Source organism: Gardnerella vaginalis, from assembly GCF_040427915.1.
Taxonomy (GTDB): domain Bacteria; phylum Actinomycetota; class Actinomycetes; order Actinomycetales; family Bifidobacteriaceae; genus Bifidobacterium; species Bifidobacterium vaginale_C.
The window spans coordinates 1,095,757-1,153,427 of the sequence record NZ_JBETXJ010000002.1; the positions used below are offsets into that span (position 1 = coordinate 1,095,757).

The following is a 57,671-nucleotide window of genomic DNA, read 5'->3' on the forward strand; positions in this document are numbered from 1 at the left end:
AAGGATTCTGATTCTTTGCCAGAATACGATTTGCTAGATAAAGTGTTGGAAGCTCATATTGAACTTGCTCACGGTCGCGCAGATTTGCTTGCAGACGGTTTTGATGAGCGCACAGTTGATACAGTTATTAGGCTTGTAGACCGCGCAGAATGGAAGCGTAGGCAGTATCCGTTAGGTCCAAAAGTTAGTGCGATTGCGTTTGGAAGAGATAGGCGAATTCCAGTAACAACCGCGTTTAGAGAGTAGACGAAATCTTGGATACGTCTTGGGAAAAGTCGCAAGCATCCGTTGATTAACTACATATTGCATATACGCTAGTTTGAGTATTCAAACTAGCGTTTTTTACTAAAAATAAGCTAAAAAACAGTAAAATGTGAGGTAACTCACGTTAAAAATGCCAAAAATCGACGTGTACTGTTTGAACGTTGCTCTAACATAGTAGAGAAGGCGACGTGAAGAAGCGTCGTGGATACGAAAGGAGTCAAATATGGCATCAGTGGATGCATCCGTTCTCAGCGAAGAGGATCTTCGTGCAAAAGCGTGGGATGGTTTTACAAGCGGCAATTGGGAAAAAGATATTGACGTTCGTGACTTTATCCTAAAGAATTACACCCCATACGAGGGTGATGAGACGTTCTTGGCAGACGCTACCGAAAAAACGAAGCATATGTGGAAGTACCTCGACGACAACTACTTGGCAGTTGAGCGCGAGCGCCGTGTATACGACGTTGAAACCCATATTCCAGCTGGTATTGATGCAATGCCAGCAGGCTACATTGAAAGCCCAGAAGTAGATAACGTAATCGTTGGTTTGCAAACCGACGAACCTTGCAAGCGCGCTATGATGCCAAATGGTGGTTGGCGAATGGTTGAGCAGGCTATTAAGGAAGCTGGCAAGGAAGTAGATCCAGAAATTAAGAAGATTTTCACCGTTTATCGCAAGACTCATAACGATGGCGTGTTTGGTGTTTACACCAAGAATATTAAGATTGCTCGTCACAACAAGATTTTGACTGGTTTGCCAGATGCTTATGGCCGTGGTCGTATTATCGGTGATTATCGTCGTGTGGCTCTTTACGGCGTAAACATGCTTATTGAGTTCAAGAAGCGCGATAAGGATTCGATTCCATACCGCAACGACTTTACTGAGACCGAGATTGAGCATTGGATTCGCTTCCGCGAAGAGCACGATGAGCAAATCAAGGCTTTGAAGCAGCTTATTAACTTGGGTAACGAGTATGGCTTGGATTTGAGCCGCCCAGCTCAAACCGCTAAGGAAGCTGTTCAGTGGACTTACATGGGCTATCTTGCTTCTGTTAAGAGCCAGGATGGCGCTGCAATGAGCTTCGGCCGTGTTTCCGCATTCTTCGATTGCTACTTTGAGCGTGATTTGAAGGCTGGCTTAATCAACGAAACCGATGCTCAGGAAATCATTGATGCTTTGGTTATGAAGCTTCGTATTGTGCGCTTCTTGCGTACTAAGGATTACGACGCAATCTTCTCTGGAGATCCATACTGGGCAACTTGGTCCGATGCTGGCTTCAGCGATGATGGTCGCACCTTTGTTACTAAGACTTCGTTCCGTTTGCTCAACACTTTGACTCTTGAGCATCTTGGGCCAGGTCCTGAGCCAAACATCACTATTTTCTGGGATCCAAAGCTTCCAGAAGCCTACAAGCGTTTCTGCGCACAAATCTCTATCGACACGTCTGCAATTCAGTACGAGTCCGATAAAGATATTCGTGAGCACTGGGGCGATGACGCTGCTATTGCTTGCTGCGTTTCCCCAATGCGCGTTGGTAAGCAAATGCAGTTCTTCGCTGCTCGCGTTAACTCCGCAAAGGCTTTGCTCTACGCTATCAATGGTGGCCGCGATGAAATGACTGGCATGCAGGTTATTGATAAGGGTGTTATTGACCCAATCAAGCCAGAAGCCGACGGAACTCTTGATTACGAGAAGGTTAAGGCCAACTACGAGAAGGCTTTGGAATGGCTTTCCGAAACCTACATTGAGGCTTTGAACATCATCCACTACATGCATGATAAGTACGCGTACGAGTCCATTGAGATGGCTTTGCACGATAGGGAAGTCTATCGTACACTCGGCTGCGGTATGTCTGGCTTGTCTATTGCTGCAGATTCCTTGGCTGCTTTGAAGTATGCAAAGGTTTACCCAATCTACAACAAGGATGCTAAGACCACTGAAGGTCATGAGTACGAGTACATCGAAGGCGCAGACGACGACTTAATCGTTGGCTACAAGACGGTTGGCGAGTTCCCAATCTACGGTAACGATGATGATCGTGCTGATGACTTGGCAAAGTGGGTTGTAAGCACTGTTATGGGTCAGGTAAAGCGTTTGCCTGTGTACCGTAATGCTGTTCCAACTCAGTCCATCTTGACTATTACTTCTAACGTTGAGTACGGCAAGAACACTGGTTCCTTCCCATCTGGACACAAGAAGGGTACTCCTTACGCACCAGGTGCAAACCCAGAAAATGGTATGGATTCTCACGGTATGCTTCCATCCATGTTCTCCGTTGGCAAGATTGACTATGACGATGCTCTCGATGGTATTTCTTTGACCAACACCATTACTCCAGATGGTTTGGGAAGAGATGAAGACGAGCGTATAACGAATTTGGTTGGTATTTTGGACGCTGGCAACGGTCACGGCTTGTACCACGCAAACATCAACGTTTTGCGCAAGGAACAGCTTGAAGACGCTGTTGAGCACCCAGAAAAGTATCCACACCTTACGGTTCGAGTTTCTGGCTACGCAGTGAACTTCGTAAAGCTCACTAAGGAGCAGCAGCTCGACGTTATTTCTCGTACATTCCACCAGGGTTCGGTTACTGACTGAGTCTGATTGATTTATGAGGTGCCGCCGGGAGTGAGCAGGTTTTGCTCCTGGCGGCTTTTAAAATAAACGTAGTTTTTAAAATCGAATAAATTAAACCAAAGACGGTTATAGGAGGGCATATAGATGGTTGAAAACACAGCATTTCGTACCACGACTCAGCACATGTTAAAGGAGTCAAAAGAGTATGCCCGACAAACTTTAATGGGTGGTCTTTCTGGTTTTGAATCTCCAATTGGATTAGACAGAAAAGACCGCTTAGTTGCTCTTAAAACTGGCGATATTGGGTTCGTACATTCGTGGGATATTAACACTTCTGTTGATGGCCCTGGCACTCGTATGACTGTTTTTATGAGTGGCTGCCCACTTCGCTGCCAATATTGCCAAAATCCTGATACTTGGAAAATGCGCGACGGCAAGCCAGTCTACTTAGATGCAATGATTAAAAAAGTTGACCGTTATCAAAGTCTTTTTAAGGCAACAGGCGGCGGAATCACATTTTCTGGCGGCGAATCCATGATGCAACCAGCTTTTGTATCTAGAGTGTTTCGTGCTGCAAAAGAAATGGGCGTGCATACTTGCTTAGATACTTCGGGCTTTTTGAATCGCAATTATACAGACGAAATGATTGACGATATTGATCTTTGCTTGCTAGACGTTAAATCTGGTATTGAAGAAACGTATAAAAAAGTAACTGGCGGCTTGCTTCAGCCAACTATTGACTTTGGTCAGCGTTTGGCGAAGGCCGGTAAGAAGATTTGGGTGCGTTTTGTGCTAGTTCCAGGTCTTACAGACAGTGAAGAAAACGTTGAAAAAGTTGCTGAGATTTGCGATTCGTTTGGTGATGCTGTTGAGCATATTGACGTGCTTGGCTTCCATCAACTAGGCCGCCCAAAGTGGCATGAGCTTAGGATTCCGTATCCTCTTGAGAATCAAAAAGGGCCTTCTAGGGCGCTTAAAGAGCGAGTTGTAAACCAGTTCAAAGACCACGGTTTTGTAGTGTACTAGACTGCATTTAAATTGCGTCAAAAATGTAACTGTAACTTAGGCAATCTTTGCGTATTGTATTGTTTTTTTTTAGAGATTTTGTATAATTACACAAATACCCCTTTTAGAGAAAGGATACGCAATGAAGCGCAGAATAGGTTGTTGGATTGCATTAGCTTTTACATTAGCGTTAGCTATTTTTGTGCGGTGTAACGATCAGTTTGGTTTTGCTACAGCGCTTACTGTTTTCGTTATTTTGCCAATAATTTTGTTGCCAATAAACATTGTTGCATCGTTTGATGAGAAACTTCTTATTGAAGTGCCAATAATATCTATTGCGATAACTTTTGTTATAGAACTTGTTACTTTTTCAATATCCAAGTTCTCGGATTTAGGTTTACATGCTGGCTACGTTGTTCCAACAGTTTTAGCTTCGGCAGTCGCATTTACTCTTACTAGATTCCTTAAAACTAGGCTTGTTAAGCGCATAAATGACGAAATAGCAAACAATAAAGCAGATTGATTATTTGATTGATTATTTGATTGATTACTTATTTTTGATTAGTCGTAGTTGTGTGCGAAAGTTGAAGCCGTGTTAAAAGATGCATAATCTATAACACGGCTTAAATATTTTTTACGGATATTTTGCAAAGAATTGCAAAGTAAGATGCAAAAAACGTAAGAATTTGGCTAAAGCGTACAATCGGGAGGCGTTCTTGAACGAGGAACCAAAGCTTTTAAAAGAGCCTAGAGAAGGAGTTCCAGAAGTCATTGATACGCTTGAAGCATATAAAGATTATTGTAGCTTGTTGGCAGCAGGCTCTGGTCCTTTAGCTGCAGATGCTGAGCGCGCTTCCGGTTTTAGATATGGTCATGAAGATTGGCTGATTCAGTTTAAACGCAAAGGTGCAGGAATCGGGTTACTGGATCCAATAGAACTTACAAAACTTGGAGCTGATTGGCATGAATTTAACGAGGCAGTAGGGGATGCGCCTTGGATTATTCACGATTCAATGCAAGATTTGCCAGGATTTTTTGATATTGGTTTGCGCCCGCTTGCTTTATTTGATACCGAGATTGCGGCTAAATTACTTGGAAGAAAGCGATTTGGTTTAAGCTCTGTAACTGAATATTATTTGGGATTGACTCTTGCAAAAGAACATTCTGCAGCGGATTGGTCTTACCGCCCACTTCCTAGAGATTGGCGAAATTACGCGGCTTTAGACGTTGAATTGCTAATCGAATTAGAAGAAGTAATGCGTGCGGAACTTAAAAAGCAGGGCAAGCTTTTATGGGCAAATCAAGAGTTTGCACACTTATTAAGTAAAGGCGCACAAAAGAAGGCTCCTCACCCAAATCCTTGGCTTAGAATATCTCATATAAATGTTCTTATGCACGATAAAATCGGCTTAATGATTGCAAAAGAGCTGTGGCAAAAGCGAGATGAGCTTGCTCGTCAATACGATATTGCGCCAACTCTATTGCTTTCGGATGCTGCGATTATTGAAGCAGGCAAGCGAAAACCAAGTAATTCTAGGGAGTTTCGCTCGATTCGCATTCTTAACGAACGCGTTAGGATTCACACGGGCAGCGAACAAGACAAGATGTTTGAACGTTATGCTCCAATTCAGCGCAAAATCAAGCCAAATGTGTGGAAAGTCGTTATAGAAGAAGCGATCAATCGTGCTAAAAGTGGGGAAGTTGCAATTATTGACTATACGCAATCCTCTAATGATGAAGATGACTGTAGTTGTTCAAACGAATCAAGTTTAATTGCAAAAAATGTGCAAGATGCTCAAGAATCACAAGATGTGCAAGAATCGCAAGCGGCTCCGCGTTCTATGAAGTATTGGCGTGAACATCATCCTAAAAGATATGAGCGTTTGCAAAATGTCAAGCAATCTTTAATCAAGATTGCGGAAGATACGCATACGCCTACGGAAATCATTATTAAACCGCAAATTATACGTAATCTTTGCTGGCAAGATGATGTTGAGCATATTAATGTTAAAGAGTTTTTAGATGAACAAGGTGCAAGAATGTGGCAAAGTGATTTAATCGCTGAGTCCGTAACTCGCGCTATTATGTAACGGTTGTGCCATATGGCAGAAGCTAGAAAACGTAATTTCAGGAGCATGAAGCGTGAAAATCAGCGTCAGGAATCTTGAGCCAACTAAGGTTAAGCTCACCATTACCGCAGATCTCGAAGATTTTGAGCCATTTATGGATCAGGCTCGTAAAGAGATCGCAAAGCAAATCAATGTGCCAGGTTTCCGTAAGGGACACGTACCAGGCAAGATTGTAGATCAGCGAGTTGGCTTCGGAGCTGTTGCCGGTGAAGCTGTAAATTCTGCTGTTCCAGAGCTTTATTCTAAGGCTTTGGAAGAAAAGAAGATTCGCCCAATGGATCAGCCAGAATTTGATGTTCAGGAAGTTCCAGAATCCGCTAAAGATGAAGTTAAGCTTAAGTTTGTTGCAACTGTTGAGCGTCGTCCAGAGTTCAAGCTTAACAAGTTCAAGGGTGTGGAAATCGAAGTAGAAAAGCCAGAAGTTACAGACGAAGATGTTAATGCTCGTCTTGAGGCCTTGCGTCAGCGCTTCGGTACTCTTGTTGGTGTTGATCGCCCAGCTAAGAAGGGTGATTTTGCTAACATTGATTTGGAAGCTCGAATTGACGATGAGGTTGCTGATTCTCAGAATGGCGTGAGCTATGAGCTTGGTTCCAATACCATGCTTGATGGTTTGGATGAAGCTTTGGAAGGTCTTTCTGCTGGCGAAGAAACCACTTTTGAAGGTACTCTCGAAGCTGGAAAGAACCAGGGTAAAAAGGCTCAGGTTAAGGTGAAGGTTAACTCTGTTAAGACTCAGGAATTGCCAGAGCTTAATGATGACTTCGCTCAGGAAGCTTCTGAGTTTGATACTTTCGAAGAGCTTAAAGCTGATGTTCGTAAGTCTTGCGAGCAGGCAAATGAGGGTCGTCAGGCTACTATGGCTCGCGATGCCTTTATTGCTAAGCTTCAGGAAGAGGTTGAGATTCCTGTACCAAAGGGTGTTAAAGAAAAGGCTGTTGCTGAACATCTTAAGGGTATGACTCCAGATCCTGAAAAGGCTACTAAAGAGCAGAAGGAAGAAGCTGAGAAGGCTGCAGAAAAGGAGCTTCGTGACCAAATGGTTCTCGACGCTTTGGCAGAAAACCTTGATATTTCTGTATCTCAGGCAGATGTAACTAACTTCTTAGTTTCTGTTGCTCAGCAGTATGGTATGGATCCAAGCCAGTTTATTAACGCTATTGTTCGCAATGGTCAGCTTGGTTCTGCTGTTCAGGAAGTTGCTCGTTCTAAGGGCTTGCTTGCTGGTATGCGTGCTGTGAAGTTCGTTGCTGGTGGAGAGGCTATAGATTTGAGTGCTTTCTTAACTGAAGAAGAAGAGCCAGAAGACGAAAGTGTTAAGGCTGCTTCCGCTGCTGCTGCAGTTGCTGATGAGCTTACATCTGAAAAGTAAGTTAGTATCTTCTATTAGATTTTAATCTAAGACCTAGTGGAGCTTAACTCCGCTGGGTCTTACTTATATTTTAATTAACTATTTAATGGAAAAATTTTAAGAATTGCGAGACGCTATGAATAGTAGTGCTGAAACGAAGCCTGAAGCTCGTTGCAAATTTGGCAGGTTACTTAGTTTTGCAATTCGAGTAGCGCGTTTTGCTGCAGCCTCTATTGTTCTTGGCATTCTTATCGGCTTAGGTGCAACAGTTCTTACGTTTATTCTTTATGCAGTACAATGCCTTGCCTTTGGCTCAATTGAATCTGCTAAAAATACTGTATTTTCATCTCTTCCTTGGTATCGCTACGTGCTATCTTGCACAATTGCTATGACTGTTGCTGCACTAGCTTGGTATTTGTTGAGAAAAAGGGAGAGCCCTCCTAGAATTGTTACCATTCCGCAAGCTGTTAGCGGAAGTAAAATGCCAATTTTTTCTACTATTGCACATGTTTTGCTGCAAATCGGCATTGTTGGTTCTGGAATTTCAATTGGAAGGGAAGTAGCTCCGCGAGAATTAGCTGCAATGATTGCTCAGCGTTACAGCCGTATTTTTCATGTGTCTTCTAAAACTCAGCACATACTCGTTGCGTCTGCTGCAGGTGCTGGTTTGGCTGCAGTGTATCACGCGCCTTTAGCTGGCACTGTGCTTTCTTTAGGTTTGCTTAGTAAAACTCAAGGTTTTGGTTTTTATGCGTGGCTAAATAGAGAAAATGGTTCTGTAATAGTTAATTCACTTAAAAATATTGCGCGCTCGGAGCGATTATATTGTTTGCCTTTTGCTCTTGTTATGAATTATGTTGCTACGTTTGTTGCTGAATTTTTATTGCATCATTCTAGATACTACAATATTTCGCAATTTTCTTGCGTGATTTCTTGGCAAATCTGCGTTTTTGCTGTTGTTGTTGGTGCTGTGTGCGGCTTAGTTGGTTACATTTTTCGATCTGGCATTATTTGGTGTAGAACTCATGCTTTGCGTGGCGTACAAATGCTGTGTTTTATGCCTGTGGCTGGCTTAGTTATTGGTATTGCAGCTTGCTGGTTCCCGCATATTATGGGGAATGGTAGGTCGCTTTCTCAGCTTGCGTTTTCTGTATCTAGCTTTCCGTATCTGGCAGAAAATTCGCGTATTATGATTATTTTGTTGCTTCTTGCAATTATGAAAATGCTTGCGACTTTGCTTGTTTTGCGCTACGGTGCCTCTGGAGGCGTTTTGCAGCCGAGCATTTCGACTGGCGCTTGCTTTGGTGTGATTTTATACGCTATTTTTTCAACGTCTGGTTTTTTGCAAGTTTTTGATATTTCGCAAGTTTCCGCAATTTCTGTATCTATTATTGGCGCTGCTTCTTTACTTGCGTCTTCTAGAAAAGCTCCGATTATGGCGTGGCTTCTAGTTGCTGAATTAGTAAACGCACCGTTTGCGTTAATTTGTCTTATGCTATTGGCGGTGATTGTGTCTAATTGCGTAGCTAATTGTGTTGAGCGCTTTATTTCGCATTTTTGTTTTGCGGTCACGCGCACACGATAGTCTAGATGTATTCAAAATGTTTGTAAGGAGATAAGGTGACTGAGCTGTTTACGGCTTCTCCCGCTATGCAAGAAGGGGAGCCACAAAATCCAACGGATTCGATTTTTAATCAACTTTTAAAGGATCGTATTATTTGGCTTGGTTCTGAAGTCAAGGATGAAAATGCTAATATCATCTGTGCTCAGATGCTTATGCTAGCTGCGCAAGATCCTAAAAAAGATATTTGGCTTTATATTAATTCGCCTGGAGGTTCTATTACCGCTGGAATGGCGATTTATGATACTATGCAGCTTATTGAGCCAGATGTGGCTACTATTGCTGTAGGAATGGCTGCTTCTATGGGTCAGTTCTTACTAAGCTCTGGTACCCCTGGTAAGCGTTTTATTACATCTCATGCACGTGTTCTTATGCACCAGCCTTCTGGTGGCGTTGGCGGTACTGCAACTGATGTGCGTATTAATGCTGAGTTAATTATGGATATGAAGAAGACTCTTTCTGAGCTTACTGCGCAGCAGACTGGTCATACAGTTGAAGAAATTTACCGTGACAATGAGTATGATCATTGGTTTACTGCGCAGCAGGCTTTGGAGTATGGTTTTGTGGATAAGATTGTCACCACTCCAGCTTCTATGCGTGGGGAGGAGTGATTTTATATGGCAAGTGAAGAAGCAAAGTTTGTTGCACGCGCCCAGCGCTTGGGTGGATTTGGTCAGACCAGTGGTGTGTTTACGAATCGTTATGTTTTGCCTCAATTTGGCGAGCAGACTCCTTATGGTATGAAGACTCAAGATCCGTACACTAAGCTTTTTGAAGATCGTATTATTTTCATGGGTGTGCAAGTTGATGACACTTCCGCTGATGACATTATGGCTCAGCTTTTGGTTCTAGAAAGCATGGATCCAAACAGGGATGTAATGATGTACATTAACTCTCCAGGCGGTTCTATGACAGCTATGACGGCAATTTACGACACTATGCAGTATATTAAGCCAGATGTTCAAACGGTGTGCTTAGGGCAAGCTGCTTCGGCTGCTGCGATTTTGCTTGCAGCTGGTGCTGCTGGTAAGCGTATGATTCTGCCAAATGCTCGTGTTCTTATTCATCAGCCTGCTATGGGTCAGGATTTTGGTAAGGCTACTGAGATAGAGCTTCAGGCTAAGGAAATGTTGCGTTTGCGTGAATGGTTGGAATCCACTCTTGCAAAGCATACTGGTCAGGATATTGAGCGTATTCGTAAAGATATTGAAGTGGATACTATTCTTACAGCTCCTCAGGCTAAAGAATACGGTATGGTAGATGAAGTTCTTGAACATAGATCTTAAGAGTTTTTACTTTTTAGATTTTTATGTTTTAGCTGCAACCCCTGGCGACACGCCAGGGGTTGTGTTTTTGTGAATATGGTTGTATATTAGTCAAGTTGCCGAAAACAAGGGAACGATTTCCTAAGGCTTCGGAAACATGCGCCAGTAGCCCAACGGATTAGAGCATCTGACTACGGATCAGAAGGTTGCAGGTTCGAATCCTGTCTGGCGCACAGGTGGCGCGGTGATTTTCACCGCGTTTTTTTTTTATTTAGTTTTCCGCTTATCCCGCTTAACGCATACTAAATCACATTGTGTATAAAAAAACGAGGAACAAATCCAACATTGGGAGCGTTCCTCGTTTGCTTGTAAGTCTTACGCTTATCGTTTAAACCTACTCAGTAACTGCCTTCTTGAGCAAAGAACCAGCGGAGATTCTAACACCGTAAGATGCAGGAATCTTAATGGTTTCGCCAGTGCGTGGGTTGCGGCCAGTGCGCTCAGCGCGCTTTACACGCTCAGCGGAGAACAGACCAGTGAGCTTCAAGCCTTCACCAGACTGTAAAGCCTCAACGAACACATCCTGGAATGCGTTGACAGCGGCCTCGGCCTGTGCCTTGGTAAGGTTGGACTTCTGAGCGATCTTCGAAACGAGATCAGACTTGTTGTATGCCATACAAGCATCCTTTGTGTTAGGGGCCTTCTCTTCCAAAGACCACTTTCACTCATAGATATTAATACATTTTCCCTACAAATGCGCGGTTTTTCGCCGTTTTTCCAAGATTTTTTTACGATTTTTTAGATTTTTTTCTTGATAAAATACTTTAAAATCGTAGAAATGCCTTATATAGGATTATTTATACTATTATCAACTAAATAATCTTCTATTAAGAGAGTTGATTTTCAAGATTTTAAGTAGACCATACTAAGCTGTTTAGCTTTTTAAGCATAAGTTATATGGTCTAAACTAATCCGCGGTTACTAAGACTTTTCATAGCAAAAGCACCTATTGGTATTCTTAGCCAGTAGAACATGAGTCTGTAAAGTAGGGTAGCAGATAATGCGATAGTTGGATGAATTCCAACTGAGGTAAAAGCAAAAGTAAGTGAAGCTTCAACAGCTCCCAATCCACCTGGTGTAGGAACAGCAGAACCAGCGGTATTGGCAACTAGGAACAGTAGCACTGTTTCCCAAGGATTTGCATAGTAGCCGAAAGCAAGAAGAGCTACCCAATATCCTAGTCCTGTTGCAAAAACAAGAATAAGACCGCCTACAGTGCCTTTAATGAGCTGTTTAGGACTACTTATTAGCTCTTTAATCTGTTTACCATAATCTGAAAGAATAGGAAGATATCTTTTACGTATAAATTTTCGAATAGGTGTAATAATCATAAAAGTGCATATGATTAGCGTTACTATTCCTATTACTGTTATGAGCATGTGTGTAGGAATCATTCCAGAAAGCACATTTTTACCAGTAAAAATGCCTACGCAGAACATAACTAAAGCTGTAACAAGTGCTTGTAAAAGCCAAACTGCACTTGTAATGGCTGTGGCTTGAGCAGCCGAATACCCATTCTTTTTTATAATTTGCATGTTCACAAATGCTGGTCCAACGCCAGCTGGCATGGAAACAGCTGTAAATCCAGAAGCAGCTTGTGATGTAAACAGAACGCCAGCAGAAGGGCGTGAATCGTCCATAAAAGATCCAACTGTAATCGCAGAACCTACCCAAGCTAGCAAGCTGAACGCAAAGCATAATAGAACCATTAATGTATCCGCGCGTTTAAGAGCAGATACAATTTCTTGAGGATGCCACTGTGTTGCAATAGCAGCCAGAGCTGCAACAATAAGAATCAGCGTAACGAAGAATCTAATATTAAAACGAGCTAATCGCACCGTATCATAATCTTCGTCATCTGTGTGCTCGCATACCTTTTCACCTAGCTTAGTTTTAAGTTCTTCAAACAATTTCTTATTCCAAGACGTTAATGCTCTAGTTGATGAAGGAATTGCAGCTTTTTGCATAAAAGGCATTATTTGAGCTAGTTTATCTGCGCCCCAAGTATTCATAGCAGCTTCTATAGCGCTACTTGTATCAATGCATGTTGCGATTATTGATAAAAGTTGTACTTTGTCTAAAGCAATATTGGTGTCGTCACTAGCCACATCGCCATTTTGCCATCCTGCAATAACTGGAGTTCCATCTTCTAGTCTTGCAAGTGTTTCTGGGCTTATTCTTCTATGTGTTATTCCTCGATTGTTTGCAATATCGAGGTAGCGCATAAGTCTTTCCGCATCTTTAATTGTAAGTGTGTTTAAATTGCATGGCACAAGTACATTATCGGTGTGGAATACCATTATTGAAGATTTTCCACAATCTGTTACTCCATAAACGTTTGCTGTAGCTAAGTGCAAGCTTCTAAGAACGAGAAGCATTGAAAGATGATGATGTATGGAGTGCCTTGCAGAACGATCTCGTCTAACTGGTATATCTATTAGCTTAATCCATTGCCATAGCTGATTTAGATATCCTGGCAAGTGAACCTGATTATCTAGAACCGAAATTACGTATCTTGTTCCATGAATATCAATCGCATCGTATAGCCTTGAATTTTCAATAAGATCGTCATCAAGGCTAGATTTCAGAACACCATTATGGTCTGTAGTTAGTGTACGTCTGTTTAATTGAACAAGATGAGTAATTCCAATATTTTCTAATGCGTCAACTATATCTTTTCCCCAAGCACCTTTGCTGCGAGTGCCTTTAATAAATCTGATTATTGTACCTATGGCGCGACCAATACACCAAGATGTTAAAACTCCTGTTAGTGAATGCCACGATGTGACTATTAGTATAGGTGAAGCAATTATTAATGCTTTCCAAGATATTCTTACGACTTTACTATCTCGTCTAGGTCCACTAACGGTTAAAAAAGCAACTATTACAGCGTATATGTCTGGCAATAATTCAGTACCGTGACTGCTGGAAATTGAGTTAAATGATGTAAATAGTGGAGCATTATTTAAAGCAGTGAGAAGATAAGAAATATACCATACTAGCGGATATGTTAATAGCAAGGTTAGTGTAGATATCGTTGTGTCAATCCAACGCCTTGCATTGATCATAGAAATTACTACGCTAGCTACGATGGCGATTGTAATTGCTTGCTGGAAAAGAGAAGATGGTAATCCAGTTACAATCCACACAATAATTTTTCCAGCGTTTTTTGCATCGTGTTCTACGCCTGCGGTTGTGCCAGAAAAACACATTGTAAACAGTACAACCGCAGTCCCTAATGCAAGAGATATAATCGCGTAAATCAAGTCAGCCCAATTACGAACTAATTTAGGCCTCGTGTCATTAATAACCAAATTTTCTTCTACTTGCGATTGCATAATCACACCGTTTATTTATTAAATAAAATTTATCGAATAAAATCAACTAGCCTAGATGCAATACCAGTATAAGATTCTGGTGTAAGAGCTTTTAACCTATTTGCTGTTTCTGTATCAAAGTTTCTAGAAGATATAAACTTCTCAACATCTTGCCTAGAAATACTATGTCCGCGCATTAATTCTTTAACTTGCTCATATGGGCGTTCCATTCCTTCTACGCCAGCAATTTCTTGAGCTCTCATAGCAGTTTGGATTGGTTCTCCAAGAACTTCCCAGTTGCTGTTAAGCTCTTCACTCATCATTTGCGTGTTTGGATGAATCGACTTTAAGCCTCCAAGAAGATTGTTTAAAGCAAGAAGAGCGTAGCCAAATGCGGATCCAACGTTTCGTTGAGTAGTTGAATCCGTTAAGTCTCGCTGCCAACGGCTTTCGGTAAGAGTTGCGCAAAGAGTGTCGAAAAGTGCGCAAGAAATCTCAAGATTTGCTTCCGCGTTTTCAAATCGAATAGGATTCACTTTATGAGGCATTGTGGAAGATCCAGTAGCGCCTTTAACAGGAACTTGCACAAAAACGCCGCGAGAAATGTACATCCACACGTCTACAGCAAGATTGTGAAGAATATGGTTAATATGACTTACTGTGCTGTAAAGCTCTGCTTGCCAATCGTGACTTTCGATTTGCGTTGTAAGAGGATTGAAGCAAAGACCCATTCTATTTTCTACGAATTCTTTAGAAACGCTAAGCCAATCGACATTAGGGAAAGCTGCAAGGTGAGCGCCAAAAGTTCCAGTAGCACCGTTTATTTTTCCAAGATATTCTTGGCAGCTAAGGTGTTTTAGCTGTCGATTTAGCCTGTAAACAAACACGGCAAGCTCTTTACCTAAAGTTGTAGGAGTGGCAGGCTGACCGTGAGTGAGCGATAGCATTGGCATATCTCTATACTCTTGTGCTTTTTGAGTTAAGTAATCAACAATAGCTTTCAAATTTGGCGTGTATACGTTTTCAACCGCATTTTTTACACACCTAGCTATAGAAAGATTGTTTATATCTTCACTCGTGCATGCAAAATGAACTAATGTTTTAAGATTGCTAAGCTGGGTTTTATGCCCTAATACTTGCTCTGCTTTGTCTAACTCGTCGTCAATGTAGTATTCAACAGCTTTAACGTCGTGATGTGTTATAGCTTCGTGAGCTGCATGGCGTTTTATTCCTTCTGCTCCAAAATTTTCTGGAATTGCACGCAAATAATCGCATTCTTCATCTGTTAAAGGATTTACGCCGTCTACAATGGTTTTGAATCCATTTCCCTTGTATCCGTTTGCTAAAAGTATCATCCATTCAACCTCTACGCGCATGCGCTCGCGGTTTAAGGCTGGTTCGCTTAGAAATTCTACAAGATCAACAGTTTGATTGTGGTATCTTCCGTCTAGCGGAGTCAAAGCAATAGCAGGGCAAATATCAGTAAGCTTCATACTTTAAAGGTTACAGCATGGCATGAAACTACTAGGTGTTTTGGGTGGTTATTAGTTACTGGCTCATAGTTAATTGCTCATAATTCCTTGCCATAGTGTTGTTTCTTCTAATTCGTCACCTAGTGTTTTTCTAAAATGCTCTTCTTGCATTCGTATTTCTTTAGATCCAAGTTGATGAGCGTCTTCATAAGCTGCTTTATGATAATTCAAATCATGCGTGAGTGTTCCTTCTTCTGGTACATTTTTTACTAATATTCCATCTTTTTCAAAAAGTTTTTCATTTTTATAACTTTTAGTTCTGTATTGTTTATTGTTTTTCTTATTATTTTCTTTATTTTTGTTTTGTGATTTTATTCTATTTGCAACAAGTGAATTGTATATTGCATTATGAGCTGTTTCAGGGGCTATTGTGGCATTGTGGGCAATAGCGCTTTTCTTTGCAGTTCCATGTATTGTAACCCAATTATTTCTATTTGGATTAGATGCGCCATCTAATGTAGGAACTAGTTCGTCTTCCATTTCTATGCTTGTGACCCAAGTTTTATTTGGTATTGGATGGTTTGCTATTGGAGATCCAGCAGTTACGACGTGTTTTATGTTGTATTGTTTTGAGTAATCGCTAGCTATGCTTGCAGCTACAATTCCTCCTTGTGAATGTCCAATAAGAATAACTGAGTCTTTTGCTTTAATTCCGCTTTTCCTCATGGCTTCTATAACCATTCTTGTGCTGTCTGCATTTTGTCTTACGTTTTTAGAACTACTCATAACTTCTGCGTTTTGTGGCCATCCAAAAGGAGATTTTGGTTTGCCATCTGTTCCAGGTATTGTAACAAGCCAAGATATGCTACCGTCTTTTTTCTTAAAGCGTTGTATTGCTATTGTTGCTGCATCTGCGTTTATTTTAGGCGGTTTTACGCCAAGGTTTCCATTTGAAAGATCTGTTAGATTTCCAAGAGCTTGGCTAATATTACTTCCTCTGTAATGCAATATTTTTGAATATTCTCTGTGAGGTAATCTAATTTTTGTTACTTTAAGATTATTCCCTTGTTTTGCATCGTTGATTTTTGCGCTAAACAAGCTTAATGCACTTGCAAGCTTAGAAACTGGATTGTTTGAATGCTTATTTGAATTTCTTTCTTGAATACTAGAAATAAAATGCACAGGAATTCCCGTTACAGGGTTTATTAGAATATGTTTAGAAAATCCTCTAATAAAGCCTTGTTGAATTGATGCAGTTTCATGACTCCATTTAGAAAAGTTTTTCATACCGCTTTTTTGAGTCATATCTAAAAGTATGCTAAATCCTACGCTTGCAAAGAATGGTATTGCTGTAACAGGAAAGATACTTGTACCAATCGATACAAGATTATCTAAGTTTTCTCTATTTTTGTATTCTGCGTTAGCATATAGATTATTGGCTCTGATTATTAGAGAAGATAATTCATCAAGTTTATTCGATAACGATTCACATTGGCTTGATTTTATTCTGCATTCTGTAGGATCCAATATCGGTTGTAAAGAATCGTCATTAAAATATCCGTTAAAATTTTTGTTATTTTCAGAGAAAACAGACGATTTTTGGCTTTCAATCTGCATCGCAGCTTGCATCCAGCTTGTGCTTAACGAGTGGAAATCGTTGGATAGTTCTTGTAATCTTGCGGATTTTGTTTTGTATTCGCTAGCATCAGCTACGCTAATGGTTTTTCCACCTGTTATTGTTGATTTAACTCTCCAAGGCATTAAAATCACCTCCATAAGTTGATTTTTGAGTTAATAGAGCTAATTTCGCATGCTTTTTTGGCAACATTAAGCATTTCTTCATTGAACGCGTTTGCGGCTTTTCCATGCCAATCTTTAAGAGTATTTGAATGTGCTTCGCCAAGCACGCTGTTAGAGCATTGTTCTGTTCTTGCTATCAGCCAGTAGTAATTATTAAATGTATGCATACAAAGTATTACACACAATGTTTTTTAAATAGTCACGAAAAATCTTTTAATGTGGTTAAAGGTTCCAAAATGTTGAAATATAAGGGTTTATTCTATTAGATATTTTTTTATTACCTTTACCACGGCTTGTTACTTGAATCTTCTTGTTTAGAAGACTTTGTTTTTCCAGACTTATTATTTGAATCATTATTGCTGTAATCTTTTTCGGATTGGTTTATTTGATTCTGGTCTTGATCCTTTTGATTGTTTTGTTTTAATAAGTCTTCGACCTTCTTTTTTTGAGAATCGCTTAAACTAGAATTCCCAGATTTGTCTCGCAAATTATTTTTTTGGTTTCGGTCATTATAGTTAGATTGTGTATTAGAATCAGTATTCTTTTTATCTTCATCAATTTGTTTTTGTAAGAATCTAGTAAGTCTTTTAGATATTAGTGCGTTGTGCTCAATACTATTTTTTATATGAGGTAAAAGAATAGTGTATGGCGATTTTGCTTCGTTAAATTGATCATCAACTTGTTTTTGAGATACGAGCAATATTTCTCTATCTGCATCAACTTTTTTTGACGCTTTTATGTTATTTATTAGTGATTTTGTTGCAGAATTATACGTTGATTCTGCTTTAAGATTAGTAATAGACAAATAAGCTGATATAACGCATAAGGCTATAACAATAGAAGATAAAGTAACAAGAGAAAATCTTAGGAGCGACTTAGGTGTGATTCTGCTAATCATATAAGCTTCCTTGATTTTGTAATCCAGCATGATAATTCCCAAAGAATCAATATGCTTGCAAGAATAGCAAAAGGCCAAACGATTGGCTCAGGTCTAAGTCTCGGCTTAACAGTATTGTTCTGTCTCCATTGTTTAGAAAGAATATTTTTTGCTTCTAATCCAATAGAGTGATTTTTGCTAGAGTCAACATATTTTCCACTAATCTCATCAGCTATATTTTTAAGATTCTGCGGATCCATCTTAGATATTCCAGGTTTTCCTGTAGATGGGTCAATAATCCATTTACCAGATTGTTTTGTAGAAGAATCTGTAGAATTTATATCATCTAAATCATTTAACTTAGTGGTGGTATTTGGGATTTTCCCGCCATTTTTAGAACCTACGCCAATAACATAAGCATGATTCATGTATCCGCGTAGAGATGAGAATGTTCTACGCTTTCTAGAAGTTGTTTCTTCTCCATCGCTTATTAAATATAAAACTGTAACGTCTTGCGGATGAGCATCATGAATTGCCTTAGCTTCAAGAAGGGTCTTATCTAGTGGAGCATCCAAACTAGTTCCGTTTGAAACTCCAACAGGTTCAGTGTTGATAGTATCAACCCAATTTTCAATTGCATTAGAATCTGGCGTAAGTGGAACATCAACACTAGAAGACGCTCCAAATCTAATAGCAGTAAAACTTGCGTTTATGTAATTATTTGTAATTTGTTTTATTATTTGTTTTGCAGAATTAAACCTAGTGGTTGTGTTGTTGTTTAAATCCTTAGAATCATTAACATTCATAGAGCCGGTAACATCTAAAACAAATATAACATTTGTAGCATTAAGAGAGCGTTGCAATGTGCTTTTCATAACACAAGGGCATAATGCGCAAATAGCTAGAAGAACGCATATTAACACTCTTCGAACCCTCATATAAATTGTTTCGTCCGAACTAAAGTTTTTGCGATTAATTGGGAAAACTTCATATAACGCCAAAATGCCAAGAATCGCAATAGCAACTAGCGAAATCCAACTAAAAGATATTTTCATCGTTTTATCCTTCTCGCTGAAATAAGCCAGAGAGTTACAAAAATAACCGCAAATATTGTTGCAATACTAGGATCGTCGCTTAAAGCTGACTGTGTAGAGTCCTTTTGCATAATTGTGTGCTGCTGTTCAATTTTACGTACCAAAGCTAAAACAGAATCAGAATTATGCTGAGTTAAGAAAATGCCACCATTTTTTTCAATAAGTTCACGCATCTGATTAGTAGTGTTCTCATTTTCGCTTTGAGTAGATCCAGAATACAATCCATCGACTTGAATATTAGCTCGCTTTGTTAAATCTAAAGCTTGCTTAAGAGAGTAAACTGGTTTTCCAGAAACAACATTATCTGTAGCTAAAACAATAGATGCACTACGATTAAGACGATTATGAGGTTTTTGGGAGTTGCTAGAAGAACCATATACAACTCCAGGAATCATTGCAGCGCAACTAACAAGACCATCGCCAATTAAGGATGTTGCTTCTTTTCGATTTTGCGTGCCATCAAGCCAAGTGGAAATCTGCTGATATTGGCGCTGTTGCATATTGTCGATTTTGTCTTGTGTTTGAACTCCATCCAACAACTTAGAAGCGTACTGCAACTGTTTTTTAACAAGTGAATAATCATCTGTAAGAGGAAAAACAGTTCTAGAAGTTGAATTAAAAATACTCAAACCAATGCGCTCGCCTTGAAAATGCTCAACAAATTTCAAATAAGCGTTAATAACTTCCAGATCATACGGCAGAGTAGATCCAGAAACGTCTAAACATAGAACAATATCTCTAGAGCTTGATTGTTCGTTCGCATTTAAAACTCTTGAAGGTCTAGAGCTGAGAATTGTAGTGCATATAAGAGCTAGGACAAGCATTATAAAAGAGAATTTGCGAAGAATATTCCATAGTCTCCATTTTCTAGCACATAAACTTCCTTGCAAATCCTCGTCTAAAGTAAATGTTCTCAAAAAGCTTGATTCTAAAATGTTTTGTGAATTATACGAATGATTCTTTAAGCTGTGTCGTTTAACCTCACTAATCACTAATACAGTTATAAGAATTATTACGCTTGCTAAAACACCAAAAAATAGGACTACTGGCCATTTAAGTCGCATAGAGAAAATAGATGAAACTAGTGTTGAACAGTTATATATTTGGTAGTTACATAATGTTGAGAATGATAATGTGGAGAATGTCATCTTTTATTCTCCTTTGTTTTCCAACTTTCTAGCAGAATAAGAACCCATCTTGCACCTTGATCCACATCTGTATTTTTAGCTTGATTATTATATGTGCTATCTGCAAATTCAGGAGGATATAATGCTGCGATTGTTTGTCTTAAAAGATCTGCTCCATGAGTGTTTTTCCAAGATTTTCTAAGTGAACTAATTTCTCCAAGTGTATGCGATTTAATGTTTTCGCCACTCATTATGGAAACATATTGTCTAGCTATTTGCGCTAATTTTGCAAAAGCCTGATCTTTCTCAATTTTATTTTCATGATATTGACTTACCACTAAATCAATCTTTTTACGCCATTCTTGCTTATTGGCATTCATTGTATGGGCAGCATTTTTAACTTTTTGCTTAGAATCCACTTTAGTGTTTATTTTATAGATTGCAACATATAGAACTACGAAAGCAGCGCATGCGATTATTAGACTTAAGCCAATAAATGTAAATAGCATTGAATCATCGTTTAGAATTTTATTAACATCAAGAATACTCATCGACTTACCCCACTAGCTCAAGCGTAAATCTTTATTGCTTTTAGCGCCAGAAAACATACTCTGTAATGTAGCTTTCGATATAAATTTCGTCGAAGAATGGAATATTTGTTCACTAGAAGAACCGCGTATAAGCGACGACCCTGTATTATTTAGAATTTCGTGCAATGCGTTATTGACAAAAGCTCTATGTGTATTAACTTCTTTAGCGCAAGAATCATCTTTTAAGAATGCTGGGATCTCTCGCATTGTTGTACCGTCAATTATTGGCGTGAGTTTATATGAATTAAATGGATTAATTGGACATATTGTTACCACTATCAGTGAGTGGAGTCTTGAAATTTTTTGCAAATCATCAAAATGTTTTGACGAAATTGCATATTCATCCGTAATAATTACTATTAATCCGCGTGATTGATTAATTGAATTAGCAAAATTTATGATCGTATTTGTATCTCTAAGTTTTTTACGTGTTTTATATATATTTTTATCCAGATTACGTTCAAAATCAGGAAGATTCCTAGATGAAGGAATCTTTATAATATCGTTACCGTCAAATAAAACGCAGTTTAATGAATCATTACGTTTTAGACTTAAAGACGCAAAGAAACACGCTGAATTAGAAGCAGCCTCGTACAAATACTCGTTAAGTCCATTATAAGAACATGAAGCATTCATGTTCGCGCTAGAATCTACAAGAATCCAAGTCTTAGAAGAACAGTTTCTTTCTCTAGAAGAAACCATTGGTTCACCAAGTCTAGCGCTAGCTTTCCAGTTCATCATTCTAGCTTCATCACCAGGCTGCCATGAGTGAATGTCAACTAAATCACCATTTCCAAAATTATGATTGGACGGATGCTCTCCTTCAAAAATGCCCAACGATTTTTTGGCTACAGGTAAATTCAGACGATTATCTAATTCTTCAATCTTTCGCCTAATCTTTTTAGCAGAATTTGAAACTAATAAGCTTCTTTTAGTATCTTGTAGCACAAAATCAGATTTTGTAAAAGACTTGAATATTCTTGTAAAAAACGTATTTACAAAGATCATGGTGCAGGAACCGTTTTCACTATTGCGTCAATAATCTGATCACTTGTAATAGAATCAGCTAAAGCTTCAAAAGTAAGAAGAATCCTGTGTCTAAGAACATCATGAGCAAACTTTTTAACGTCTTCCGGTATTACGTAATCTCTTCCAGAAAGCAAAGCTTGAGCTTGACCAATGCGGATCAAAGCAATAGAAGCTCTAGGGCTTGCGCCCATTCTAACTAGAGAAGAAATAGTTTTAAGAGGGTGACTACCTTCTCCTCTAGAAGTTGCAACAATATCTACTGCATACTTCATAACTGCTTCCGAAACATGTACTCTGCGAGTTGCCGATCTTAAGAAAGTGACATCCTGAAGGCTAATCTTTTGATTATTTAAAGATTCTGGATTGAAAACGTCACTACCTCTATTGGTTAAAAGCTTCAGCATACTAACTTCTTCGTTGAAGGAAGGATACGACATAATTGCTTTAATCATAAAGCGATCCATTTGTGCTTCTGGAAGATTAAAAGTTCCTTCTTCTTCAATAGGGTTTTGTGTAGCGATAACCATAAAAGGCTGAGGAAGATTAATGCGTTCTCCACCAATAGTTGTGGCGCCTTCTGCCATTGCTTCAAGCATAGCGGATTGTGTTTTTGCGTTAGAACGATTAATTTCATCTAGAAGAATTACGTTAGCGTGAATAGGTCCAATTTGTGTTGTGAATCTTTGAGAAGCGAAGTCAAAAACTTGTGTTCCAACCAAATCTGCTGGCATTAAATCAGGAGTGCATTGCACTCTTTTGAAACTTCCAGACATTGCTGTAGCAAGAGTCTGAGCCGCTGTGGTTTTAGCCAATCCAGGAACGGACTCAATAAGAATATGTCCTCCAGCAGCAAGAGTTAAAATAAGTGATTCTCTGAGAGAATCCTGTCCAACAAGTGTTTGTGCAAACCTAGAACGAAGAATATCAGCGATCTGTTGAGCTCGTTTAATATCTTCATTAGAAACACCAGCAGATACTGGTTGATTTATAGAGTCAACAATTTGATTAGCTATTGTATTGCTGACCATTGTATTGTTAGGTGTAACTGCACGTGGTTGTGGAGGAAGATTAAATACGCCAGTATTAGCGTTATCGTTTTGTTTGCTTGGTTGTGGAGGGAATAATGCCATGCGTTTCATTCTAACTGATGTTTACTACTTTAGATGATTTTACTACTTTAAATAATCTTTACTATTCGCTAGGGAGAGTCCAATCTATTGGTGTTGATCCTAACGATATTAAAGCCTGGTTTGCTCTTGAAAATGGACGAGAACCAAAGAATCCTCTAGAGGCAGAAAGAGGACTTGGGTGAGGGGATTGAATAATGATTGCGTTTGTAAGAAGAGGAGCAAGACTTTGAGCATTTCTTCCCCACAAAATTGCAACCAGAGGAATATGCTTGCCGTTATTATCTACACGGTTATTCAATGCGGTAATAGCTGCATCGGTAATTTCTTCCCAGCCCTTTCCCTGATGACTATTAGGTCTACCTACTTCAACGCTAAGGCACCTGTTTAGTAGCATAACGCCTTTTTGAGTCCACGGTGTTAAGTCACCATTCTTTGGCATTGGTACATTTAAATCACTAACTAATTCTTTATAAATATTAATAAGACTTTTAGGTAATGGTTTAACGTTTGGAGCAACGCAGAAACTAAGTCCTACAGGATGACCTGGAGTAGGATATGGGTCTTGACCAACAATAAGAACCTTTATTTCTTTAAAAGGTATTGTAAAAGCTCTGAGAATATTGTGACTTTCTGGCAGGAATCGCCTCCCGTTAGATAGTTCATCTCTTAAAAAGTCTCCCATTTTGTGAACTTGTGGTTCTACTGGTTCAAGAGCGTCTGCCCAATCTGGGTCTATTAAATCGTGTAAAGACTTTCGCTGTTTAATCTCCATGGTTAATAACTTTAAAACATAAATGACAAATATGTGCAGCAAATAATAATAATTTTTTATATTTCCATTTATCTTATGTTTTGTGCGAGGCATTCGCTAGTATGTATTCCATACTGTTTTAATGATTTTTTGGAAGGGATACAATTATGGCGAACAATAGCCAGAACGTGTCATTCACGACTGATGATTTCGATAATCCACCAGAAGGTCCTGTTGGAGTACATCGTGGAAATCGCGCGTGGTATGCTGTATTGTTCCCATATGTTGTTGTGCTAGTTGTCGCTGTTGTGTTGGGTCTTCTGGCATGGGCGGTTATGTCTGGAGAAATCAACAATATTCGTATGCCTTGGAGTGCAAATAATTCAGCAATTTCCAAGTCTTCTAATGGCAATAAAAATGGCAAAATTGATGAGAGCAAGAGTAAATCTGACAAAGCTGATGGCGATGATTCAGACGAGGATAAGGATCCAGAAGAAACAGATAAGTCAGATAAAAAGCAAGATAAAGAAGATAAGAATTCTTCTAAAGACTCTAATGCTAACAATGACTCTTCGACAGCAGATATTAACAAGGCAGTTCAAGTAAAAGTTGTTAATGCAACTAAAATTCAGGGTCATGCAGCTCAAGAAGCTGAAAAGCTTAAGCAAGCTGGTTATGCAAATGTAGAAGCTGCAAATCCTAAAGGTAATGTTCCTTCGGATTCTGTTGTTTGGTACAAGGGAGATGAAAATCGTGCTGCTGCACAAGATGTTGCTAAAACTTTGGGTATTAGCAATGTTGAGGCAACTAGTGAAATAACTACCACAATAGTTGTTGTTTTGTGCAAGTAAATTACGATTTACTCATTTTGCAATAAATTTCAATAATAAATAATTTCTTAAATAGTCGAGTAGAAAGTTATCTAGAGTGGCTTTTTGCTTGGCTATTTTTGATTTTGCTTATAGATTTTTTCTATATATTTTTGAATATAGTTGGCACTCGGGCACTTAGAGTGCTAATCTTCATTTAGCACTCTAATGTTGCAGGTTTAATCAACAGCTGACGGTTGGTTAGATTTCGACGGTTTGAGTGAGTGTTCCATAGTTAAGTTATGTGGAGGAATAATGGCAAAGATTATTGCCTATGAAGAAGATGCCCGTCAGGGTATGCTTGCTGGTCTTGATAAGCTTGCAAATACAGTAAAGGTGACTCTTGGTCCAAAGGGTCGTAACGTTGTTCTTGATAAGTCTTACGGTGCACCAACTATCACAAATGATGGCGTTTCTATCGCTAAGGAAATCGATCTTGAAGATCCATACGAGCGTATTGGCGCCGAACTCGTTAAGGAAGTCGCAAAGAAGACTGATGACGTTGCAGGTGACGGTACTACAACTGCTACTGTTTTGGCACAGTCTTTGGTGCATGAAGGTTTGAAGAATGTTGTTGCAGGAAGCAACCCAATCGCTCTTCGCCGCGGCATCGAAAAGGCTGCTGAAGCAATCGTCAAGGAATTGCTTGCTTCTGCAAAGGATGTTGAGACCAAGGAACAGATTGCTGCTACTGCTACGATTTCTGCAGCTGATCCTGAAGTTGGCGAAAAGATTGCTGAAGCTTTGGATAAGGTCGGCCAGGATGGTGTTGTTACTGTTGAAGATAACAACAAGTTTGGTCTTGACTTGGACTTCACTGAAGGTATGCGCTTTGATAAGGGCTATATTTCCCCTTACTTCGTCACTAACGCAGAAGATCAGACTGCTGTTCTTGAAGACCCATACATTTTGCTCACTTCTGGCAAGGTTTCAAGCCAGCAAGATATCGTACACATCGCTGAACTCGTTATGAAGTCCGGCAAGCCATTGCTTATTATTGCTGAAGATGTTGATGGCGAAGCATTGCCAACACTTGTTTTGAACAAGATTCGTGGCACTTTCAATACTGTTGCTGTTAAGGCTCCAGGATTCGGCGATCGTCGTAAGGCTATGCTCCAGGATATGGCTATTTTGACCGGCGCACAGGTTGTTTCTGACGACCTCGGCTTGAAGCTTGATTCAATCGACGCTTCTGTTTTCGGCCATGCAGCTAAGGTGATTGTTTCTAAGGATGAAACAACTATCGTTTCCGGTGCTGGCTCTAAGGAAGATGTTGATGCTCGCGTTGCTCAGATTCGCGCTGAAATTGAGAACACTGATTCTGATTACGATCGCGAAAAGTTGCAAGAGCGTCTTGCTAAGCTCGCTGGCGGTGTTGCTGTTATTAAGGTTGGCGCTGCTACTGAAGTTGAAGCTAAGGAACGTAAGCATCGCATTGAAGATGCAGTTCGTAATGCTAAGGCTGCTATCGAGGAAGGTTTGCTTCCAGGCGGTGGCGTAGCTTTGGTTCAGGCTGCTGCAAAGATTGAAAAGACTCCTGAGATTACAGAGCTCAAGGGTGAGGAAGCTACAGGCGCTGCAATCGTGTTCCGCGCTGTAGAAGCTCCAATCAAGCAGATTGCTCAGAACTCTGGCGTTTCTGGAGATGTTGTACTTAACAAGGTACGCGAGCTTCCGGAAGGCGAAGGATTCAATGCTGCAACCAATACTTATGAAGATTTGTTGGCTGCAGGCGTGACGGATCCAGTAAAGGTAACTCGTTCTGCTCTACAGAATGCTGCTTCTATCGCTGGCTTGTTCTTAACTACAGAAGCTGTGGTTGCTAATAAGCCTGAGAAGCCAGCTGCTGCTCCTGCAGGCGGCGCAGAGATGGGCTACTAAATAAAAGTTAGACGTATTGCTTAGCTTTTAGCTAGTTGTTATATGTGAGCGGTGAGTTGTTTTAAAATACAAGTCATCGCTCACGTTTTTTATTTATTCTTCTGTTTAATTATTTTGTTTATCCCATTGCAAACAGAGATGTAGCTTGCGCTTCTGTATCCATGTAAATGTTAGAAGCATTTTGCATAGCGAGTTGAATGGATTGCAATGATTGTTCCATTTGTTGGTGTGCTGCACGCCATTGACCAGCTGTTGATGCAAATTGTGTAGCTGCAGGACCAGTCCATACGCTTTGCAATTGCTGAAGATTTGCGTACATTCCATTTGTGGCGTCTCGAATCGCATTAATCGAAGATGCAACTGCTGCAGCAGATTGCTGAATTTGTTCTGAATCAACTCTAAATTGTGTCATTTTTTCTCCTCATTTAGTGTGGTTAATAATTTTCTTATAGTTATTCATTTAGTTTTTGCCGTGCAAACTTATCTTTTGTATAAATTAATTTGTATAAATCAAATTTATAAATTTTTAATTTTTGTTTTGCATAAATCGCTTTATTTTGCGCTTGTTTCTTGTAATCTAAAAACACGGTATTATGAATATATGCCGTCTAGAAAGTTTGTAAAAGATTTTTTTATCAATGTGGTTAAAGGCTTATCTGCTTTTGTAATTATTGTGTTTTTTAGCGAAAGTGTTTTGTTTCCAACAACAGCTTTTGCTAATGATGGATTATCAAAAGCTGATTCTCAGAATAAAAGCACTAAAAATTTGGGTATTGTTGCAACGGATTCTATTACGGATACAGAAAATCTTCTTGGAGATTCTGTTACAAAAGTTTCAGATATGATTTCGACAACCAAAAAACAAACAGGCGTATCGGTTAAATTACTTTATTTATCCAATTTTACTGGAAATAAAAATCCGTCAAAATGGGCTAGTGATTTACTTACAAGCACTAATCCAGATCGTAATACTGTTCTTCTTGCTGTTGCTACTCATGATGGAAAGCTTGTAGTGGCAGTTTCATCTAATTCTGATGAATGGCTTAAAAGAAAAACAACCGTGGATTTGCTTTCTGATGCGGCGTATCGTCCTCTTATTAGTTCTCAAGGTGCTGATTGGTCTCAATCTGCAATCATGCTCATGAAGCAGATTGTTCGGTCTAAGAAAACTTCTGTAACTTCCAGAACAAGTGTAGTTTCAACGATTGTTATGGTTGTTATTGTTGTTGCTTTGTTTGTTCTTGTGGCACTTATTCTGTGGAGAAGAAACTATATTCTAAAACAAGTATCACTAGGGTTGAGAAGAGCTAAAAGACGCCATGCAGCGCGTAAATAAATCGATTTTTTTCAGGAAACACTCAGGAAACATTCAGTTTTATAAGTGATGCTAATCAGTATGGGTAAGAATGTAGAAGCATCTATTGTTGTGGTCGATGACGAACCTTCAATTCGTGAGCTTTTGGTAGCATCGCTACACTTTGCAGGATTTGATGTAGAAACAGCAGCTTCTGGTTCAGAAGCTATTGATGTTATTGAGCGTGTAAATCCAGATCTTATTGTTATGGACGTTATGCTCCCAGATATAGACGGATTTACGGTTACAAGGCGAATTCGACAGAATGGTGTTGCTGTTCCTGTGTTGTTCCTTACTGCTAGAGACGACACTCAGGATAAGATTATGGGTCTTACTGTTGGTGGCGACGATTATGTTACAAAGCCTTTTAGTCTAGAAGAAGTGGTTGCGAGAATTCGTGCAATATTGCGTAGAACTCAAGATCCAGATGAAGATACGCCTGTTGTGCGCGTTGCTGATTTGGAAATTAATGAGGATTCGCATGATGTCTCCAGATCTGGTGTTCCAATTGAATTAAGTCCTACGGAGTATAAGTTACTTCATTATTTGATGGACAATGAAGGAAGAGTATTGTCTAAGAGTCAGATTCTCAATCATGTTTGGCAATATGATTGGGGTGGAGACGCAGCAATTGTAGAATCCTATATTTCTTATCTTCGTAAAAAGATTGATGGTATTGAAATTAAAAATGAGGATGGAAGCTTAAAGAAGGTTGTTCCTCTTATTGAAACGAAGCGTGGTATTGGCTATATGATTCGCGTTCCGAAAGCAGGTCAAGCCTGATTATGCGTGAGAGCAAATCTGTGGATGGTTCGCTTTACAATAATGGTTCCAAAACATCTGGTTCTGATAACAGCGGATTAAATCAGTCCGAAGTTAGTGCTGATCGAAATGTTAAAGCCGAATTAGTGACTTATTCTGGTGATAATCCTAAAAAAACCAAGAATAAATCTAAGTCCAAATGGTTGCGGAGGCATATTGATGCTATACCGTTGAGTACTCGTTTGGTGGCGTGTACGTTAGTTGTTCTTACAATTGCTGCATTTTGTATTTCTCTTTCTATTAGGCAATTAGTTGGCAGTTATCTGTTGGATAAAACCGATGCTCAGCTTACAGATCAGGCTCAGCTTATTTACGACAATATAGATTTGCTTCGTAGTAAGGATTCTGGAGAACAAGCTGCAGGTCCTAATGATTATTTCTTGCAGATTAGAGACACTAATAACAATATTATTACTACACCTTTGATTCCAAAACTTAAAGGTGATGTTGTTTCTATGCCGACTCTTCCAGAAGATGGCGAAATTAATAATGTTGTTGTAAGACGTAGGCCTTTTACTGCTCCAGCGCGAGTACATGGAGATGTAAAAAGCATTGATGAAACAACTGCAAAAGCTGCGGAATCTCCTTGGCGAGTTCTTGTTCTTACATGGGGTCAGCGAAGCGGATATAATTCCGAAATGCATGTTAGAGGGTATGTTTATATAGCTCTTTCTTTAAGTGACCAATTAGATACTGTTAATACGCTTACACGCTATTGTGTGATGGTTAGTATAACAGTTATTCTTCTTGGTGCTGTTTTAGCTGCTCTTATTATTCAATCTACTCTTGTTCCACTAAAGAGAATCGAAAAAACTGCGTCGAAGATTGCTTCTGGAGATTTAAGTAGGCGAGTGCCTTCCGCCCCAGAAAATACGGAGGTTGGATCTTTAGCTGCTTCGTTAAACTCTATGCTTTCTAAGATTGAACAAGGATTTAACGACCAGGAAGCAATGACTGAGAAAATGAAACAATTTGTTTCTGATGCAAGTCATGAACTCCGTACTCCATTAGCTGCTATTCATGGATACGCTGAATTGTATTACATGTGGAGGGGTGTGCCTGGTCAGCAAGAAAAAGCTGATGATTCTATTGCTCATATTAAGGCTTCTAGTGAAAGAATGACGGAACTTGTGGAAGATTTGCTTTCACTGGCGCGATTTGACGAGGGTAGAGGAATAAATGTTTCTCAGACAGTTAAAGTAACTCCTATTCTTTCTGATGCGGCAAATGATTTGAGAGCGTTAGATCCAGTTCGAGTTATTCAGCAAGGCACTTTGCATTTAGCTGATGACTGGAAGTTGATGAATTGCTCTAAGCCAACAAATTGCAGTCTTGATAGAAAGTTTATTTTTACTCCAGGTGAGTTACCTAAAGTCACTTTAAAGGGTGACGGAGCTAGATTGCGACAAGTTCTTACAAATATTGTTGGAAACATTCATCGCTATACTCCGAGCGATTCTCCAGTGGAGATAGGTATGGGTGTTCTCAAGGCTTCTATTACTCCTGAGGCTCTTCAAAAAATGGGATCTGTATCTCGTTCATTGAAAGAGTTTTTGGAGGCTGCGGAAGTGAGCCAATCTACTGGAACAGGCAGCTCATTTGTGGTTATTCGCGTGGTAGATCATGGACCTGGCGTACCTGAAGAATCTTTATCTCACATATTTGAGCGATTCTATATTGCAGATCCATCTCGCGCTAGAGAAAAGGGTGGTACTGGCTTAGGTATGTCTATTGCTCAGTCTGTTGTTAAAGCTCATCGTGGTTTTATATGCGCTACTACGTCTTGTGCATCTAGGACCAGCAGCGATCAGCTTATTGATGATACAATGGCAGGGAGCGAATCATCTGAATCTAAGCCTCATGGTTTAACTCTTACGGTTGTGTTGCCGAATGTGATATTTGACGATGAGAATAATAAGAAGGTTAAGAATACAGATACTTCTAGCATGGTTACCGATAATAATATTGTAAAAACCGATAATAGTTTAAATTATTAATTATTTTATTTATAATTTTGCTTGTTTTGACATGTTTTTTCGGATAATTTATTGCTTGTGGTTTTTGTTTTAGATTGTTCTGGATTCATGCGCTACAATTGATAAAGCATGAGTCGAGTGAAGATTATGTGGATTATAGTAGAATATGATGATTCGCATAGAATTTAATGAATTCGAGTGAGGTGTGTTATGCCCAACGGGCGTGTTCGTTGGTACGATTCTAAAAAGGGATATGGCTTTATCTGCGATGAGGATGGCAAAGATGTATTCTTGCCATCTTCGGCGCTGCCAGAATCAGTGAAAGAGCTGCGTAAAGGTACGCGTGTTGAATTCTCTGTTGTTGAAGGTCGTAAAGGGCCACAGGCAATGGGTCTCACTGTTGTGGCATCTGCGCCTTCGCTAGTAAAAGCCACAAGACCAAAAGCTGAAGATATGGCTGCAATAGTAGAAGACCTTATTAAACTTTTGGATTCTGCAGGCAATGGTTTACGACGTCGTCATTATCCGTCTACTGCGGAGAGTAAGAAACTTGCTCATTTGTTGCGTGCTGTAGCAGACAATTTTGACGTGCAGGATTGATATTTAACAGGATTTTTTATGGCAGATGAAGTAATTAATCCTCAGGAGCTTGCATATAGTATTGCTGTGGAAACTTCAGAGCGTGAAAACGCTGTTGGAGATTTCGTAAGTGCTACAGATCTTGGTAGTGATGTTACCGATTTTAGATTTGTTTGCAATATGCCTGGGTATGAAGGTTGGCAGTGGTCAGTAACGCTGTATCACGATGCTGATGTTGATCGTTGGACAGTTAATGAGTCAACTCTTGCCCCAACTGAGGATTCTTTACTACCTCCACCTTGGATTCCTTGGAAAGATAGACTTAAGCCAACGGATCTTTCGGTTATGGACTCTATTGGTACAGCCGAAGATGATGAAAGGCTTGAATCTGGAGTCAATCCAGAAGATTTAGATTATAAAAAATCTAAAGCAGATGTTTCTGAAGATTCTGTAGAAACTGAATGTTCTGAATCGGATAAGTCGCCAGCAACCGAACAGGATGGCGAAACAGAGCAAAATAATGAATCTAAAGAAGATAATGAGTCTAAAGAATCTCAAGAAGATTTTGAAGAAGCAGTTGAGACTTTTAGATTAACTCGTAAGAGGGTTATGACTGCTGAGGCAATAGCTCAAACAGCGAAGCGATGGTATTCGGGACAACATGGTCCTAAATCGCTTTCTACTAAAATTGCGGATGGTAAAGCGTGTTCATCCTGCGGATTTATGATTCCGTTAGCTGGCAGCTTAGGAAACATGTTTGGAGTTTGCGCAAATATGTGGAGCCCAGACGATGGGAGAGTGGTGGCATTAGATCACGGGTGTGGAGAGCATTCCGAAATAGAGCCACCAGAGCCATCACAACTTTGGATTCAATCGGCTCCAGCTTATGACGATTATCATATTGAGATAGCTCCTCAAGCTCCTAGAGACGAGAGAGCAGATGTAGAGCTTATCGAAGAAGCGATTGAAGATAGTAAGGAAAATCGTAAAAGACATCGCAGGTTGATAATTGAAGACGAGTCTGACGAGTTCAGTGAAAATAGTGAAAATAGCGAAAATAGCGATTCTGCAGAAATTGATTCAATTGATAGAAGTAATAATAAAGATAATAAAGCTAATGAAGATATTGAATCAGAAGATTTTGCAGATAGCACTGATAATTCTGATGATGTTGATAAGAGTGATGTTTCGGATGATGCAGATAGCGCAGATTATGCAGAATCTGGCGATGACTCGGATTCTGTAGATGACTCGGATTCTGCAGACAATTCTGAAGATTTAAATAAGTCGTCATTAACCAATGAGTAACACTAAATGAGTAACACTAAAAATAGTGTTAGAGTCATGGCAACTCGTTACCATAGAACGAAGGATAAGAACGGAAGGCAATTATGTTTGAACGGTTCACTGACCGCGCTCGGCGTGTGATTGTGCTAGCTCAGGAAGAAGCGCGCTCTCTTCAGCATAACTATATTGGTACCGAGCATATTCTCTTAGGTCTTATTAGAGAAGGCGAAGGAATAGCAGCAAAAGCTTTAAACGCCAAAGGCGTAGAATTAGACAATACTCGTAAACAAATAAAAGAAATGATTGGCACTGGTACTGTCTCGCCTAGTGGACACATACCTTTTACTCCGCATGCTAAACAAGTGCTTGAGCTTAGTTTGCGTGAAGCATTGCAATTGGGGCACAGCTATATTGGTACCGAGCATATTCTTTTAGGCCTTATTAGAGAAGGCGAAGGTGTTGGAACGCAGGTGCTTATTAAGATGGAGGTCGATTTAGGAGATCTTCGTAGCACCGCAATGGATTTGATTCGCGGAAATTCTGGAATACCAGAAGACGGCCAGAAAGGTGATTTGGCTAATGCGGGAGGAGTGCAGGATAAGAGGAATCAGTCTGGTTCTGCACTGCTAGATCAGTTCGGAAGGAATCTTACTACAGAAGCTGAGCAAGGGAAGCTTGATCCTGTTATTGGTCGTTCAAAAGAGATTGAGCGCGTTATGGTTGTGCTTTCTCGCAGAACTAAGAATAATCCTGTTCTTATAGGTGAACCTGGTGTTGGTAAAACAGCTGTTGTGGAAGGTCTTGCGCAGAAGATTGTTGCTGGAGATGTTCCAGAAACGTTAAAGGGCAAGCAGGTTTATTCTCTTGACTTGGGTTCTATGGTTGCTGGATCTCGTTATCGTGGCGATTTTGAAGAGCGCTTAAAGAAGGTGCTTAAAGAAATTAAGACTCGTGGAGATATAGTTCTATTTATTGATGAGATTCATACTATTGTTGGTGCTGGTTCTGCAGATGGTGCTTTGGGTGCTTCTGACATGCTTAAACCTATGCTTGCGCGTGGTGAGCTACAGACGATTGGTGCTACAACTACCGATGAGTATAGAAAGTATATTGAAAAGGATGCGGCTTTGGAACGAAGATTCCAGCCTATTCAAGTTCAAGAGCCTTCTATTGCAGAGACAATTGAGATTCTAAAAGGTTTGCGTGCACGCTACGAGAATCATCATCACGTAACCATTACGGATGCTGCTTTGCAGTCTGCAGCCGAAATGTCCGCTCGCTATATTCAAGATAGGAATTTGCCAGATAAGGCGATTGATCTTATTGATGAAGCTGGAGCTCGCCTACGTATTAAGCGATTGACAGAGCCACCAGAGCTTAAGGAACTTGATTCTAAGATTTCTAAACTTTCAGAAAAGAAAGATGAAGCTATTAAGAATCAGGACTTTGAGAAGGCTGCCGACTTGCGAGATGAGCAGGAAAAGCTTGAGGAAGAACGCAAGAATAAAGAGCAGGCTTGGCGTGAGGGCGAATCTAATGTGAATATGGTTGTAGACGAGGATGTTATTGCATCTGTTGTTTCTAATACAACTGGTATTCCTGTTGTTAAGCTAACTCAAGCGGAATCCAAAAAGTTGCTCGGTATGGAAGCGGAGCTTCATAAGCGTATTATTGGTCAAGATGAGGCTGTTTCTGCGCTTTCTCGTTCTATTCGTCGTGCGCGAGTAGGACTGAAAGATCCAAAGCGTCCTTCTGGATCGTTTATTTTCGCTGGTCCTACGGGAGTTGGTAAGACAGAGCTTGCTAAAACCTTGGCTCAATTCCTGTTCGACGATGATGATGCTTTGATTCGTGTTGATATGTCGGAGTTTGCGGAAAAGTATGCAGCTTCTCGTCTTTTCGGCGCTCCTCCAGGATATGTTGGCTACGAGGAGGGTGGCGAGCTTACGGAGAAGGTTCGTAGAAAGCCATTCTCGGTGGTGCTTTTTGACGAAATTGAAAAGGCTCATCCAGATATTTTCAACACTTTGTTGCAAGTGTTAGACGACGGTCATTTAACAGATGGCCAAGGAAGAAAAGTTGATTTTAAGAACACGATTATTATCTTGACTACAAATCTTGGTACTCGTGATATTGCTAAGTCAGCGAATACTGGTTTTAGTCTTGGCAATAATGCGGATGCATCTTACCAGAGGATGAAGGATCAGGTTAATTCGGAATTGAAGCGTCAGTTCCGTCCAGAGTTCCTAAACCGTTTGGATGATACGATTGTGTTCCGTCAGCTTACTGAGCCAGAGGTTCGTCAGATTGTTGATTTGGACGTTAAGCGTTTGAATGACCGTCTGTTTGAACGCCATATGACTTTGGAGCTTACAGATGCAGCTAAGAATCTTCTTGCGCAAAAGGGCTTTGACCCTCTTCTTGGAGCAAGACCGTTGCGCAGAGTTATTCAGCGTGATATTGAGGATGCTATAAGTGAGAAGATTTTGCTTGGCGACTTAACAGATGGCGAGCGCGTTGAAGTTGATGCGGAAGGCGAAGGTTTGCTGGGGGAGTTTATTTTCCGCGGCATAAAGTTTGATGTTGAGTCTTGATGTTGAGTTCTAAATAACGAAAATATTCTAAATAACGAAAATCCCGGTGTGTAAATCTCATCGGGATTTTTGGGTTTTTGTGGGTTTTATAAATAACTATTGTTCCGATAAATAAAATATGTTATTCCGATACTGTTTATATTATTCAGATAAATGAATTTTTTCTTTTTATGCGGTGTCTTTTTTGCTTTTAGGGGGTGTTCTTAGGTTTAAAACATGAGGAACATCCTACACTTTTTTAACAAAAGAAGATGTGACTTCTAAAATTTAAAAGTCACCTCCTTTACTTTTACATGCTATTTTTCTTCTTTTGGCGGCGTGTATGGTTTACCTTCTTTGTTGTAAGTGAGATTAAATACCATATCAGATAACCACTTCTTGAATGAAGGGTTATCTTGGAATTGTTTGAATAATTCCATGTTATCGGACATGATGGCAAAAATTACTTGTTGTAAAGCTCGTTCGCTTTCTAACCGTGCACTTTGCTCATCAGAATTACGCATAGCATTTTGATATTTTTTGTCCCTTGAAACCATTGCCGGAATTTCCAGAATTTGTCTTTTAATGTTATCAGAATCTTTCCAATCGATATTTCCGAAAATATCATTGAAATTAGAAAGGATGTTAGACAGCAAATCCATCTCAGGATTTAATATATGTGGCGTACTTTCTGATGGAACGGGAGCCACTTCTGTATCTACATCTTCTAATTTTATGGATAGACTATCTCTTGCTTCATTTCGATAGCTTTCCAAGTCAATTGAGTCAAGAATTCCCTGGGATAAGTCTTCTTCTCTTGGAGACGGAAGCTTTGGAATAAGAAGATTTAGGAATATCGATAGCTTTTCCCACCCAGCATTACCATATGGCAGAATCGTACCTAAGAATCCGTAGGTTCTAACAAAGGTTTTAGCAGCACTTTTGAAGGTAATCTGATCATCGGTATCCAGTTGTTTGTATAGAGTTGTACATGCGTCTAAATAAGGGTCAATTTGGTCACGTTCTGCACCACTCAAATAGTTATTAACAAGCAGTTCTACATCATTTTTAGTATAAACCTGATAATTTTCCATTTCTGTTACCAGGTCATACAGCTTATTGGGGTCGGTTTCACCAGAGAGAATTGTTGTCTTATAGTATGTTGAAAACGCTTTGGCAATATCTTCAGGTTTATTTGCAAAATCAAGCACAAAAGTATCATGTTTTTGTGGGTGAGAACGATTCAATCTTGATAGTGTTTGTACAGCTTTAATGTCATACAAAAGCTTATCGACATACATTGTATGCAATAGTGGCTCGTCAAAGCCTGTCTGGAACATATCAGCCACAATAAGCAGACGATACGGGTCTTTCTCAAATTCTTTCGGAATTTTAGCATCTGAAAAACCGTTTAAACTTGCTGAAGTTAAAGGTGGTTCTTGACCGTTATACGCATGTTCACCGGAAAAAGCGATAATAGCTTTATATGGACTATGGCGATCAGCTAAGCATTTATTAATCGCAAAGTAGTATTCAATACAGCGTGGGATACTTTCTGTTACAACCATTGCGCGTGCTTGACCACCAATTTTTCCTTTTGCTATAACCTGTTCGTGGAAATGATCTACCATCATGGCAGCTTTTTTAGCTATGGTAAAGCTATTGCCTTCAACAAAGCTACGTAGTTTTTTCTGTGCACGCTTTTTATCAAACATCGGGTCGTTTTTCACGGTTTTTATAAGCTTATAATAGCTGTCAATAGCCGTGTAGTTTTTCAAAACGTCTAAAATAAAGCCTTCTTGAATAGCTTGCTTCATCGTGTAGATATGGAAAGGCCTATGTTTTATTTCTCCGTCTTCCTCGTATAAAACGCCAAAAGTCTCCAAGGTCTTATTCTTTGGTGTAGCTGTAAAAGCAAAATAGCTGGCATTGCAGAGTAGCTTTCTGCCTTCCATCATGACGTTAATTTTGTCTTCATTGTCACTTACGTCATCTGAAGTGCGGCCTGATAAAGCCAAGTTCATCTGAGCGGCGTTTCTGCCGCTTTGACCTGAGTGGGCTTCATCGATAATAATGGCGAAATGGTTGTTTTTATGCTCTGGGCCAATTTCTGAAACTATATAGGGGAACTTTTCAACGGTAGTAATGATAATGCGCTTACCATCGGTAATTGCTTTTCTTAACTCGTCTGAGTGATCTGCCCATACGACTGTATTGTTTACCTGCATAAACTGTTTGATCGTATCACGAATTTGTTTATCTAGAATTTTTCGATCGGTTACAACGATCACTGAGTCAAGAATCGGGTGCCCGTCCCGTTCAAGTTCTATGAGCTGATGAGCGAGCCATGCAATGGAGTTTGATTTACCACTGCCGGCACTATGTTGAATAAGATATCTCTTTCCAACACCATGTGCTTTGACATCAGCTAAAAGTTTAGTGACAACATCTAGCTGATGGTAGCGTGGAAAGATTTGTTTTTCTGTCTTCTTCTTAGTCTCTGGGTCAATATCGATAACAACTTGAGCATAGTTTTCTATGATGAGAGCTAACTTTTCCTTTGTTAAGATATCTTTCCAAAGGTAATCTGTCATAATGCCATTCGGGTTCGGAGGATTTCCAGCACCATCGTTGTAACCTTTATTGAACGGTAAGAACCAACTATCTTTACCTGCTAATTTTGTGCAGAACTTAATTTGTGCATCATCAACAGCAAAATGAACCATACAACGCTTAAAGGAGAATAGAAGCTCTCGTGGATCTCGATCCATCTTGTATTGTTCTACAGCATCATCTGTATTTTGTTTGGTGAGCTGGTTTTTTAATTCAAAGGTGATTACAGGAAGTCCATTAATGAACACGCAAAGGTCAAGTGCTAGTTTGGTTGCATCGGAAGAATAGCGAAGTTGCCTTGTTATGCTAAAAATATTTTGCTCAAAATGTTCTTGTGCTTTTATATTATTTTCACTCGGTGTGAGATAAAACAGAATAATGTCTGCAGGATAAACTTTGATTCCATTACGTAAAACATCGATAATACCGCGTTTAGCGAGCTCTGATTGTAGGCGGTTCAGGAACGAACGTCTTTTTTGTTCAGATTGTCCTATGCCTAACAAATCAAATTGTTCAGGCTGCGTTGTTTTAAGAAAGCGGAAAAGTCGCGTTTCATCAATGGCGTATTCCTTGTTGTAATCGGCGTTAGATCCTTCTTCATAACCATTATGTTCAACAAGCCAATTGACAATGAGTGTTTCTAGGCCGTTTTCTTTTGTGTTGGTAAAAGTTATCATTGTTCTTCCTCCGATTTTTTCTTTGCTGTTTTCTCAAGGCTTTTTATTGTGTCAAGGTAAGATTTTTCAACGGGAGAAAGATTATTGACAATAAAACGCTGATATTCTTTATCGGCTTTTTCCATTGCCTGCTTATGGCTGACTTTGCCTGCGCCATTTAAAAGCTTTTCTCCGGTCGCAGCAAGAATATGATCTAAGTGCTCTACATAATCACTCATATGCATAGGATTGTGACGCATGGCTTGCACTTCAGCAAAATCGAAATATCCTGAAACAATACTATTCAATATCTTCAGCTCATCTTCTGATAAATAATTTTTAGCAATATGCGTGTCTTTTGATGTTGGAAAATCGCCGGAAAATGTAGTAAGGCCCATAAAAGGTTTATTCGCATCTGCTCGTTCATAAATCACTTCAGCTGCGGTGTGTCCATGAGCAGCATAGTGAAGCTTATTTTGCACCATCTTGAAGAATGCAAGGGATTCTCTGCTTTTTGGGTTATAGTCCACGCTTGTTGCATATAAATCCAGCACTTGACGATACATGACTTTTTCTGAAGAACGAATATCACGAATACGATCTAAGAGTTCATGCCAATAATTGCCACCTCCGAGCTGTTTTAAGCGTTCGTCGTCCATGGTAAAACCCTTGATCATGTACTCTTTCAAACGTTCAGTTGCCCAACGACGAAAATTCGTCGCGATTTTGGATTTAATGCGGTAACCAAGGGAGATAATCATGTCGAGATTATAGTGTGGAATATCTCGTGTAACCTGCCTTGTACCCTCTGTTCGAACCTGTCGGAAATTCCGACAGGTTGAAACTTCATCAAGTTCATCTTCTTCATAGATGTGTTTAATATGTTCAGTTATGTTTGTACGAGATGATTGAAATAGCTCAGCCATTTGTTGTTGCGTCAGCCAAACTGTTTCATCCACGAAACGCACGTCAATTTTTGTTTCACCATCATCGCTTTGATAAATAACAAGATTGCCTTGATTGTCGGCACTTAATATTTTTTTGTCTTCAGGCATAATTACACCTCCTCTGGTATTTCATCTTCTCTCTGTAATGTGTCGTTATCATCTGATTTATAGAGAGTTTCCTCAACTTGTTCATAGTCTGGTATATCAACGTCTCGCACATCTATCTTACCGGTAACCACGTCGGCAATAAGGCTTGATTTGAGGTCGTGCAGGTTGGTGATTTGTGCCTGCTTTGCAGCTATTAAGCGGTCAATCTCCGCACAACGTGCGTCGAGAAAACGAGCTATTTGCTCTTGCTCGTCGCGTGGTGGGACGGGAAGCTTTACACTTTGAAAAACATTAGCTTTGATTGTTTTTCTCAGGCCCGTATATAAAGGTTTTAGTAGCTTATTATTGTCTAATGAAAGATAGTAGAAATATACATAAAGTGGGTTTATATTGTTTATCTCCATAATTGTATAGGCACCGGTTATCATTCCGTTATATTCAGATAGTCCGACTGTTCTTGGTGTTTCATCAATATCAAAAAGACAAAAAATCATATCGCCTTTTTTCACGATTTTATACTTATCATATGTTGCTGAAAATTTGCCACCGGCGTTCAAATCACGTCGTATAACTCCGCCCAATGTCAAAGAGAGCAAATCGTATGCATTAGAATTACTGCCAACTACTTCAGAGTGTTCTGTAAATATATTTTTATTACGCCTTAAAGCCCAATGCTGTGGAATTTTTCCTAGCCAGGGAATGCCGCTGTCTTTCATGGGAACGGTTTTGTCAAGGCCGTGCGTAACAGCATCGCTAATGGTTGCTTTTTTCAGTTCCTTCAGTTCCGTTATTTCGTGTTGCTTGATGTTGATGAGCTTATTGATGCTTGATACTTTCCAATCGAGAAAACGCACAATTTGCTCTTGCTCGTCGCGTGGTGGGATAGGTAGCTGCAGATAACGAACATCCTTAAAGCCAATAGATTGCCGAACACCACCACCAAGTCCATAGAATATTTTTAGCGTGTCGTATGTATGTAATAAATAGGCTAAAAAACTGCTGTTAGTTCTTGGTTTTATATTCGTGTAGGCTGAGGTAATGATGCCTTTTTCCATTACAAGTCCCGTTCTAAGGCTTGTATGATCATTTTGTAAATCAGTAAAACGAAGGATAATGTCCCCTCTAGAAATTATCTGATAATTGTCGTAGTTATTAGGCACAAGTCCACTGTTAATGTTCTTCTTCTTAATTATCCGACCGTAACTTAAAGACATAACAGGAAACATTTCATTCTTTGGTTTTTTAACCTTTTTCTCAGCAGTAATTTGAGACAAAAAGCTCCAGTCCCAATGCCTTGGGATTTTTGGCAACCACTGAATACCCGTTGCCTTATATTCCTCATAAGCTTTTCTCATTTCAACCCCTCCATGATGCTATCTACCAAAGTTTTTGTTTCCCTTTCAAGGCAGGTGAGGTTGATTAAAATGTCATCCATGTTCCTAAGCTCAACAGGCTTGTAGAAGAATTTCGTAAAGCTAATTTCATATCCAATCTGGCGTTTGCTGCTGTCTTCATACGCATCGGGAGCATATGGCAATACTTCTTTTTGCACAAAAGCGTCAATACCGCCTTCGTACGTAAAGGGCACAATTTCCGTGTTGCGTAAATCGGGGTCTGCTTCATCTTTGACGGCTTTGGCTGTTTCGTCTCTTTCAGTGATGAGTGGACGGATTTTCTTAAGCTGAGTAGCTTTGAGCTTGGTAGCTTTTGCAAACGCCGTCCAATCATCAAGCGGAGTATCAGCAGGTATATGATCTAATGCGATTCGTACGCTTTGTAAATCCTCATCTTTTTTGAAGGTGTCCGCTGGTATTTCCCGCTTAGGATAGATACGCAAACGTAACGGTCGCTCTACAGTAATTGACCAGTAGCCAAAGTCTTCGTTCTTAAAGATTTTGCTGACTTCGCTTTCTTCCATGTCCATGAAGATACGGACGATTTCTTTGCGGAGTTCAGGTGTAAATTCGCAGTTTTTCTTACCCATATTCTTGCGTAAAGCCGACTTCATAGCAGTGGCATCAATGAGTTGAATTTTACCTTTGCGTCGCTCTTCTTTGCGGTTAGAAAGAATCCAAATATAGGTAGCAATACCCGTGTTATAAAACATATTGTCTGGCACGGCGATGATAGCTTCTACGAGGTCGTTTTCAATAAGATAGCGGCGTGCATTGCTTTCGCCGCTTCCAGCATCACCTGTGAAAATAGAAGAGCCATTGTGAACTTCAGCAATTCTGCTGCCAAGTTCGGTATCGTTTTTCATCTTCGATACATTGTTAAGTAAGAACAAAAGCTGACCGTCGCTCACACGAGGAATCATGTTGAGTTCTTCGCCGCCTTCTAAGTAGGCATTAAAGCGTGTATCAAGAATTTCTTTCTTTCCGCCCATCTTGTCGGCATCTGTTTTCCAGTTTTTGCCATATGGTGGATTGGAAAGCATGAAATCAAATTGTCGTGAAGGGTTGGCATCAAGAGAAAGCGTAGATCCATAGGCAATATGCTCAGCCTGTTCGCCATCACCCTTTAGGAGCAGGTCTGCCTTTGCTATTGCGTAGGTCTCTGGGTTAATTTCTTGTCCAAAAAGATGAATTGATACTTGCTTGCCACGTCTTTGAGCAAGGGTTTCTAGGCGCTCCTGAGCAACAGTGAGCATTCCTCCCGTTCCACACGCTCCATCGTAGCAGGAGTAGGTGGCATCTTTAATTTTGTCTGCAACAGGAATAAAGATTAAGTCGCTCATAAGCTCGACGACATCGCGTGGTGTCCAGTGTTCGCCAGCTTCTTCATTGTTTTCTTCGTTGAAACGGCGCAAAAGTTCTTCAAAGATAGTTCCCATGCCATGATTATCAAGTGCAGGGTGTTTAAGGATTGTTTGTTTTTCGTCTTTGTAAATCGGATTTGGCGAAAGATTAATGTCTGGTGAGACGAATTTTTCAATTACAGCACCAAGGATACCAGCATCAGCCATAGTTTTGATTTGTTCTCTGAATTTAAACTTCGCTAAAATTTCTTGAACGTTTGGTGAAAATCCGTCTAAGTAAGTCTCAAAATCGGTTTGTAATGTTTGCATTTTTCCACGTGAAGTTAAATCGCGTAGGGAAAAAGGTGAGGAATTACAGAAAGCTTGTCTTGCTGTTTTGCAAAGCGCTGGCCACTGGTTGTCAATTCCAACACTATCAAGCTGTTCTTTCAGTTTAAGGACAGCTTCTTTTGTAGGTTCAAGAACTGCATCAAGGCGGCGAATAACCGTCATTGGCAGAATAACATCACGATATTTACCACGAACGTAGACATCTCTTAAGCAGTCATCAGCAATACTCCAAATAAAACTAACAATAGCATTATGTGTTTGATTATCCATTATTTCACCTAATTGTTCTTTACCTGTTTTACTTCGCAAATGTCTTTGATGTCGCATTCCAAGTATTGACAGATGCGTAGTAGTGTCTCTGTATTCACGTTCTCACCTTTGCTAATTCTAGCTATGGAAGCTGATGATATTCCAGCATCTTAAGCATATAAGCAAAACACTATACGAACAGTTAGCAGTGCTAAAGAATGATGTTCTTCTTCACTATTCGGATCTACATACTGTTTTTCTAGTTCGTTGTGTAAGTTAGCTACTAATAATCCTGCTTTTTCAGAAAGCTGTTTTTCAATATAGTTTCGTGAACGATTCTCGCTAAAAATATTACGGAACACTGTTAAATGTTCAGTAAGCTTATCTAAAGTGAATTCTTCAACAGGTGACTTCTGCGCTCTTGGATCTTTCTCAAGATCGTAGAAGCGAAAAGTATTAAAATTGCATGTACAAATAAAAGTAGGCTTTTTACTGAGTGGAAGATTGTCGGAATATCTTACAGCTTGCTCAGCAGGAGTAACTAAAGTGCCTTGTCGTTCTTCTGGCTTATCAAGATCAACATTCTTGCTTTTTTGCTCTACAAGAAAAAGAGAATCAGGGCACAACATGTCAATGTACCCACGGTTAGCAGTACAATACTCAAACTCAGTATTGTTTATTGTATCTGGAATATCCAAAATATTTTGCATAAGATCAAGCCAAAACTTCTGTGTTTCCTGCTTCTCGTCGCCGCGACCTTGCCAGCGCTCAATAAACTCTGCTTCCTTTTTATGCTGATCTGCGATATTCATGAGTTTATTATCCAACTTGCTAGGGATTAACTATTTTTTTTATTATTCAATTTGTACATAAGAACAAGCCAACATTTGCGTATATCAACCCAACATCTGCGTATCAAAACTGTTTCATTACGCAACAATTTTGATACATCTGCGCGCCAATTCTATAAATTAGATTTAGCATACAAAGCATACAAACAAAGTCAAAGTTGTAAATAAAACAATATTTGGTACCATGAGTCATAGGAGTCTTTCTGCGTTGAAAGTCGGCTTCATGCCGTCGGCTGATTTACTCGCCTTATGCGTTTTGCGTGGGCTCCTTTATTTTTTGATTTTCAACCATCAATACTTTATATGCCAGTTTGTGTTTTATGTAATAGTATTTTCAAATTTTTGTGTTTATAACCTTATAACTCAATTTTTGAAATACGTAATATGTAATGATTAGCTAAAGAATAATTTGCATAAATGATTAGAATATAAATTATTATACGAAATACTGCAATTGCAAAAGTAGGGAGAAAGTATATGAGTTACGTTGCGGATAAACCTATTGAAAAAGCCGATGAAGATTTATTGGGAAGATCTGATTTTGCGAAACAATTTGGAAAATCGATTTGTGAATATGATAGCAAAGATGGTCTTGTAATCGGATTGTATGGGAAGTGGGGAAGCGGCAAGACATCTATTATTAACATGGCAATATCCGAGATTCCAGTAGTCGAAGCCCAAAAAATAGAGAAGAAAAAATGGTATTCAAAAGTATACAAAAGAATCAAAAAAATTTTTACTTCACAAAAAACTGAAGAAGATCAAAATCATAATCCAATAATTATTAGATTTTCGCCATGGAATTATTCCGACAAGAACAATTTAATCAGTTTGTTCTTTTATGAATTGAAGAATAAATTAGGTGTAGCTAAAGACGAAGAGAATAAAGAAAAAATCGGAAAGGCTATAAGTCAATATTCCGATATTATTGACGTTTTATCATTTATTCCAGTAGCTGGGCCTGCAATTGCTCCTATATTGAAAACTATTTCCAAATCAAAAGGAGCTAAATTGATGCAAGCTCCTAGTTTGAATGATGCTAAAGAAAAATTATGTGAGGCGCTAGAAGATTTTAACCACAAAATAATTGTTTTTATCGATGATATAGATAGATTGACTACTCCTCAAATTAAAGACATTTTCCAATTGGTTAAGCAAGTAGGCGATTTTCCAAACATAATTTATGTTCTTACAATGGATAGGGAAATTGTTTGCAATGCTTTGTCTGAATATCACAATATTGACGGGGATGAATATTTAAAGAAAATTGTTCAAGTTTCTTTTGAAGTTCCTGAAATTGATAAATCTCTGTTGCCTGAAATACTAAAAGGCAGACTCAGCAAGATTATACACAAAAATGATTGCGAAGAAAAATTTGAAAACAATAATTATTTTGAAACAGTACTTGAAAACTGCGTAAATCCATATATCAAAAATATAAGAGATATTAATAGGTTGCTAAATTCTTTCCAATTCAAATATTCCGCTTTATGGAAAGAAACATCATTTGTTGATTTATTAGCTATTACTGCAATAGAAATTTTCGAGCCGAAGTTATATGAATGGATCTTTAATAACAGGAATTTTATTTGCCGTGGTACGGCTAATGATTCATTGCGTACAAGTACAGATAAATCGGATTATGTTGAACGATGTAATCAAGAATTTGATATTTTGGGATTGAATCGCAAACTATCTTTTAATATTATTTCAACTATATTTCCTGCGTTTGCAGATGATACTAGCAATCATAAATTCATAAATGATGTATTAGAATCAGAACTTATTAGCAAGAAACGTATTGGATCTATAAAATCGCTAGGATTATACTTCAGCCTTAATCTATCTAGCATAAAAATTCCAAGAGAAGTAATTATTAAATGCGCAAACAATTATGACAAATCTACTCTTAGACAAAAAATTAAAAAATTTAATAAAGAGGGTAATATTATTTTCTTTTTAGAAAATATAGAAGCATTACTTCTTGATAATAAAATACCGAATAATAGACTTGCTTTAATTGCATATGTTTTACTAAAACTTCAAAATGAATTTGTAAACCAAAGTGGGTTAGCATATTATTATTCGATAGATATTGTAACTGATACGATAATTTCTATTAAAGATGAGTATGTACGTTATGAAATTATCAATTTCGCCGTTGAGAATATTGATAAAACTAATATCGCAACGAGGTCTATTCTGGTTAATCAAATAGTTCAATATTGTAGAAAATCTAACAATGAAGATAAAAGTAAAAATCTGCAAATTATTACCATCGAGCACTTAAAAAATATTGGAAAAATTTATGTAGAAAAGATTGAATCGATTATAGTATCTGAAGATATTTTAAATTCGACTAACTTTGATAACATGTTGAATCTGTGGAAATATTTTGATAGAGAAAGTGCTATCTTGTATGTTAAAAATCTATTTAATAATGAGACAAATAAGCTTAGATTCTTATGTATAACAACATACAATAAACTAACAGGATGGAAATTTTATTCAGAAAATTGTTTTAACTTAGTTTCTGAAGAAGAATTTTATGATTCTATAATGGATTTTGATAAAAGCAGATTAGACGAATTTACTAAAGAAGAGCAAATAATATTAGCTTCGTTTGTACTGAATTATGAAAATAATAACGGCGATTTTGACCATGCAACTGAGCGAGAAGCATTGCAACTCATAGAAAAGTGGAAATCTGAAAGTAAGAGTAATTAAGAGTGGGTACAGTTCTGTCTGAAGTTCCATTACAGCGTTGTAAGGAATTTCAGACAGAACTAACTATCAACTACCGCACTTTGCGCCAACGCAATCTTCCGTCATTTACTCCTTCTTTACACATCATAAGAGTTCCTCGTATAGTCACTCCTTGTTGTCCAGAAGTAGAGCAGAAGCTTCCTGGATGTACTAGAGGAAGTTGCTGTTGTTGAGGCTGCTGCTGAGGTTGTTGCTGAGGAACGGGAGCTGGTTGTGGGGTAGGTGCTGGCGCCTGCTGCTCAACTGGTGCTTGGGCAGGTTGTTGATTCTCTTGCTGTTCTTCTGCGTTCCCATTTTCAGATTGCGTAGAATTTGAATTGGAACTATCTACAGATGATTTGTTTGTTGAATTCTTTTTTGTGCCTGTTTTGTTAGTGTTAGTTTGATTTTTATTGTCAGAATCCCCATTTGAAGACGACTTTGGTTTATTTTTATTATTGTCTTTGGAATCCTTGGATTTGCTATCTTTGTCTTTTTGGGCAAAAATTGAATCCTTTTCAATTTCGCAAGACAAGTCATTCTTTTTTACGGAGCAGATTTCGTCAGAGTAATGATTTATAGCAAATTCTATTTCTGTTTCATCAAACTTAAGGTCTTCAAGTTTTGACTTTGCGTCTTCTTTAGTTAAGTTATTATAATCTTCTACGAGTAGCCTTAATTTTCTTACTGCCACATTGTTGAAATCGTAAGTGTCGTCTAAATAATTTATAGCAGATTCTGAATCCTTTGCAGAGCATCCGGAAGTTGTCATCTTTTTCTTAATAGCGTTCAAGGACAAAAAGTCATCGGCTACATAGTTTTTTGCTATATTTTTACATTCTGATGCACTTAACTTGGTTTTAGTGTTGTTTGGTTTATTTTGCTGAAGCGAAGAAATGACCCCAACTGCTAAAAAGATTATTAATACAGTTAGGAGTATATGTTTAAGTTTTTTAGATTTTGGATTTTTTGTATTTTTTGCATTATTTGGCTTGTGAGACATGTTGCTCTGGTTCTTATCATATGATGTAGCGCTGTTATTTATAATTTGAGTTTTTTGTACGTCGCTATTTTTGTCAGAAACATCATTGTTATTCATAGAATATCTTTCTCTGCTGTAAATATTTGATATATCTTATTACCGTCTTTATGAGTACTGTTACAGTTTAACTGCATTTTGCTTATTTTGTGAATAGAATTTATGTTAAATATTTTTTTAGTCTTCAGCATCAGAAAAATTTGTAATCTTATGAAGATTAAGCACGTATCAAAACTGTTTCCTTAACGCAACAATTTTGATACACTTGCTATGAGTATATGACACGCCAAGCGACACGCCAAAAGACGCAAAGCTTGCATTTGTAAATATTTCGGGTATAGTAGTTACTCGTGCTTCGGCGCTGGCAGTTGTCAGTGTGAGAGTATTGCGGACATAGCTTAGTTGGTAAAGCGCAACCTTGCCAAGGTTGAGACCGCGGGTTCGAGTCCCGTTGTCCGCTCTAGGTCCGGTGAGTTATTCGACCTTACGGTGGGTTAGCCAAGCGGTTAGGCAGCGGCCTGCAAAGCCGTATAGATGAGTTCGACTCTCGTACCCACCTCGATTAAGCGGGTTAGCTTAATAAACAACCTGGGCGGTTGGCGCAGTGGTAGCGCACTTCCCTGACACGGAAGGGGTCACAAGTTCGAACCTTGTATCGCCCACTCGAAAGGATTGCCTTTCACGCATAATTAAAAAAATTTTGGGTGATTGGCGCAGCGGCTAGCGCACTTCCTTCACACGGAAGGGGTCATAGGTTCGATTCCTATATCACCCACAATATTGTTCAGTTTCGCGGTATGGTATACCGCATTTTTTGTATCTACTGGTATGTCGGATAATCGGGGTACTCGGCAAAAAGTGTGTCTATTAATCAGCGTGTCTTGAGCAAAATCTCGCAGTTACGCTGCTTAGTTACGCTGTTCAGTTACGCTGCTCGGTCACGTTGCTTAGACACGCTGCTCAGTTCTACTATTTAGCTCTACTTATTACTTGATATCCGTGTTTAATTAACACAGATTCGAGTTGAGAAAGATACGCAAGCGCTGCAGGAGAAAGATTCGTGCGCTCATTCTTAATCCACCCAACAAGCATGGTTTCTTCGCAATCAAGCGGAATGGTCACGATTTTCTCGTTATTCAAGTCGCCATTGTCAATTCCAGTGCAAATCGTAAAACCATTAAGACCAATAATAAAGTTCAAAATGGTTGCGCGGTCTGTAACATTAATCTTTTTAGGTGGATGCTGAGGCCATACCGCTTCTTCTGTAAAGAAGAAGCTGCCATCCTCACCCTGCTCATACTGAATGAATGGGTAAGGCCGCAAATCCTCCAAAGTGAGCTTTTTATGGCTCGCAAGTGGATTGTTTCTAGAAATAAACACATGCAAATTAGCGCGGAAAAGAGGATGAAACTCAAGATGCTTTTCTCGAAGCATTTTTCCAATAACATCCTTATTGTAGTCAGAAAGATAAAGCAATCCAAGGTCTGCGCGCATTGAAGTAACTTGATTAATAATGTTTTTTGTACGCGTTTCCCTTAGTGAAAACTCGTACTCGTTAGAATCTATGCTGCGAATCATGTCTACAAAAGCTTCAACAGCAAACATGTAGTGCTGAGTTGCAACGCTGCAAAGCTGTTTTCTAGGCTTAGTGCTGTTGTATCGCTCTTCAAGCAAATCTGCCTGGTCTAAAACTTGTCGTGCGTATGTTAAAAACTCAGCGCCATCAACAGTTAAAGCAATTCCTTGAGAAGATCTAGTAAAAATCTCAATGCCAAGCTCTCGTTCCAATTCTTTCACAGAAGAACTTAACGCTGGCTGCGAAACATAAAGTTCATGCGAAGCTTCATTCATCGATCCGCATTCGACGATTTTCACAATGTACTTTAATTGCAGCAGTGTCATTATTAAGAGCCTTCCGATTTTGGGATTTATACTTGACTATTACAACTATTACAACTATAAACTAACGCCTATAATCTAATATTTGCAGCTTAATTCTATGATCTTGCGACTTTGGCTTAGCATCTATAATCTAACGCCTAGAGATGCTAAATCTTTGCGAGCTTGTTCGGTAGTAGTAAAAACAAACCCATGCATACCAACATTATGCGCGCCATCAATATTTGCTGGCTTATCGTCGAAGAAAACAGTTGTTTGCGGTTTCAATCCAAATCTGCTCATAGCAAGTTCAAAAATCTCTGGTTGTGGCTTATGCAAATGCTCAACGCCAGAAATAATCGTACCTTGTAAAAGAGTAGAAAGCTCTGTGAATTTACGCAATGCAAGAGGGAAAGTTTCTCTAGACCAGTTAGTCAATCCCCAAACTCCGTATCCAGCTTTGCGCAAATCGTGCAATAAATCAACTATTCCAGGCATCATTCGCGTAAGAACTTGGTCATAGTGTGCGCAATACCATTGAAAAGCGTGGCTAAGCTCCTTGCCAAAGCGCCTTTCGTATTCTGGCAAAAGGTCTTTTAGTAGTTCGCCGCCGTCCATGCGGTCTTCAAACTCATAGAATCCAGCCAAATCGTCTTTTCCAAAAGTGCCATTAGGACAAATAGTGTCTACCAAATCTGGGAATTGTTTTTGCAAGCAATTCCTGCAATTCCACTCGAGTAAGACCTTGCAATAATCAAACATTACGTCATGAATTTCAACAGATTCTACATTTTCATTTGTGTTGGTATTTGTGTTGGTGTTTGTGTTTTTCATTTTTTCTTCTTTCACTAATTAAGATTCATTAAGAGACCAATGATATGAGGCAGCGCATCAATAATATCGCTTGCTACAATTGGGTGATCTGAAGTTGAAGCATAATTTGATTCCACTATGTCTTGCGCCAATTGAGTGTAGCTGTTTTCGCTGTTGATTCTAGATGCTAATGATGCTGAAATTCCGTGGATTACAGCTGCGCTCGCTGCAATAAAAGCATAGTTTTCGTTTTCTGCGTAATTCGCGTAGTTTTCTGCACAATTTTCTTCACAGTTTTCTGCACAATTTTCATTATTCTCATTGCTTTCGCGTTGCGCTAACAATGCTCCTAGAATTCCTGCCAGTGCATCTCCTGAACCTGCAGTTGCGAGCCAAGATGGAGCGCATTTTGCAATATAAATGGGAGAGTGTAGTTCTGATGGTGATGCAACTGCTGTTGTTGCGCCTTTAACTAGCACAGTAGCTCCAGTAAGATCAGCTGCTTTTTGAGCGTAGTGTGTTGGATTGCTAGATATTTGTTGCGCGCTTATATCCAAGTCGTATCTAGTAAAAAGTGAGCTTAATTCTCCTGCGTGTGGAGTGAGAACTACTTTTGTACAAACCTGTTTTGGTAGTAAATCTAACGCTCCAGCATCTACGCATATTGGTGGAAGACTATCTTTTCGACTTATTGATTGTTCTTTCGAATTGTTATTTTCTTTCGCATATTGCGCAAGAATACTCGCAATATATTTTCTTTGATTTGCACTAGTTTCAGTATTGCAATGATCCGCATCTGGTATTCCAGATCCAACTGTTATAGCGTCGATTTTTCCGTTCAATTGTTCTGAGGCTACTACTTCTGGAGATGTTTGTAATACTAAGTTTTGTGCGCGAAGAGGGCCGGCATAACGAACCATTCCAATATTTGCGTGTGCCGCAGCACTTGCGCTTAATATTGCAGCTCCAGGATACTCGTTAGAACCTGTGACTAATCCAAGAACCCCACGCGAATACTTATTGTAAAAAGGCTTGGGCTTTTTTAGACATTTGCTTACATCTTTTGCTTCTATGTTTAGAAGTTCACTCATGCTTACGATTGTAGTGAATATCTGGGATTGTTATTTGTGGTTTTGTTATTTGTCACATTGCATTCGCTATATACACCATTTATTTATATAACGCAAGAAAAATCGCAATTATATCAGACAAAAAATTTGCAACACGCCACTTTTGAAAAAATATAATAAATTTTCAAAATTTCATTGACCATCCATCATATTTTTTCTATGCTTTAAACGTTATTGCTAACGATAATCTTTCCTAATTAAAAATTAAAAATAATGGAGAAAGTGAAAACGCTTTTTAAACAGATTACGAGACTTGCAATAATGTGAATTCATAGATTCCGGAAAGGAAAATAGTGAAAACTGCACGAATTTTTGCCACCGCAGCCACCGCCGCTTTGCTAACCGTTGGCTTGTGCGCATGTGGATCAACAGCTAAGACAGCGGATCAAAAGACCAACGGCAATCAAGTAAACGTAGTTGCAACCACCACTCAGATCTGCGATTATGTAACTCAAATCGCATCCACTGCAGATGCAAAATCTGGATTAAGCCTTAATAAAACCGATTCTCAAGGCAAAAAGTCTGTGATTGGCGCGCCTCAAGACAAAGCAAAGTCAACAATCAACCTTACATGCTTACTCGCTCCAAACGCGTCTGCGCACGAGCATGAGATGACTCCAGCGCAATCCAAAGCGCTTTCTAAAGCAGATTTAATGCTTGTTTCTGGAGTCGATCTTGAGCACTTCTTAGATCAGGCTGTGAAAGCTACTGGATTTAAGGGCACAATGGGAGTAACTTCGGGAATTCTTACCGCAGACGAAATCAAGGATTCCAAAGCGGAAGCCGCTAAAGAAAAGAATCTTCCTTACAAGATTGACCGCGGTATTGAAAAGGTTCATGCCGAAAAGTGGCCATTCCCACCAGAAGAAGGCGAGAAGGAGCCAGAATTCCAGTATGATCCACATATTTGGACCAGCACCAAGAACACTATGATTCAAGTCAAGAATATTGGTAACTTCCTTGGCAAAGCTCTTCCAGAAAGCAAATCAATCTTCGACGAGCATGTTGAAAAGTTCGTTAAGTCTCTTACTGATTTGGACTCTTGGGCTACGGAAGCTTTGAACAGTGTGCCGCAGGAACATCGCGTTCTATTTACTTCGCACGACGCATTCGGATACTTCTCTCGCGACTACAATGTTAAGTTTATTGGAGCAGCGCTTTCCGACTTCAACAGTCAGCAAGACGCGACCGCAGACCATATTAAGGAGGCTGCAGAAGCTGTTAAAAAGTCTGGTGCTGTAGCAATCTTCGCCGAAAATTCCAACAATTCCAAGTCTATTAAGGCTGTGGCTGCTGCTGCAGGCGTAAAGGCGATTATTGGCGACGATGCGCTTTATGGTGATTCCCTTGGTCCTGTTGGCTCTGCTGGCGAGACTTATATTGGTTCCATTGTTCACAATGTTCAGACTCTTGTTAAGGCTTGGGATGGCAAAGTTCCAGACCTTCCAGAATCTGTAAAAACTGCTTTGAAAAAGTAGTTAATAGGTAGCTACATAAGTAGCTGAAAATAATAAATCACTACAAAAGTAGTTACAAGAAGGTTAATTTATAGTGAATAAGAGCGTCCTAGCAATGAAAGATTGCGACCTAGCATACGGTTATAAAACTGTTGTGACTGGGCTTAACGGAAGTGTAGAAGCTGGAGAGGCTTTAGCTTTAATAGGACCTAATGGTTCTGGAAAAACAACGTTTTTGCAGGCGATTATTGGTATTGTGCGCGTAAGCCATGGAAGCTTAACAATGCCAAAAACGGTTTCTATAGGCTACGTTCCTCAACAAGTTGATTTGGATTTGACTTTTCCAATCACCGCTCGTCAGGTTGTAGCAATGGGCTTAAGCAGGCAAACTGGATTCCTCGGTTTGCTTAAAAAAAGCCAGAAAAAATCTGTTGAGGACGCTCTTAATCATGTTGGTTTGCTCAATAGAGCAGATGTGCGATTTGGCGATCTTTCTGGAGGTCAGCGCCAGCGAATATTGCTTGCTAGAGCTATTGTTGTGCGTCCTACGCTAATTCTTTTAGACGAGCCTTTTAACGGATTAGACGAGCCGAATCGAAAAGAACTGCTCAATATTATGAAGTCCGCAAAAGAAGATGGGATTTCGTTTGTTGTCTCTACTCACGACTTGGTAATCGCAGACGCTATTTGCGAAAAAGCCTTGCTTTTGGCTGGTCATCAAGTAGCTTTTGGATCACTTAGAAAAGTTATGACTAAAGAAAACATATCTTTGGCTTATGGCGGAAGTATGCCAGCTGCAAGTGCGGGTATTACTTTGAATCAATTAGCAGACAAAGATGCTTCGTTAAATGCTTCGTTAAATGCGTCTTTAGGAGACGAATCCAATGTTAGCTGAATTGGTTGAGTCTTTGCGCAAAATCCTCGAGCCTATACCAGGATTTGATTTTATTGCGTCCGCTCCCTACATTTTCAGACCTTTCTGTCTTCTTATTGTTCTTGCGATTGCCAGCGGAATAGTTGGCGTGTTTGTTAACTTAAGATGTGCCGAGTTTAATGCGGAGGCTTTGGTTCACGGGATTTTCCCTGGAATCGTAGTCGGAGCGTTATATGGAGGAATTGGGCAAATTATTCCAGGAGCTTCGATTTGCGCAATTTTTTTGGTCGCAGCTCTTGTGTGGGCATCTAGGTCTCAAAAAATCAACGAGTCGATAATAGCAACAGTTTTAACAACATTTTTTGCGCTTGGAATCGTAATATCTCTTAAAAAAGGAGATATGTCTGGTCAGCTTGAAGCACTTATGTTTGGACGTTTGCTAGATGTTACAGACGATAGAATGACTCAAGCAATGCTTATTTGTTTATTTGCAATCGCATTGCTTGTTTTAACTTGGAAAAAGCAAATTGTTGTTGCGTTTGACCGCGCTAGTGCTCCTTTAATGGGTGTTAATACTTTATTTGTAGATATTGTTTTAAACGTTGGAATTGCAGCTGTTGTAGTTTCTGCTTCTTCGGCTGTTGGTGTACTTCTTGTTATCGGTTATCTTGTGATTCCTGGAGCTAGCGCAAGATTGGTTGCGCGTACCGTTGGACGCATGGTAGCTGTTGGTATTGCTGTTGGTATTGCTGGCGTTTTATTAGGCATGTACGCTATGAACTTGGAGCTTGATCACCCAGTTTCTCCGCAAGCTGCAGTGGCACTAAGTATTTGCGCAATGTTCGTAGTTGTTTTGATTTTAAGATTCTTATACAGAGTTACATACGCACTAGTGTTTTCTAAAAAGAAAAAGTCTAGCGCAATAGAGGCTGGTGGAAAGTAATAATGGTAAGTATTTGGCAAATTATCGCTCTTCCGATTGTAGAAGCAATCGCTGTTGGAGCATTGTGCGGTTTTGTTGGATCCTTGGCTTTGCTTAATCAGCGTATTTTCTTCACCGAGTCTATAACTCATGCTGCTTTTCCAGGTGCTGTTATTGGAGTTGTAGTCACATCTGTTTATACGATTGACCAAAACGTTTTATCTATTGGTCTTTTTATTGGTGCTGCTTTGGCTTGTATTGTTTTGTCTTTTATGATGCATGTGCTTTCTAAACTAAAGGGCATATCTTCTCAAGCTTCTGCTGGAATAACTCTTACTGTTGGTTTTGCTAGCGGCTACTTTTTAAATAAATGGTTTGCTCCTCTTCCATTGCGCATTGAAGGATTTTTAACAGGGTCATTGCTTAATTGCACTCCTGCAGACGTGATTTTTGCGATTATTGCATTCGCTCTTGCGCTAGGATTGTGGAGTTTTAATAGTGCTAATTTGATTCACTGCTCTTTTGACTCCACTAATTACCGAGCATTAGGAGGCAGAAGCGGATTAATGCAAGGAATTGTTCTTGCGCTAATAATCATTACGGTTTCGGTGATTATTCCAGCTGTTGGAACTGTTGTTTCGGTATCTTTAATCGCAGCTCCTGCAGCAGCACTTAAGAGCAGAATGCGTTCCATTAATAAATTTGTGTTTGCGTGCGTATTGTCTTCTATTTTTATAGCGCTTTTAGGACTTGCCTTAGCAGTGATTTTAAGACTTTCTGCTGGTGGAACTATCGCGATTTGCGCTGGCTGCTTCTTTTTAGTTGTAAAGCTTAGTGAAAGCATCTTTTTGAAAATTCATGAGATTTATTCTGGTTTCTGCAAAAAATCGTGTTTAAAAAGTCGCTCTGTTGTTCTAGAGTAACAGAGAATTGCGCGTGAAAAATGCGTGCGATTGACGTCGTTTTTGCGCGTTTTATTTATGTTTTAATCGCGTAAGTTTATCGACGCCACACAAGTCCAGGTCTGCACATTAGTAACGCAAGACCCCGATAGAAAAGGACAATTATGGCTGAAAATACCATCTCCATCACCGTAAACGAGGAACGCAAGGAGGTGGATGCAAGCTTCACTGGCGTTGAACTTTTCGCGGAAGATAAGAATATTATTGCCGTGCGTTTAAATGGCGAGTTGCGTGATTTGTACACGCCTCTTCATAACGGCGATACCGTGGAATCAGTAGCCCTTGATAGTGAAGATGGCATCGCAATCATGCGTCATTCCGCTACTCACGTGATGGCTCAAGCTGTTCAAGAAATTCGACCAGACGCAAAGTTGGGCGTAGGTCCTGTAATTAAAGACGGCTTCTATTATGATTTCGATGTTGATACTCCATTTACGCCAGACGATTTGAAGCAAATCGAAAAGCATATGCAGCGCATTATTAAAGAGTCTCAAAGCTTCCGTCGTCGCGTTGTAACAGAGGATGAAGCGCGCGCTGAAGAAGCAAATCAACCTTATAAGTTGGAGTTGATTGGGGATAAGGAAGCTGCTCTTGATCCGGCTGCTGCTGGCGAAATCAGCAAGCATGAGCTTAGCATGTACGACAATTTGGATCGCGAAGGCAATAAAGTCTGGAGCGATTTGTGCCGCGGCCCTCATTTGCCAAATACGCGTTATATTAAGGCTTTTAAGCTTGAACGTGTGGCTGCAGCTTACTGGCGTGGTTCGGAGCATAATCCTATGCTTCAGCGCATTTACGGAACTGCATGGCCTAGCAAGGAAGAGCTTAAGGCTTACACAACTCGCATGGAAGAGGCTGCTAAGCGCGATCATCGTAAGCTTGGCCAAGAAATGGATTTGTTCTCATTCCCAGATGAGATTGGTCCAGGCTTGGCAGTGTTCCATCCAAAGGGTGCTGCAATTATTAACGCAATGGAAGATTATTCCCGCGAACAGCATAGAAAGCATCACTACAGCTTCGTACAAACTCCTCACATTACTAAGGGTGGCTTGTATGAGACTTCTGGCCACTTGCAGTGGTACAAGGATGGCATGTATCCTCCAATGAAGCTTGACGAAGAGCGCGACGAAAACGGTAACGTAACTCGCCAAGGTGCTGACTACTACTTGAAGCCAATGAATTGCCCAATGCATAACTTGATCTTCAAGTCTCGCCAGCGTTCTTATCGCGAGCTTCCTTTGCGCTTGTTTGAGTTTGGTACCGTGTATCGCTACGAAAAGTCTGGCGTTGTGCATGGCTTGACTCGTGTTCGTGGATTGACTCAGGATGATTCGCATATTTACTGCACTCGCGAGCAGATGCGCGATGAGTTGAAGAGCTTGCTTAACTTTGTGCTTGGTCTTCTTAAAGATTTCGGTTTGAACGACTTCTACTTGGAGCTTTCCACTAAGGATGAGCACAAGTTCGTTGGTTCTGACGAGATTTGGGAAGAAGCAACAAACACTTTGGCAGAAGTTGCTAAAGATTCTGGTTTGGAACTCGTGGACGATCCAGGTGGAGCTGCATTCTACGGACCTAAGATTTCTGTGCAAGCTCGCGATGCAATCGGCCGCACTTGGCAGGTTTCTACTATTCAGCTCGATTTCAACTTGCCTGAGCGCTTTAAGTTGGAATACATTGCGGCTGACGGTAGCCACCAGCGTCCTGTGATGATTCACCGCGCGCTCTTCGGCTCTATTGAGCGCTTCTTTGCTATTTTGCTTGAGCATTATGCAGGCGCGTTCCCAGCATGGTTGGCTCCAGTCCAGGTGACTGGTGTTCCTGTTGCAGACGAGTTCGCTCCACACTTGCAAAAGATTATTAACGATTTGGAAGAGAATATGGTTCGTTGCGAAATGGACAGCTCTGACGATCGTTTTGGCAAGAAGATTCGTAACGCTTCTAAGTCTAAGGTGCCTTTCACTTTGATTGCTGGCGAAGAGGATGTGAACAACAATGCTGTGAGCTTCCGCTTCCGCGATGGTAGCCAATTGAATGGTGTTCCTGTTGAGCAAGCTAAAGAGTGGATTTTGTCCATTATTAAGCAGCGCGTTCAGGTGAATACTGCAGAAGATTTCGAGCGCTACACTAAGTAGATTACGCGAAACATAAACCCGCACTTCTTAACGTTGTGCGGGTTTGTTTTTATTATATTAATTTTTTGGCCTATAACCCGAATCTTGAAATTCTTCGACTTAATAAAGACGTTGTAAGTGATATATCGGGTTTAAAAAATTTAATAAAAGATACTTACTTCGGTTCAATACAAGGCGCTGCTAGTCGTCGATTGAGAAATCCAACCTTTTTATGTTGGAGATAATGTTAGAAAAATATTTGTTCTAGTTTCTTAACTCTTGTATGCAATGAAACTTTTTCTTCTGTACTCTGAAACTGTTACTTTCTGTGTTATATATCCCAACACTAAACCCAGATGGATGTGCTCACTATGCTGTGCACTGTTTGAATGGGAAAGCTATAGTGAAGTAATACTGTTGTGGT

46 protein-coding genes and 5 tRNA genes (1 of these 51 running past the window's edge) are annotated in these 57,671 nt (G+C 39.6%); 28 read left to right on the plus strand and 23 right to left on the minus strand.

The annotated features are described in order from the left end of the window. From ABVC65_RS04385 to ABVC65_RS04430, 10 genes are all read left to right on the plus strand, one after another. Positions 1–246: the 3' portion of an NAD+ synthase gene (locus ABVC65_RS04385; RefSeq protein ID WP_032812300.1), read on the plus strand. 1,452 nt of this gene lie to the left of the window's left edge; 246 of the gene's 1,698 nt are visible here — the last part of the coding sequence; its start codon lies beyond the left edge, outside the window; its stop codon occupies positions 244–246. A gap of 241 nt (positions 247–487) precedes the next feature. Next, entirely contained in the window at positions 488–2,863 is a 2,376-nt protein-coding gene (gene pflB, locus ABVC65_RS04390; protein ID WP_004121710.1) for a formate C-acetyltransferase, read from the plus strand. A gap of 123 nt (positions 2,864–2,986) precedes the next feature. Beyond that, the gene (gene pflA, locus ABVC65_RS04395) at positions 2,987–3,868 is read left to right on the plus strand and encodes a pyruvate formate-lyase-activating protein (protein WP_004112608.1); all 882 of its coding nucleotides are present in this window, start codon (positions 2,987–2,989) and stop codon (positions 3,866–3,868) included. A gap of 121 nt (positions 3,869–3,989) precedes the next feature. Next, a complete protein-coding gene (locus ABVC65_RS04400; RefSeq protein WP_004121704.1) occupies positions 3,990–4,370 on the plus strand; it encodes a hypothetical protein in 381 nt (126 codons plus the stop codon). 193 nt (positions 4,371–4,563) lie between these two features. Next, positions 4,564–5,937, plus strand: coding sequence for an HRDC domain-containing protein (locus ABVC65_RS04405; RefSeq protein WP_353582681.1), 1,374 nt, complete (start codon positions 4,564–4,566; stop codon positions 5,935–5,937). A gap of 52 nt (positions 5,938–5,989) precedes the next feature. Further along, positions 5,990–7,348, plus strand: coding sequence for a trigger factor (gene tig, locus ABVC65_RS04410; protein WP_004125102.1), 1,359 nt, complete (start codon positions 5,990–5,992; stop codon positions 7,346–7,348). A gap of 115 nt (positions 7,349–7,463) precedes the next feature. Then, entirely contained in the window at positions 7,464–8,912 is a 1,449-nt protein-coding gene (locus ABVC65_RS04415; RefSeq protein WP_353582682.1) for a chloride channel protein, read from the plus strand. 35 nt (positions 8,913–8,947) lie between these two features. After that, complete coding sequence (locus ABVC65_RS04420; protein ID WP_004125107.1) at positions 8,948–9,559, plus strand: ATP-dependent Clp protease proteolytic subunit; 612 nt, start codon at positions 8,948–8,950, stop codon at positions 9,557–9,559. A 6-nt stretch (positions 9,560–9,565) separates the two neighbouring features. After that, entirely contained in the window at positions 9,566–10,234 is a 669-nt protein-coding gene (locus ABVC65_RS04425) for an ATP-dependent Clp protease proteolytic subunit (RefSeq protein ID WP_004121692.1), read from the plus strand. Between the two features lie 138 nt (positions 10,235–10,372). Beyond that, positions 10,373–10,446 (plus strand) — tRNA-Arg (locus ABVC65_RS04430). 161 nt (positions 10,447–10,607) lie between these two features. On the opposite strand, the gene ABVC65_RS04435 is transcribed toward ABVC65_RS04430, so the two are convergent. The 12 genes from ABVC65_RS04435 to ABVC65_RS04490 all read right to left on the minus strand — a co-directional run bounded on the left by ABVC65_RS04435 (position 10,608) and on the right by ABVC65_RS04490 (position 23,481). Beyond that, entirely contained in the window at positions 10,608–10,889 is a 282-nt protein-coding gene (locus tag ABVC65_RS04435; protein WP_004112617.1) for an HU family DNA-binding protein, read from the minus strand. A gap of 286 nt (positions 10,890–11,175) precedes the next feature. After that, positions 11,176–13,611: a lysylphosphatidylglycerol synthase transmembrane domain-containing protein gene (locus ABVC65_RS04440; protein ID WP_016812941.1), complete on the minus strand. Its 2,436-nt coding sequence runs from the start codon at positions 13,609–13,611 to the stop codon at positions 11,176–11,178. Positions 13,612–13,640: 29 nt separating this feature from the next. Next, entirely contained in the window at positions 13,641–15,083 is a 1,443-nt protein-coding gene (purB, locus tag ABVC65_RS04445) for an adenylosuccinate lyase (RefSeq protein WP_004121686.1), read from the minus strand. A 69-nt stretch (positions 15,084–15,152) separates the two neighbouring features. Continuing rightward, positions 15,153–16,823, minus strand: a complete 1,671-nt coding sequence (locus tag ABVC65_RS04450) for an alpha/beta hydrolase (RefSeq protein WP_353582925.1) — start codon at positions 16,821–16,823, stop codon at positions 15,153–15,155. A 5-nt stretch (positions 16,824–16,828) separates the two neighbouring features. Beyond that, positions 16,829–17,029, minus strand: a complete 201-nt coding sequence (locus ABVC65_RS04455; RefSeq protein WP_004112626.1) for a hypothetical protein — start codon at positions 17,027–17,029, stop codon at positions 16,829–16,831. A 116-nt stretch (positions 17,030–17,145) separates the two neighbouring features. Then, positions 17,146–17,760 (minus strand): DUF6466 family protein, encoded by a 615-nt coding sequence (locus tag ABVC65_RS04460; protein WP_004112628.1) that lies wholly within the window; start codon positions 17,758–17,760, stop codon positions 17,146–17,148. Then, a complete protein-coding gene (locus ABVC65_RS04465) occupies positions 17,757–18,794 on the minus strand; it encodes a vWA domain-containing protein (protein WP_353582683.1) in 1,038 nt (345 codons plus the stop codon). The genes ABVC65_RS04460 and ABVC65_RS04465 overlap by 4 nt, the downstream gene beginning before the upstream one ends. After that, a complete protein-coding gene (locus tag ABVC65_RS04470) occupies positions 18,791–19,981 on the minus strand; it encodes a VWA domain-containing protein (RefSeq protein ID WP_353582684.1) in 1,191 nt (396 codons plus the stop codon). The genes ABVC65_RS04465 and ABVC65_RS04470 overlap by 4 nt, the downstream gene beginning before the upstream one ends. Next, on the minus strand, positions 19,978–20,511 hold the full coding sequence (locus ABVC65_RS04475) for a hypothetical protein (RefSeq protein WP_004121667.1): 534 nt from the start codon (positions 20,509–20,511) through the stop codon (positions 19,978–19,980). Before ABVC65_RS04475 ends, ABVC65_RS04470 begins: the two co-directional genes overlap by 4 nt. Positions 20,512–20,523: 12 nt before the next feature. Continuing rightward, positions 20,524–21,558, minus strand: a complete 1,035-nt coding sequence (locus ABVC65_RS04480; protein WP_353582685.1) for a DUF58 domain-containing protein — start codon at positions 21,556–21,558, stop codon at positions 20,524–20,526. After that, entirely contained in the window at positions 21,555–22,709 is a 1,155-nt protein-coding gene (locus ABVC65_RS04485) for an AAA family ATPase (protein WP_032812301.1), read from the minus strand. Before ABVC65_RS04485 ends, ABVC65_RS04480 begins: the two co-directional genes overlap by 4 nt. Before the next feature lie 61 nt (positions 22,710–22,770). Further along, positions 22,771–23,481 carry a uracil-DNA glycosylase gene (locus tag ABVC65_RS04490; protein ID WP_004118032.1) on the minus strand — a complete coding sequence of 237 codons (711 nt, stop codon included), beginning with the start codon at positions 23,479–23,481 and terminating at the stop codon, positions 22,771–22,773. Positions 23,482–23,627: 146 nt separating this feature from the next. On the opposite strand from ABVC65_RS04490, the gene ABVC65_RS04495 reads away from it, so the two are divergent. Further along, positions 23,628–24,311, plus strand: a complete 684-nt coding sequence (locus ABVC65_RS04495) for a LytR C-terminal domain-containing protein (protein ID WP_020761320.1) — start codon at positions 23,628–23,630, stop codon at positions 24,309–24,311. A gap of 273 nt (positions 24,312–24,584) precedes the next feature. Beyond that, positions 24,585–26,210: a chaperonin GroEL gene (groL, locus tag ABVC65_RS04500; protein ID WP_353582686.1), complete on the plus strand. Its 1,626-nt coding sequence runs from the start codon at positions 24,585–24,587 to the stop codon at positions 26,208–26,210. Positions 26,211–26,328: 118 nt separating this feature from the next. On the opposite strand, the gene ABVC65_RS04505 is transcribed toward groL, so the two are convergent. Further along, the gene (locus tag ABVC65_RS04505; RefSeq protein WP_004121657.1) at positions 26,329–26,622 is read right to left on the minus strand and encodes a WXG100 family type VII secretion target; all 294 of its coding nucleotides are present in this window, start codon (positions 26,620–26,622) and stop codon (positions 26,329–26,331) included. A 189-nt stretch (positions 26,623–26,811) separates the two neighbouring features. Between ABVC65_RS04505 and ABVC65_RS04510 the strand changes: the two genes are divergently transcribed. From ABVC65_RS04510 to ABVC65_RS04535, 6 genes are all read left to right on the plus strand, one after another. Then, entirely contained in the window at positions 26,812–27,546 is a 735-nt protein-coding gene (locus ABVC65_RS04510) for a TPM domain-containing protein (protein ID WP_353582687.1), read from the plus strand. 60 nt (positions 27,547–27,606) lie between these two features. Then, positions 27,607–28,347 (plus strand): response regulator transcription factor, encoded by a 741-nt coding sequence (locus ABVC65_RS04515; RefSeq protein ID WP_004115362.1) that lies wholly within the window; start codon positions 27,607–27,609, stop codon positions 28,345–28,347. Positions 28,348–28,349: 2 nt separating this feature from the next. After that, positions 28,350–30,383, plus strand: coding sequence for a sensor histidine kinase (locus ABVC65_RS04520; RefSeq protein ID WP_353582688.1), 2,034 nt, complete (start codon positions 28,350–28,352; stop codon positions 30,381–30,383). Positions 30,384–30,572: 189 nt separating this feature from the next. Then, a complete protein-coding gene (locus ABVC65_RS04525; protein ID WP_004112652.1) occupies positions 30,573–30,962 on the plus strand; it encodes a cold-shock protein in 390 nt (129 codons plus the stop codon). Positions 30,963–30,980: 18 nt separating this feature from the next. Beyond that, entirely contained in the window at positions 30,981–32,249 is a 1,269-nt protein-coding gene (locus tag ABVC65_RS04530; protein WP_353582689.1) for a DUF3027 domain-containing protein, read from the plus strand. A gap of 83 nt (positions 32,250–32,332) precedes the next feature. Continuing rightward, the gene (locus tag ABVC65_RS04535) at positions 32,333–34,822 is read left to right on the plus strand and encodes an ATP-dependent Clp protease ATP-binding subunit (RefSeq protein WP_353582690.1); all 2,490 of its coding nucleotides are present in this window, start codon (positions 32,333–32,335) and stop codon (positions 34,820–34,822) included. Positions 34,823–35,118: 296 nt separating this feature from the next. Here the strand turns inward: ABVC65_RS04535 and ABVC65_RS04540 are convergent, their stop codons facing one another. From ABVC65_RS04540 to ABVC65_RS04565, 6 genes are read right to left on the minus strand one after another with little or no spacing between them, the layout of a single operon-like run. Continuing rightward, positions 35,119–38,091 (minus strand): type I restriction endonuclease subunit R, encoded by a 2,973-nt coding sequence (locus ABVC65_RS04540; RefSeq protein WP_353582691.1) that lies wholly within the window; start codon positions 38,089–38,091, stop codon positions 35,119–35,121. Further along, complete coding sequence (locus ABVC65_RS04545) at positions 38,088–39,125, minus strand: virulence RhuM family protein (protein ID WP_353582692.1); 1,038 nt, start codon at positions 39,123–39,125, stop codon at positions 38,088–38,090. Before ABVC65_RS04545 ends, ABVC65_RS04540 begins: the two co-directional genes overlap by 4 nt. A 2-nt stretch (positions 39,126–39,127) precedes the next feature. Beyond that, a complete protein-coding gene (locus ABVC65_RS04550) occupies positions 39,128–40,480 on the minus strand; it encodes a restriction endonuclease subunit S (protein ID WP_353582693.1) in 1,353 nt (450 codons plus the stop codon). Further along, entirely contained in the window at positions 40,477–42,483 is a 2,007-nt protein-coding gene (locus tag ABVC65_RS04555; protein WP_353582694.1) for a type I restriction-modification system subunit M, read from the minus strand. Before ABVC65_RS04555 ends, ABVC65_RS04550 begins: the two co-directional genes overlap by 4 nt. A gap of 8 nt (positions 42,484–42,491) precedes the next feature. Beyond that, the gene (locus ABVC65_RS04560) at positions 42,492–42,623 is read right to left on the minus strand and encodes a helix-turn-helix domain-containing protein (protein WP_116692174.1); all 132 of its coding nucleotides are present in this window, start codon (positions 42,621–42,623) and stop codon (positions 42,492–42,494) included. A gap of 9 nt (positions 42,624–42,632) precedes the next feature. Continuing rightward, on the minus strand, positions 42,633–43,274 hold the full coding sequence (locus ABVC65_RS04565) for a type IIL restriction-modification enzyme MmeI (RefSeq protein ID WP_353582695.1): 642 nt from the start codon (positions 43,272–43,274) through the stop codon (positions 42,633–42,635). Between the two features lie 516 nt (positions 43,275–43,790). On the opposite strand from ABVC65_RS04565, the gene ABVC65_RS04570 reads away from it, so the two are divergent. After that, positions 43,791–46,040 (plus strand): KAP family P-loop NTPase fold protein, encoded by a 2,250-nt coding sequence (locus ABVC65_RS04570; RefSeq protein ID WP_353582696.1) that lies wholly within the window; start codon positions 43,791–43,793, stop codon positions 46,038–46,040. Positions 46,041–46,110: 70 nt separating this feature from the next. Here the strand turns inward: ABVC65_RS04570 and ABVC65_RS04575 are convergent, their stop codons facing one another. After that, a complete protein-coding gene (locus ABVC65_RS04575) occupies positions 46,111–47,157 on the minus strand; it encodes a hypothetical protein (protein ID WP_353582697.1) in 1,047 nt (348 codons plus the stop codon). 327 nt (positions 47,158–47,484) lie between these two features. On the opposite strand from ABVC65_RS04575, the gene ABVC65_RS04580 reads away from it, so the two are divergent. From ABVC65_RS04580 to ABVC65_RS04595, 4 genes are all read left to right on the plus strand, one after another. After that, positions 47,485–47,557: transfer RNA gene (locus tag ABVC65_RS04580), tRNA-Gly, on the plus strand. Between the two features lie 28 nt (positions 47,558–47,585). Further along, a tRNA-Cys gene (locus ABVC65_RS04585) sits at positions 47,586–47,656 on the plus strand. Positions 47,657–47,687: 31 nt separating this feature from the next. After that, a tRNA-Val gene (locus tag ABVC65_RS04590) sits at positions 47,688–47,759 on the plus strand. Between the two features lie 40 nt (positions 47,760–47,799). Next, positions 47,800–47,872 (plus strand) — tRNA-Val (locus tag ABVC65_RS04595). Between the two features lie 194 nt (positions 47,873–48,066). Here the strand turns inward: ABVC65_RS04595 and ABVC65_RS04600 are convergent. The 3 genes from ABVC65_RS04600 to ABVC65_RS04610 all read right to left on the minus strand — a co-directional run bounded on the left by ABVC65_RS04600 (position 48,067) and on the right by ABVC65_RS04610 (position 50,879). Continuing rightward, positions 48,067–48,999 carry a LysR family transcriptional regulator gene (locus ABVC65_RS04600; protein ID WP_004121626.1) on the minus strand — a complete coding sequence of 311 codons (933 nt, stop codon included), beginning with the start codon at positions 48,997–48,999 and terminating at the stop codon, positions 48,067–48,069. A gap of 123 nt (positions 49,000–49,122) precedes the next feature. Beyond that, entirely contained in the window at positions 49,123–49,809 is a 687-nt protein-coding gene (locus ABVC65_RS04605; protein ID WP_353582698.1) for an HAD family hydrolase, read from the minus strand. 14 nt (positions 49,810–49,823) lie between these two features. Then, entirely contained in the window at positions 49,824–50,879 is a 1,056-nt protein-coding gene (locus tag ABVC65_RS04610; RefSeq protein ID WP_353582699.1) for an ADP-dependent NAD(P)H-hydrate dehydratase, read from the minus strand. A 332-nt stretch (positions 50,880–51,211) separates the two neighbouring features. On the opposite strand from ABVC65_RS04610, the gene ABVC65_RS04615 reads away from it, so the two are divergent. From ABVC65_RS04615 to thrS, 5 genes are all read left to right on the plus strand, one after another. After that, positions 51,212–52,396 carry a metal ABC transporter solute-binding protein, Zn/Mn family gene (locus ABVC65_RS04615; protein ID WP_004117940.1) on the plus strand — a complete coding sequence of 395 codons (1,185 nt, stop codon included), beginning with the start codon at positions 51,212–51,214 and terminating at the stop codon, positions 52,394–52,396. Positions 52,397–52,490: 94 nt separating this feature from the next. Further along, positions 52,491–53,270, plus strand: coding sequence for a metal ABC transporter ATP-binding protein (locus tag ABVC65_RS04620; RefSeq protein WP_353582926.1), 780 nt, complete (start codon positions 52,491–52,493; stop codon positions 53,268–53,270). Next, a complete protein-coding gene (locus ABVC65_RS04625; protein ID WP_019261951.1) occupies positions 53,260–54,192 on the plus strand; it encodes a metal ABC transporter permease in 933 nt (310 codons plus the stop codon). The genes ABVC65_RS04620 and ABVC65_RS04625 overlap by 11 nt, the downstream gene beginning before the upstream one ends. A 2-nt stretch (positions 54,193–54,194) precedes the next feature. Then, the gene (locus ABVC65_RS04630) at positions 54,195–55,094 is read left to right on the plus strand and encodes a metal ABC transporter permease (protein WP_016810875.1); all 900 of its coding nucleotides are present in this window, start codon (positions 54,195–54,197) and stop codon (positions 55,092–55,094) included. Between the two features lie 143 nt (positions 55,095–55,237). Beyond that, positions 55,238–57,268, plus strand: a complete 2,031-nt coding sequence (gene thrS, locus ABVC65_RS04635) for a threonine--tRNA ligase (RefSeq protein WP_004121612.1) — start codon at positions 55,238–55,240, stop codon at positions 57,266–57,268. The last annotated feature ends 403 nt before the right edge of the window (positions 57,269–57,671 follow it).

Bases quoted from the DNA above. Each gene is read 5' to 3' on its own strand.
- ABVC65_RS04480 (WP_353582685.1), bottom strand. From the start codon at position 21,558: ATGATCTTTGTAAATACGTTTTTTACAAGAATATTCAAGTCTTTTACA.
- ABVC65_RS04450 (WP_353582925.1), bottom strand. From the start codon at position 16,823: ATGCCTTGGAGAGTTAAATCAACAATAACAGGTGGAAAAACCATTAGC.
- ABVC65_RS04490 (WP_004118032.1), bottom strand. From the start codon at position 23,481: ATGGAGATTAAACAGCGAAAGTCTTTACACGATTTAATAGACCCAGAT.
- ABVC65_RS04465 (WP_353582683.1), bottom strand. From the start codon at position 18,794: ATGAAAATATCTTTTAGTTGGATTTCGCTAGTTGCTATTGCGATTCTT.
- ABVC65_RS04530 (WP_353582689.1), top strand. From the start codon at position 30,981: ATGGCAGATGAAGTAATTAATCCTCAGGAGCTTGCATATAGTATTGCT.
- ABVC65_RS04460 (WP_004112628.1), bottom strand. From the start codon at position 17,760: ATGATTAGCAGAATCACACCTAAGTCGCTCCTAAGATTTTCTCTTGTT.
- ABVC65_RS04630 (WP_016810875.1), top strand. From the start codon at position 54,195: ATGGTAAGTATTTGGCAAATTATCGCTCTTCCGATTGTAGAAGCAATC.
- ABVC65_RS04510 (WP_353582687.1), top strand. From the start codon at position 26,812: ATGCCGTCTAGAAAGTTTGTAAAAGATTTTTTTATCAATGTGGTTAAA.
- ABVC65_RS04550 (WP_353582693.1), bottom strand. From the start codon at position 40,480: ATGAGAAAAGCTTATGAGGAATATAAGGCAACGGGTATTCAGTGGTTG.
- ABVC65_RS04520 (WP_353582688.1), top strand. From the start codon at position 28,350: ATGCGTGAGAGCAAATCTGTGGATGGTTCGCTTTACAATAATGGTTCC.
- ABVC65_RS04440 (WP_016812941.1), bottom strand. From the start codon at position 13,611: ATGCAATCGCAAGTAGAAGAAAATTTGGTTATTAATGACACGAGGCCT.
- ABVC65_RS04575 (WP_353582697.1), bottom strand. From the start codon at position 47,157: ATGAATAACAATGATGTTTCTGACAAAAATAGCGACGTACAAAAAACT.
- pflA (WP_004112608.1), top strand. From the start codon at position 2,987: ATGGTTGAAAACACAGCATTTCGTACCACGACTCAGCACATGTTAAAG.
- ABVC65_RS04470 (WP_353582684.1), bottom strand. From the start codon at position 19,981: ATGACATTCTCCACATTATCATTCTCAACATTATGTAACTACCAAATA.
- ABVC65_RS04515 (WP_004115362.1), top strand. From the start codon at position 27,607: ATGGGTAAGAATGTAGAAGCATCTATTGTTGTGGTCGATGACGAACCT.
- ABVC65_RS04525 (WP_004112652.1), top strand. From the start codon at position 30,573: ATGCCCAACGGGCGTGTTCGTTGGTACGATTCTAAAAAGGGATATGGC.
- pflB (WP_004121710.1), top strand. From the start codon at position 488: ATGGCATCAGTGGATGCATCCGTTCTCAGCGAAGAGGATCTTCGTGCA.
- ABVC65_RS04485 (WP_032812301.1), bottom strand. From the start codon at position 22,709: ATGGCATTATTCCCTCCACAACCAAGCAAACAAAACGATAACGCTAAT.
- groL (WP_353582686.1), top strand. From the start codon at position 24,585: ATGGCAAAGATTATTGCCTATGAAGAAGATGCCCGTCAGGGTATGCTT.
- ABVC65_RS04455 (WP_004112626.1), bottom strand. From the start codon at position 17,029: ATGCATACATTTAATAATTACTACTGGCTGATAGCAAGAACAGAACAA.
- ABVC65_RS04610 (WP_353582699.1), bottom strand. From the start codon at position 50,879: ATGAGTGAACTTCTAAACATAGAAGCAAAAGATGTAAGCAAATGTCTA.
- ABVC65_RS04620 (WP_353582926.1), top strand. From the start codon at position 52,491: ATGAAAGATTGCGACCTAGCATACGGTTATAAAACTGTTGTGACTGGG.
- ABVC65_RS04435 (WP_004112617.1), bottom strand. From the start codon at position 10,889: ATGGCATACAACAAGTCTGATCTCGTTTCGAAGATCGCTCAGAAGTCC.
- ABVC65_RS04475 (WP_004121667.1), bottom strand. From the start codon at position 20,511: ATGAGTATTCTTGATGTTAATAAAATTCTAAACGATGATTCAATGCTA.
- ABVC65_RS04535 (WP_353582690.1), top strand. From the start codon at position 32,333: ATGTTTGAACGGTTCACTGACCGCGCTCGGCGTGTGATTGTGCTAGCT.
- ABVC65_RS04400 (WP_004121704.1), top strand. From the start codon at position 3,990: ATGAAGCGCAGAATAGGTTGTTGGATTGCATTAGCTTTTACATTAGCG.
- ABVC65_RS04540 (WP_353582691.1), bottom strand. From the start codon at position 38,091: ATGATAACTTTTACCAACACAAAAGAAAACGGCCTAGAAACACTCATT.
- ABVC65_RS04600 (WP_004121626.1), bottom strand. From the start codon at position 48,999: ATGACACTGCTGCAATTAAAGTACATTGTGAAAATCGTCGAATGCGGA.
- ABVC65_RS04425 (WP_004121692.1), top strand. From the start codon at position 9,566: ATGGCAAGTGAAGAAGCAAAGTTTGTTGCACGCGCCCAGCGCTTGGGT.
- ABVC65_RS04625 (WP_019261951.1), top strand. From the start codon at position 53,260: ATGTTAGCTGAATTGGTTGAGTCTTTGCGCAAAATCCTCGAGCCTATA.
- ABVC65_RS04605 (WP_353582698.1), bottom strand. From the start codon at position 49,809: ATGAAAAACACAAACACCAACACAAATACCAACACAAATGAAAATGTA.
- ABVC65_RS04555 (WP_353582694.1), bottom strand. From the start codon at position 42,483: ATGGATAATCAAACACATAATGCTATTGTTAGTTTTATTTGGAGTATT.
- ABVC65_RS04565 (WP_353582695.1), bottom strand. From the start codon at position 43,274: ATGAATATCGCAGATCAGCATAAAAAGGAAGCAGAGTTTATTGAGCGC.
- thrS (WP_004121612.1), top strand. From the start codon at position 55,238: ATGGCTGAAAATACCATCTCCATCACCGTAAACGAGGAACGCAAGGAG.
- ABVC65_RS04570 (WP_353582696.1), top strand. From the start codon at position 43,791: ATGAGTTACGTTGCGGATAAACCTATTGAAAAAGCCGATGAAGATTTA.
- ABVC65_RS04495 (WP_020761320.1), top strand. From the start codon at position 23,628: ATGGCGAACAATAGCCAGAACGTGTCATTCACGACTGATGATTTCGAT.
- ABVC65_RS04505 (WP_004121657.1), bottom strand. From the start codon at position 26,622: ATGACACAATTTAGAGTTGATTCAGAACAAATTCAGCAATCTGCTGCA.
- ABVC65_RS04545 (WP_353582692.1), bottom strand. From the start codon at position 39,125: ATGCCTGAAGACAAAAAAATATTAAGTGCCGACAATCAAGGCAATCTT.
- purB (WP_004121686.1), bottom strand. From the start codon at position 15,083: ATGAAGCTTACTGATATTTGCCCTGCTATTGCTTTGACTCCGCTAGAC.
- ABVC65_RS04415 (WP_353582682.1), top strand. From the start codon at position 7,464: ATGAATAGTAGTGCTGAAACGAAGCCTGAAGCTCGTTGCAAATTTGGC.